This window comes from Flavobacterium microcysteis, from assembly GCF_006385255.1.
Lineage (GTDB): Bacteria > Bacteroidota > Bacteroidia > Flavobacteriales > Flavobacteriaceae > Flavobacterium > Flavobacterium microcysteis.
This window is the reverse complement of sequence record NZ_VFJE01000051.1, coordinates 230,686-288,356: the sequence shown is the minus strand read 5'-3', so window position 1 is coordinate 288,356 and position 57,671 is coordinate 230,686. Positions and strand designations below refer to the sequence as shown.

General features: G+C 37.0%; 51 protein-coding genes (2 of these 51 only partly in view). 35 read left to right on the top strand and 16 right to left on the bottom strand.

The window, feature by feature from the left end:
* Positions 1-30, bottom strand: the 5' portion of a protein-coding gene (locus FJA49_RS05405; protein ID WP_139999641.1) for an endo alpha-1,4 polygalactosaminidase. Its footprint begins 945 nt before the window's first position; the window shows 30 of its 975 coding nt (coding positions 1-30); its start codon is at positions 28-30; its stop codon lies beyond the left edge, outside the window.
* Positions 31-70: 40 nt separating this feature from the next.
* Positions 71-2,569: a M14 family zinc carboxypeptidase gene (locus FJA49_RS05400; protein WP_139999639.1), complete on the bottom strand. Its 2,499-nt coding sequence runs from the start codon at positions 2,567-2,569 to the stop codon at positions 71-73.
* 238 nt (positions 2,570-2,807) lie between these two features.
* Here FJA49_RS05400 and FJA49_RS05395 point away from each other — a divergent pair, with 238 nt between their 5' ends.
* Positions 2,808-4,232 carry an L-serine ammonia-lyase gene (locus FJA49_RS05395; RefSeq protein ID WP_139999637.1) on the top strand — a complete coding sequence of 475 codons (1,425 nt, stop codon included), beginning with the start codon at positions 2,808-2,810 and terminating at the stop codon, positions 4,230-4,232.
* Positions 4,233-4,353: 121 nt separating this feature from the next.
* Entirely contained in the window at positions 4,354-5,706 is a 1,353-nt protein-coding gene (locus tag FJA49_RS05390; RefSeq protein WP_139999635.1) for a sigma-54-dependent transcriptional regulator, read from the top strand.
* Positions 5,707-5,761: 55 nt separating this feature from the next.
* Here the strand turns inward: FJA49_RS05390 and FJA49_RS05385 are convergent, their stop codons facing one another.
* Positions 5,762-6,304: a hypothetical protein gene (locus FJA49_RS05385; RefSeq protein ID WP_139999633.1), complete on the bottom strand. Its 543-nt coding sequence runs from the start codon at positions 6,302-6,304 to the stop codon at positions 5,762-5,764.
* A 170-nt stretch (positions 6,305-6,474) separates the two neighbouring features.
* Here FJA49_RS05385 and FJA49_RS05380 point away from each other — a divergent pair, with 170 nt between their 5' ends.
* The 10 genes from FJA49_RS05380 to FJA49_RS05335 all read left to right on the top strand — a co-directional run bounded on the left by FJA49_RS05380 (position 6,475) and on the right by FJA49_RS05335 (position 16,863).
* The gene (locus FJA49_RS05380) at positions 6,475-7,371 is read left to right on the top strand and encodes a winged helix-turn-helix domain-containing protein (protein WP_139999631.1); all 897 of its coding nucleotides are present in this window, start codon (positions 6,475-6,477) and stop codon (positions 7,369-7,371) included.
* A 172-nt stretch (positions 7,372-7,543) separates the two neighbouring features.
* Complete coding sequence (locus FJA49_RS05375; protein WP_139999629.1) at positions 7,544-7,825, top strand: DUF7674 family protein; 282 nt, start codon at positions 7,544-7,546, stop codon at positions 7,823-7,825.
* 48 nt (positions 7,826-7,873) lie between these two features.
* A complete protein-coding gene (locus tag FJA49_RS05370) occupies positions 7,874-7,987 on the top strand; it encodes a potassium-transporting ATPase subunit F (RefSeq protein ID WP_317131698.1) in 114 nt (37 codons plus the stop codon).
* A 3-nt stretch (positions 7,988-7,990) separates the two neighbouring features.
* Positions 7,991-9,679 carry a potassium-transporting ATPase subunit KdpA gene (kdpA, locus tag FJA49_RS05365; protein WP_139999627.1) on the top strand — a complete coding sequence of 563 codons (1,689 nt, stop codon included), beginning with the start codon at positions 7,991-7,993 and terminating at the stop codon, positions 9,677-9,679.
* A gap of 17 nt (positions 9,680-9,696) precedes the next feature.
* A complete protein-coding gene (gene kdpB / locus FJA49_RS05360) occupies positions 9,697-11,742 on the top strand; it encodes a potassium-transporting ATPase subunit KdpB (protein ID WP_139999625.1) in 2,046 nt (681 codons plus the stop codon).
* A 12-nt stretch (positions 11,743-11,754) separates the two neighbouring features.
* The gene (locus FJA49_RS05355) at positions 11,755-12,315 is read left to right on the top strand and encodes a K(+)-transporting ATPase subunit C (protein WP_139999623.1); all 561 of its coding nucleotides are present in this window, start codon (positions 11,755-11,757) and stop codon (positions 12,313-12,315) included.
* A 2-nt stretch (positions 12,316-12,317) separates the two neighbouring features.
* Positions 12,318-13,403: a porin gene (locus FJA49_RS05350; protein ID WP_139999621.1), complete on the top strand. Its 1,086-nt coding sequence runs from the start codon at positions 12,318-12,320 to the stop codon at positions 13,401-13,403.
* 19 nt (positions 13,404-13,422) lie between these two features.
* On the top strand, positions 13,423-14,553 hold the full coding sequence (locus FJA49_RS05345) for a sensor protein KdpD (RefSeq protein ID WP_139999619.1): 1,131 nt from the start codon (positions 13,423-13,425) through the stop codon (positions 14,551-14,553).
* Positions 14,554-14,612: 59 nt separating this feature from the next.
* Positions 14,613-14,969: a four helix bundle protein gene (locus FJA49_RS05340; protein ID WP_139999617.1), complete on the top strand. Its 357-nt coding sequence runs from the start codon at positions 14,613-14,615 to the stop codon at positions 14,967-14,969.
* A 163-nt stretch (positions 14,970-15,132) separates the two neighbouring features.
* Positions 15,133-16,863: a sensor histidine kinase gene (locus tag FJA49_RS05335; RefSeq protein ID WP_139999615.1), complete on the top strand. Its 1,731-nt coding sequence runs from the start codon at positions 15,133-15,135 to the stop codon at positions 16,861-16,863.
* A 1-nt stretch (position 16,864) separates the two neighbouring features.
* On the opposite strand, the gene FJA49_RS05330 is transcribed toward FJA49_RS05335, so the two are convergent.
* The gene (locus tag FJA49_RS05330) at positions 16,865-17,332 is read right to left on the bottom strand and encodes a nuclear transport factor 2 family protein (RefSeq protein ID WP_139999613.1); all 468 of its coding nucleotides are present in this window, start codon (positions 17,330-17,332) and stop codon (positions 16,865-16,867) included.
* Between the two features lie 108 nt (positions 17,333-17,440).
* On the opposite strand from FJA49_RS05330, the gene panB reads away from it, so the two are divergent.
* The 5 genes from panB (at position 17,441) to FJA49_RS05305 (ending at position 22,623) form a co-directional block, all read left to right on the top strand.
* Positions 17,441-18,259, top strand: coding sequence for a 3-methyl-2-oxobutanoate hydroxymethyltransferase (gene panB, locus FJA49_RS05325; RefSeq protein ID WP_139999611.1), 819 nt, complete (start codon positions 17,441-17,443; stop codon positions 18,257-18,259).
* Positions 18,260-18,315: 56 nt separating this feature from the next.
* Positions 18,316-19,005: an RluA family pseudouridine synthase gene (locus FJA49_RS05320; protein WP_139999609.1), complete on the top strand. Its 690-nt coding sequence runs from the start codon at positions 18,316-18,318 to the stop codon at positions 19,003-19,005.
* Between the two features lie 87 nt (positions 19,006-19,092).
* Complete coding sequence (locus FJA49_RS05315) at positions 19,093-20,430, top strand: hypothetical protein (protein ID WP_139999607.1); 1,338 nt, start codon at positions 19,093-19,095, stop codon at positions 20,428-20,430.
* Positions 20,431-20,442: 12 nt separating this feature from the next.
* Entirely contained in the window at positions 20,443-21,768 is a 1,326-nt protein-coding gene (locus FJA49_RS05310; protein WP_139999605.1) for an aldehyde dehydrogenase, read from the top strand.
* A gap of 57 nt (positions 21,769-21,825) precedes the next feature.
* A complete protein-coding gene (locus FJA49_RS05305; RefSeq protein ID WP_139999603.1) occupies positions 21,826-22,623 on the top strand; it encodes a hypothetical protein in 798 nt (265 codons plus the stop codon).
* A 56-nt stretch (positions 22,624-22,679) separates the two neighbouring features.
* Here FJA49_RS05305 and FJA49_RS05300 read toward each other — a convergent pair whose 3' ends face one another.
* From FJA49_RS05300 to FJA49_RS05285, 4 genes are read right to left on the bottom strand one after another with little or no spacing between them, the layout of a single operon-like run.
* Positions 22,680-23,336, bottom strand: a complete 657-nt coding sequence (locus FJA49_RS05300; protein ID WP_139999601.1) for a response regulator transcription factor — start codon at positions 23,334-23,336, stop codon at positions 22,680-22,682.
* Positions 23,323-24,114, bottom strand: a complete 792-nt coding sequence (locus tag FJA49_RS05295; protein WP_139999599.1) for a sensor histidine kinase — start codon at positions 24,112-24,114, stop codon at positions 23,323-23,325. The genes FJA49_RS05300 and FJA49_RS05295 overlap by 14 nt, the downstream gene beginning before the upstream one ends.
* A complete protein-coding gene (locus FJA49_RS05290) occupies positions 24,087-24,701 on the bottom strand; it encodes a hypothetical protein (RefSeq protein WP_233590072.1) in 615 nt (204 codons plus the stop codon). Before FJA49_RS05290 ends, FJA49_RS05295 begins: the two co-directional genes overlap by 28 nt.
* A gap of 32 nt (positions 24,702-24,733) precedes the next feature.
* Positions 24,734-25,123, bottom strand: a complete 390-nt coding sequence (locus FJA49_RS05285; RefSeq protein ID WP_139999696.1) for a hypothetical protein — start codon at positions 25,121-25,123, stop codon at positions 24,734-24,736.
* Between the two features lie 430 nt (positions 25,124-25,553).
* On the opposite strand from FJA49_RS05285, the gene FJA49_RS05280 reads away from it, so the two are divergent.
* The 8 genes from FJA49_RS05280 (at position 25,554) to FJA49_RS05245 (ending at position 35,352) form a co-directional block, all read left to right on the top strand.
* Complete coding sequence (locus FJA49_RS05280; protein ID WP_139999594.1) at positions 25,554-27,563, top strand: hypothetical protein; 2,010 nt, start codon at positions 25,554-25,556, stop codon at positions 27,561-27,563.
* Between the two features lie 83 nt (positions 27,564-27,646).
* Positions 27,647-29,794 carry a hypothetical protein gene (locus FJA49_RS05275; RefSeq protein WP_139999592.1) on the top strand — a complete coding sequence of 716 codons (2,148 nt, stop codon included), beginning with the start codon at positions 27,647-27,649 and terminating at the stop codon, positions 29,792-29,794.
* The gene (locus FJA49_RS05270; RefSeq protein ID WP_139999590.1) at positions 29,791-30,615 is read left to right on the top strand and encodes an N-acetylmuramidase domain-containing protein; all 825 of its coding nucleotides are present in this window, start codon (positions 29,791-29,793) and stop codon (positions 30,613-30,615) included. Before FJA49_RS05275 ends, FJA49_RS05270 begins: the two co-directional genes overlap by 4 nt.
* A gap of 25 nt (positions 30,616-30,640) precedes the next feature.
* Positions 30,641-31,015 (top strand): hypothetical protein, encoded by a 375-nt coding sequence (locus FJA49_RS05265; protein ID WP_139999589.1) that lies wholly within the window; start codon positions 30,641-30,643, stop codon positions 31,013-31,015.
* 94 nt (positions 31,016-31,109) lie between these two features.
* A complete protein-coding gene (gene ypfJ / locus FJA49_RS05260; protein ID WP_139999587.1) occupies positions 31,110-31,970 on the top strand; it encodes a KPN_02809 family neutral zinc metallopeptidase in 861 nt (286 codons plus the stop codon).
* A 63-nt stretch (positions 31,971-32,033) separates the two neighbouring features.
* Positions 32,034-34,454 carry a glycosyl hydrolase family 28 protein gene (locus FJA49_RS05255; RefSeq protein ID WP_139999585.1) on the top strand — a complete coding sequence of 807 codons (2,421 nt, stop codon included), beginning with the start codon at positions 32,034-32,036 and terminating at the stop codon, positions 34,452-34,454.
* Between the two features lie 98 nt (positions 34,455-34,552).
* Entirely contained in the window at positions 34,553-34,753 is a 201-nt protein-coding gene (locus FJA49_RS05250) for a hypothetical protein (protein WP_139999583.1), read from the top strand.
* A gap of 59 nt (positions 34,754-34,812) precedes the next feature.
* Entirely contained in the window at positions 34,813-35,352 is a 540-nt protein-coding gene (locus FJA49_RS05245) for a GNAT family N-acetyltransferase (RefSeq protein ID WP_199758354.1), read from the top strand.
* Positions 35,353-35,359: 7 nt separating this feature from the next.
* On the opposite strand, the gene FJA49_RS05240 is transcribed toward FJA49_RS05245, so the two are convergent.
* The gene (locus tag FJA49_RS05240) at positions 35,360-36,895 is read right to left on the bottom strand and encodes a YifB family Mg chelatase-like AAA ATPase (RefSeq protein WP_139999581.1); all 1,536 of its coding nucleotides are present in this window, start codon (positions 36,893-36,895) and stop codon (positions 35,360-35,362) included.
* A gap of 198 nt (positions 36,896-37,093) precedes the next feature.
* On the opposite strand from FJA49_RS05240, the gene FJA49_RS05235 reads away from it, so the two are divergent.
* From FJA49_RS05235 to FJA49_RS05225, 3 genes are all read left to right on the top strand, one after another.
* Positions 37,094-38,296 carry a GAF domain-containing sensor histidine kinase gene (locus FJA49_RS05235; RefSeq protein ID WP_139999579.1) on the top strand — a complete coding sequence of 401 codons (1,203 nt, stop codon included), beginning with the start codon at positions 37,094-37,096 and terminating at the stop codon, positions 38,294-38,296.
* A 67-nt stretch (positions 38,297-38,363) separates the two neighbouring features.
* Entirely contained in the window at positions 38,364-39,719 is a 1,356-nt protein-coding gene (locus FJA49_RS05230; RefSeq protein ID WP_139999577.1) for a CoA-disulfide reductase, read from the top strand.
* A 76-nt stretch (positions 39,720-39,795) separates the two neighbouring features.
* The gene (locus FJA49_RS05225) at positions 39,796-40,017 is read left to right on the top strand and encodes a hypothetical protein (protein ID WP_139999575.1); all 222 of its coding nucleotides are present in this window, start codon (positions 39,796-39,798) and stop codon (positions 40,015-40,017) included.
* 20 nt (positions 40,018-40,037) lie between these two features.
* Here the strand turns inward: FJA49_RS05225 and FJA49_RS05220 are convergent, their stop codons facing one another.
* From FJA49_RS05220 to FJA49_RS05190, 6 genes are all read right to left on the bottom strand, one after another.
* Positions 40,038-42,011 (bottom strand): protein-disulfide reductase DsbD family protein, encoded by a 1,974-nt coding sequence (locus tag FJA49_RS05220; RefSeq protein WP_139999573.1) that lies wholly within the window; start codon positions 42,009-42,011, stop codon positions 40,038-40,040.
* Positions 42,008-43,312 (bottom strand): tRNA lysidine(34) synthetase TilS, encoded by a 1,305-nt coding sequence (gene tilS / locus FJA49_RS05215; RefSeq protein ID WP_139999571.1) that lies wholly within the window; start codon positions 43,310-43,312, stop codon positions 42,008-42,010. The genes FJA49_RS05220 and tilS overlap by 4 nt, the downstream gene beginning before the upstream one ends.
* Positions 43,313-43,351: 39 nt before the next feature.
* Complete coding sequence (locus FJA49_RS05210; protein WP_139999569.1) at positions 43,352-44,653, bottom strand: anthranilate synthase component I family protein; 1,302 nt, start codon at positions 44,651-44,653, stop codon at positions 43,352-43,354.
* Between the two features lie 125 nt (positions 44,654-44,778).
* On the bottom strand, positions 44,779-46,185 hold the full coding sequence (gene lpdA, locus FJA49_RS05205) for a dihydrolipoyl dehydrogenase (RefSeq protein ID WP_139999567.1): 1,407 nt from the start codon (positions 46,183-46,185) through the stop codon (positions 44,779-44,781).
* Between the two features lie 546 nt (positions 46,186-46,731).
* Positions 46,732-48,084 carry a Na+/H+ antiporter NhaA gene (gene nhaA / locus FJA49_RS05195; RefSeq protein ID WP_139999563.1) on the bottom strand — a complete coding sequence of 451 codons (1,353 nt, stop codon included), beginning with the start codon at positions 48,082-48,084 and terminating at the stop codon, positions 46,732-46,734.
* Positions 48,085-48,177: 93 nt separating this feature from the next.
* Entirely contained in the window at positions 48,178-48,636 is a 459-nt protein-coding gene (locus FJA49_RS05190; protein ID WP_139999561.1) for an Lrp/AsnC family transcriptional regulator, read from the bottom strand.
* Between the two features lie 169 nt (positions 48,637-48,805).
* Here FJA49_RS05190 and FJA49_RS05185 point away from each other — a divergent pair, with 169 nt between their 5' ends.
* Both FJA49_RS05185 and FJA49_RS05180 read left to right on the top strand, forming a co-directional pair.
* Positions 48,806-50,032, top strand: coding sequence for an aminotransferase class V-fold PLP-dependent enzyme (locus FJA49_RS05185; RefSeq protein ID WP_139999559.1), 1,227 nt, complete (start codon positions 48,806-48,808; stop codon positions 50,030-50,032).
* A 421-nt stretch (positions 50,033-50,453) separates the two neighbouring features.
* Positions 50,454-52,637, top strand: a complete 2,184-nt coding sequence (locus FJA49_RS05180) for a S9 family peptidase (RefSeq protein ID WP_139999557.1) — start codon at positions 50,454-50,456, stop codon at positions 52,635-52,637.
* A 50-nt stretch (positions 52,638-52,687) separates the two neighbouring features.
* On the opposite strand, the gene FJA49_RS05175 is transcribed toward FJA49_RS05180, so the two are convergent.
* Entirely contained in the window at positions 52,688-54,622 is a 1,935-nt protein-coding gene (locus FJA49_RS05175; protein WP_139999555.1) for an amino acid permease, read from the bottom strand.
* Between the two features lie 293 nt (positions 54,623-54,915).
* Between FJA49_RS05175 and FJA49_RS05170 the strand changes: the two genes are divergently transcribed.
* The 5 genes from FJA49_RS05170 to FJA49_RS05150 form a co-directional block, all read left to right on the top strand.
* A complete protein-coding gene (locus tag FJA49_RS05170) occupies positions 54,916-55,551 on the top strand; it encodes a peroxiredoxin (protein WP_139999553.1) in 636 nt (211 codons plus the stop codon).
* 68 nt (positions 55,552-55,619) lie between these two features.
* Complete coding sequence (locus tag FJA49_RS05165) at positions 55,620-55,928, top strand: thioredoxin family protein (protein WP_139999551.1); 309 nt, start codon at positions 55,620-55,622, stop codon at positions 55,926-55,928.
* A gap of 31 nt (positions 55,929-55,959) precedes the next feature.
* Complete coding sequence (locus tag FJA49_RS05160) at positions 55,960-56,217, top strand: DUF6952 family protein (protein ID WP_056066510.1); 258 nt, start codon at positions 55,960-55,962, stop codon at positions 56,215-56,217.
* An 801-nt stretch (positions 56,218-57,018) separates the two neighbouring features.
* Positions 57,019-57,516, top strand: a complete 498-nt coding sequence (tpx, locus tag FJA49_RS05155; protein ID WP_139999549.1) for a thiol peroxidase — start codon at positions 57,019-57,021, stop codon at positions 57,514-57,516.
* A gap of 13 nt (positions 57,517-57,529) precedes the next feature.
* Positions 57,530-57,671, top strand: partial view of a diacylglycerol kinase family protein gene (locus FJA49_RS05150; protein WP_139999547.1) — the 5' end (the start) only. The gene runs 233 nt beyond the window's last position; only the first 142 of its 375 coding nucleotides appear in the window; its start codon is at positions 57,530-57,532; its stop codon lies off the right edge, out of view.

Below are 57,671 nucleotides of genomic sequence, written 5' to 3'. Positions count from 1 at the left end.
TACTACTGCTAGCAGGACTATCTTTTTCATATCTTTTTATTGTGATAACGGCAGGATACACTTTTTAGTCTCAATCAACTAAAAACAATGCATTACTAAATAGTAAATTTCCGTTTTCCCAGAAACCTCTAAAGAGTGGATTGTCTATCATGTAAATCACTTTTCCCCTACCAAACGGCTCAACTGCAAACGAAACCGTATTTTCCAATTTCTTTTTCAGGTTTGTTCCAATAAAGCCATAACTCTTATATTTTTCCGGAACATAAGCCACATTCCATACATTTTTAAGAACTTTAAAATACCTGTCGGATGTCTTTAGGCTATAATACGTATCTCCTAATCCGTAAGAAAGCGGATGGGTTTTGTCTAATACATTTTCTATGATAGCACCCTGAATGCTATTTGAAATAAAACGCCTTTCGGAGTTCTGATATTTTTGAAAACGCATTGCCAGTGCATCATCGTCACTTTGTTTTTTTGCCGCATCTTTTTCTTCATTGGTAGCAAACTGTGTCAGATTGTAGCCTTCTCTATTTTCAAACAAGCTTAAGGCATTTTGTATTGCGATTGTTTTACCTCCTTTTGAAATAAAATCATCAATGTTTTTCTTTTGCCCGTCCGATAACTCATACCATCCGTCTGCCAAAATCAAGGTGTTATAATCAGCCAGATTCACTATTCCTAAATTGTCCGCATCAACTATACTGACAGGATAATCTATAATCTGATCCATATAAAACCAAACCTGTCCAAAATCTGTCGGGCTAACATATTTCCCGCTTATGAGAAGTACTTTAGGCGTTTTCATCAATGGGAAATTCTCTCCACCCAAATCAGCACCGCCAATAGAAAAGCCACTTTTGATTACGCTATAATCATTTTTTTCAATCAAGAGAGGTCCTACTACTTTTTCAAATTCCTGAAGTTGGGAATTATCGGATTTTAAAACAATCATATCTCCCAGGTTTATCTTTGTATCTCCAAAAGCAGAAGTCTTTCTTGCAAAACGCACCTTGACATTCTTTTTTAATAAAGAGGCTGCAATTTTTGCAGAAGCTCTATTGTTCCATGGAATATGAAAGGCATAGGCACTTTCAGGAATCGTTTTAACAGCAGTTATTTTATCTTTGGTTTTTATTATCAAGGCATTTTTAAGCGCATAGCTTTCTATTCCAAAAGCATGAGGTAAAGCCCAGGCTGTAATATCATAAGTAAGACTATCAGACAGTCTTTGATAAGGTTCAAACAACACTTGTGTCAGCACTGACTTTGGCTGGCTTGCCTGTATAATCATATCTCCGGACTCAACAGAAAATGATTTCTCTTTGTCTGATTGATAATGATAACCTGATAGTTTTTTGGTTTCATCAGCATATGCGAACTGTATATTATTCTGCTTCAACATCAGAGCCAGCTGTTCTGCTTTTCCGTCATTTTTTACAACATAGGTTTTATATTTTCCTTTTGGATTTTGTCTGCTGTCTTTAAAATAGGCCTTAAAATCAGATACTAACTTTTCTTTCCTAGCTGATGCTGTTTCAACAGCTGTCAATACAGCAACCGAATGGTGGTTTATCCTATCCTGTAAAGTAAGGATATTACCATTCTGCATTACAATAGCTCTTCCGGCTCCAATTCCTCCTTGTTCATACGTCATTCCTATTGCGCCGTTAAAACTTGGATACGTATCTCCATAGCTCGGGTAGAACAAATCAAAACGCTCTCTGGTATAATAATTCCAACCTTCGGCATCAAACTTTTTAGAAGTGTTCTCTCCTATCGTATTATGAAAATCACGTTGCGGCTTGGTTATAAAATCATGGAACGGTTCTGCCGCCGGAGGGAAAAAATACGGTTCATTATAGCCCATTTCATGGACATCAACATGCACTTCAGGCATCCATTGATTGTATAAAACGATTCGCTGTTGGGTTTCAACCTGTGTCTGCCAGGCCCAATCCCTGTTTAAGTCATATGCATAATGATTTTGTCTTCCACCCGGCCATGGTTCCATATGCTCACGATCCGTTAGTCCCGGATGCAGGTTTTTCCCGGTAACATCACGAAGCCAGTTTCCATATCTTGAATAACCATCCGGATTTAAACATGGATCAAGTATAACGATCGTGTTTTCAAGCCATTGTTTTGTAGTCGTGTTTTTTGGATTCAAAAGTTCATAAGCCACTTTCATAGAGCTTTCCGCCGCACCTATCTCATTTCCATGTACATTAAAACTAAGCCATACAATTGCTTTTTCAATTGCTGTTGCGGGCTTTTTATCTGTCATACCAATGGAATACAAATGATTTTCACGGATAGCATCCAGATTTTTAAGATTTTCAGGCGTAGAAATATAATACACATTTAAACTTCGTCCCTGTGAAGTAAAACCATAAGGATCGTGTTTGATATAATCAGAATTTTCTTTTAGGTATTTAAAATAAGCCTCAAGTTCATGATAAAAGCTTACCTGTTTCCCATATTCTGGTAAAAATTCGGCAGGGCTTTTAAGTTGGGCATAACCTGAAAGGCTGAAAGCTAGCAAGAAAGCAAAAAGTAGCTTTTTCATAAGACTGTTTAAGTGTTTGTGCATCAAATGTAGGAAATTAACCTTTAGAACCTAAAAGCTACTAACAGGGATACTAAATTTTGTTAGAAAACGAAGAATTCGCAAAATCGACTTCTCTTATTTCACTATTTCTATTAGGTAAGCAATTATGCCTCACCGCTATTATACATTTAATAAATTTACAACGTTTTCGCAATCGTAAAAAATATATATTTGCATAAAATTGCCTCTCATAACTATGGAAGAATGTATCTCGGTATTTGATATGCTTAAAATTGGCGTTGGACCCTCAAGTTCCCATACTCTTGGACCTTGGCGTGGTGCAGAACGTTTTTTGAATGAACTTCGTGAAGAAAATATCTTAAGCAAAGTAATCCGAATTAAAGTGGATTTGTTTGGTTCTCTTTCCCTGACAGGAAAAGGCCATGCAACTGATTTGGCGGTTATGTTAGGACTTACCGGTGCTGATCCGGAATACATTCCTATTGACAGTATTGACAGGACCATATCTGAAATAAAGAAAAACAAGCAGCTTCATCTGGCAGGCGAAAGGATGATAGCATTTGATATGGAGACAGATATTGTATTTAATAAAAACTTCCTGCCTTTCCATTCTAACGGATTTACGTTTACAGCCTATACGCCGGATAGCGAATACGAATCGACATTCTATTCCATAGGTGGCGGTTTTGTCGTTAAGGAAGAAAGAGCAAACGCTATTAAAAAGGAAGCCATCAAATGCGCTTTTCCTTTCCCTATACAAAATGCGGTAGAATTACTTGACTATACAGTCAACGAAAATAAAAGTATTTCCGAAATCGTTTATGAAAACGAAAAGTCAATGCGTACTGAGGAAAACATCCACAGCGAACTGATGCGTATTTGGAATACGATGTTAGAGTGTATGTATATTGGCTGCCATTCCGAAGGTATACTTCCCGGAGGATTAAACGTTCGCAGAAGGGCTTTTGATATGCATCAGAACCTCATTGGACTGGCAAACTACAGCAATCCACAAGAATGGCTGGAAACCATTCGTAAAACAGAAGTAAAATTCCGCCAGATTCTGAAATGGGTTAGCTGTTTCGCTTTGGCTGTCAATGAAGTCAATGCTTCGCTAGGAAGAGTCGTAACCGCTCCTACTAACGGAAGTGCTGGAGTTATTCCTGCCGTATTGATGTATTATATGGTTATTGAAAACCACCAGGCTAGCGAAAAAGAAATCAAGCAATTCCTTATGGTTGCAGGAGAAATTGGCAGTATCTTCAAAAAAGGAGCTACCATTTCGGCCGCTATGGGAGGTTGCCAGGCAGAAATAGGCGTTTCTTCTGCTATGGCTGCAGGAGCTTTATGTGAATTGATGGGCGGTAGTCCGGCTCAGGTACTTATGGCAGCTGAAATCGCAATGGAGCACCATCTTGGAATGACTTGCGACCCTATAGGTGGATTGGTTCAGATTCCATGTATAGAAAGAAATACGATGGGTGCCATCAAAGCAATCAACGCAGCCGAGTTGGCTCTTGAAACCGACCCTAAAAATGCGAAAGTTCCTTTAGACAAGGTAATCAATACCATGTGGGAAACTGCTAAAGACATGAACACTAAATACAAAGAAACATCAGAAGGCGGACTGGCTATAAGCGTGAATATGGCCGACTGCTAAACGATAGCAATATAAAAAGTAACAGCAACCTGAAAATTTCAGGTTGTTTTTATTTATGCCCTAGTGCAAAACCAATACTGCAAAACACTAATTTTGCTTAAACTCTTATTCCCTTTTTCGCTTGAAAAAAATTCTCATCATTGACGACGAAGAAAAGCTAAGAAGCCTAATGGCCCGAATTATTGGCCTGGAAGGTTTTGAAGTCATTGAAGCAGGAGACTGCAAATCCGGACTAAAAAAGATCGAACAGCATACTTTTGATGTTGTGCTTTGCGATGTCAAACTTCCTGACGGGAATGGTGTTGACCTGACCATTGCAATAAAAGAAAAATCGCCACAAACTGAAGTTATATTGCTCACCGCTTACGGAAACATTCCGGATGGTGTGCAAGCCATAAAAAATGGCGCTTTCGATTATATAGTAAAAGGTGATGACAATAATAAAATCATCCCGCTACTTCATCGGGCTATCGAAAAAGGAAACCTAACAAAAAGAATTGCCCAGTTAGAAGCCAAACTTGAAGATAAGCTTTCGTTTGATGGTATTATAGGCGATTCCAAATCGCTGTTGCAATCTATCAATCTGGCCAAAAAAGTAGCTCCTACGGATACTACTGTCCTACTAACCGGAGAAACCGGTACGGGTAAAGAAGTATTTGCAGCGGCTATTCATCAATCAAGCCCGAGAAAACATCAGAATTTTGTTGCCATAAACTGTTCGGCTTTTAGTCATGATTTGCTCGAAAGCGAAATGTTTGGACATCTTGCAGGTTCATTTACCGGAGCCACAAAAGACAAAAAAGGACTGTTTGAGGAAGCCAATGGCGGAACAATATTTTTAGATGAAGTTGGTGAAATGGCACTAGACCTTCAGGCAAAACTGTTACGTGTTATTGAAAATGGTGAATTCCTAAAAGTTGGTGAAAACAAACCCACAAAAGTTGATGTACGCATTATAGCTGCTACCAATAGAGATTTACCTAAAGAAATAGAATCAGGACATTTTAGACAAGACTTGTTCTACCGTCTTTCCGTATTCCAAATCCAATTACCGGCCCTGCGAGAACGCGTTCCCGATATTGAGCCTCTTGCCAAACATTTTCTGAATTTCTTTGCCTTAAAAACCAATAAAAAAATCAAGACATTGTCTGATGAATTTGTGCAATTATTAAAATTGCATACCTGGCCGGGAAATATCCGTGAACTAAAAAACGTACTGGAACGCAGCGTTATCCTGGAAACAGAAACTATCCTGACAACGGATTGCCTTCCTATGGAGATACAACAGCTAAAAACATCGGATACATCTGGAGAATCTCCTGTATTGTCTGCTTTTTCTTTGGCTTCTGCTGAAAAAATCCATATCCAGAAAGTACTGAACTATACCAACCACAACAAAACCGAAACTGCAAAATTGTTGAATATTGCTTTGACAACTCTATACAGAAAGCTGGAAGAATACAAGATTAGCTAGATATATTGATACAAATATATTACCGGCAAGGTATGCGTATTTCAAATTTATTTATTTAGCAACCGTCTTTGCGAGAGGCACTTTTATAAATTACTTTACCATCTCGTTCTACATAGTCAACCGATACGATTGGATAGTCATACTTGGGTGCATACGACACAGAATTGCTTCTTATAATAATTTTGTCGTTAACTTTCAGGCTTCGTAATTCCTGAAATTCATTAGAATTTTCCACCCCAAAACTGAGAATATAATAGTCATCATTAATCCCAGCCATCATTCCAAAACCTAATCGTGAGCCTGGCGGAAGGGAAAGAGAGGTTATAACAGCCTCCATATTGGCAAAATAACTTACATGACTCCTTATTTTAGCAGCACTGGCAAGTACTTTTTTACCTTCGGGAGACATTTCCCATTCTTTGAGCTTTATTCCATCAGGGGTAGCTTCCCATTTTTCCCTTTCGGCTTTCATATCAGCAGCAGAGAGTAGCTTTGGGGCTGGCTCCATAGAAATTTCTTTTTTGGTTTCGCAATTAGTAAATACTAGTCCGCTTACCACAACCAGCGATAAGTTCAGCGCATAAATAATTTTTTTCATGTTTTTTGTAGTTTTAATTAACATTGATAAATCAGATTTTTTTTAAGGCATTTCTTTTATTTTTGATACCCCATCAAAATTGTTTCAGCGAATCTACTTTGTTATTTTTTGGCTTGAAGGATTCAGATTGTAAATTAAATTGTAACCTTTGTAAATAAATCGTAAATCGTATGTCCGATAGCCAAAATCTCTTTTCCGGAAAACGTAAGTATCTGTTTGGATTGGCTTTACTCTCGTTTATATCAGTAATCTTCGCATCTTTTAGTATGGCGGACAGTAACGATTTTGATATCTCCAAAAGGGAAATTTTGCTCCGCAGGATAGGGCATGAAATACTTTTACAATCAGGTGACAGTATATCGAGGGTTCTTCCTGTAAAAAAGATTGCCGAAAATGAGTACCAGATCAGGTTTGAAAAAGAATTTAGTTTTCAACCGGACTCTCTGGTTAATATAACCCAGCGTTTGTTGGCTAAAGACCCGTTGGCATCTGATCATGTTGTTACTATTCTGAACTGTGGCGACTCCAGTGTGGCTTATGGATATGCTATATCCAAAAATAAAAAAGAGGACAATGTACCCTGTATAGGGAGAATACAACCCAAAGCATGTTACGTAATCAATATTAAATTCAAACCGACAGGTATAAATACAGTAAAGAGTGGCTATCTTTTAGCCGGCCTACCGTTTTTAGCATTGGTTGGTTTTCTTTTTTTTAAATCTGTTACTCCTCGAAAGCAAAAAACTTTACCTGACAGTCAGGATACGAACCTATTCACTTTGGGTTCAGTTTTGTTTGATGCTAAGAATCGGAAACTGATAATCAATGAAAACACAATAGACTTAACGGCAACTGAAACCCGTGTATTGCTTATTTTCGCCTTGTCTCCCAACGAGACGATAGAGAGAAGCCGATTGCAAAAAGAGATATGGGAAGATGAAGGCGTTATTGTTGGGCGTAGTTTGGATATGTTTATTTCAAAACTTAGAAAAAAACTGGAACTTGATTCCAATATCAATATCGTTGTTATACGCGGCAAAGGATATAAACTTGAGATTAGCTCTTAAAAAAAATTAAATACCTATCGTTTTGAAAGTACCAACCCTATCGTTTTGATAGGGTTTTTCTTTTTGGTTTCAGTCCAAAAAAATATAATTCCTAGATACTAAAGGGTTTAGGCAATTCATCAAAAAAATGGTTCTGAATTTGGCATTAGGCATCAAAAATATCTTAATCATTATGAGAAATTTCAATGATAGCCTAATCAAAAAAATGGAGCGCCTAGCTGAGATAACCATCAGTAGCCTTCAGCTCGGTAAAATGGCACGCACTAAAAGATGCCTTGCACTTGCCGAAGAATTGCTCCTAAAGGGCAATAACGAAATGAAAAATGCAATCACAAATGTCTATCTGTTTTCCGTATCACATTATATGGAAATAAACAGGCTGGAAACATCAAGGCTGCTACCCATTACACTTCACAAAGAATATGTCAAACAAATTAATGCCTCCGGAGTATGATAATTACCATCCTCACCATCGTAGGGCTGCTCTGCTTCGCCCTTTTTTATGTTTCCATTTACTATTTCGATAAAATCTAAAATTATGATAGCCTTATTAATTATTGCTCTAGCTGTTTTTGCCTATATCGTTTATGTCTTACTTAAACCTGAAAAATTTTAAACCATGAATACCGAAATTATAGGAATTATAGCCATGTTTGTCCTGACGCTGATTCTAGCAATACCGTTAGGAAAGTATATTTCAAAAGTATATTCAGGGCAAAAAACTTTTTTGGATCCTGTTTTTCTCCCAATCGAAAAACTATTTTATAAAATAAGCGGTATCGATTCCAAAAAGGAAATGAACTGGAAACAGCATATGGTTGCTTTGGTTGCCATTAATGTTGTATGGTTTGTCTTAGGAATGATAATCCTACTCTGCCAGGGTTCACTACCATTAAATCCGGATAATAATCCTAGCATGACGCCGGATCTGGCTTTCAACACCATCATTTCCTTTTTAGTAAACTGCAACTTACAGCACTATTCCGGAGAAACCGGAGTCAGCTACTTAAGCCAGTTATTCTTGATGTTCCTTCAATTCGTTTCTGCGGGAATCGGATTGGCGGCAGCTGCTGTCCTTTTCAATGCATTAAAGGAAAGAACAACCGAAACACTAGGTAATTTTTACAATTACTTTATTAAGTCTTGTACTCGTATCCTTTTGCCAATTTCCGTAATCGTAGCAACTATTTTGCTTTTCAACGGAACTCCAATGACATTTGAAGGAAAACAGGCAATGACAACGCTTCAAGGCGATTCTGTTGAAGTATCAACCGGACCAGCAGCAGCATTCACGGCCATAAAACACGTAGGTACAAATGGCGGCGGATTTTTCGGTACCAATTCAGCCCATCCTCTTGAAAACCCTAATTACCTGACCAACATTGTAGAAATGATTGCCCAGATGATTATTCCTTTTGCCATGGTGTTTGCTTTGGGGTTTTACTTAAACAGACGAAAACTGTCCTGGATGATTTTTGGTGTAATGACTGTCGGGTTTCTTGCGCTGACTATTCCAACCGTTGTTACAGAAATGAATGGAAACCCTGCCCTGACACAAATGGGAATCGATACAACATCTGGTGCTACCGAAGGTAAAGAAGTACGGTTTGGAGCTGCTGCTTCAGGCTATTGGAGCATCGCTACAACCGTTATCTCGACAGGTTCTGTCAATTCAATGCACGACAGTGCTATGCCTCTATCTGGAATGAATCAGCTGCTTGCCATGATGATCAATTGCTTTTATGGCGGATGTGGCGTAGGGATATTAAACTTTTACATTTTTATCATCCTTGCTGTTTTTATCAGCGGATTGATGGTGGGAAGAACACCTGAATTTTTGGGTAAAAAAATCGAAGCCCGCGAAATGAAAATCGCCATGATTATTGCCTTATTGCATCCTTTCCTGATTTTAGTAGGAGTTGCGCTTTCAACAGCATTTCCCGAACAAGGTGCCAGCACATTGAACAATCCGGGATTCCATGGATTCAGTGAAATCTTATACGAATTCACATCATCTGCAGCCAATAACGGAAGTGGCTTTGAAGGTCTTGGCGACAATAATCCATGGTGGAATATTACAACAGGAATTGTGTTACTACTTTCCAGATTCCTTCCAATTATAGGTCCTGTGGCTATTGCCGGAATCCTTGCTTCTAAAAAACACATTCCAGAAAGTGCCGGAACCTTAAAAACCGATACTTCGACTTTTGGATTGATGGTATTTGCTGTTATTTTCATTATTGCAGCACTTTCCTTCTTCCCTTCTCTGACTTTAGGACCTATAGCAGAATATTTCACGCTTTACTAATCAAATGATTTTCAAAAATGAAAACTCAAAATAAATCACTGTTTCAGAAAGAATTGCTCAAAGAAGCATTCCTACAGTCTTTCCTGAAGCTCAATCCTGCAACCCTGTTCCGTAATCCGATTATGTTTACAGTTGAAATTGGAACAGTTGTCATGCTCTGCGTTTGTTTGTGGATATTGACAGGTGAACAATCACAAGGCAGTTTTGTATACAACTTTACCGTCTTTATCATCTTATTGTTCACGCTATTGTTTGCCAATTTTGCCGAAGCCATTGCCGAAGCAAGAGGAAAAGCTCAAGCCGATAGCCTTAGAAAAACAAGAGAAGAAACACCTGCAAAAAAAATCTTCCCTGTTGGAGAAATGTATATCGATGAACTTCAGATTGTTCCTTCTTCTAGCCTCGCTAAAGGAGATATATTTATCTGTGAAGCCGGCGATACTATTCCAACCGACGGAGAAATCATTGAAGGTCTGGCAACAATTGACGAAAGCGCCATAACCGGTGAAAGTGCTCCTGTAATCCGTGAAGCCGGCGGTGATAAAAGTTCCGTAACAGGTGGTACAAAGGTTTTGTCTGACAAGATTAAAGTACAGGTTACGACTGAACCTGGCGAAAGCTTCCTTGACAAAATGATTGCATTGGTTGAAGGTGCATCAAGACAAAAAACACCTAACGAAATTGCATTGACTATTTTATTAGCAGGTTTTACATTGGTGTTTATCATTGTCTGCACGACTTTAAAACCATTTGCTGATTATGCCAATATCACAATAACCATTGCTTCTTTTATTTCTTTATTTGTCTGTCTTATTCCAACAACCATCGGTGGATTGCTGTCTGCCATAGGTATTGCCGGAATGGACCGCGCCTTACGTGCCAACGTCATTACAAAATCAGGTAAAGCAGTAGAAACTGCCGGAGATATTGACGTATTACTGTTAGACAAAACAGGAACCATTACAATTGGAAACCGAAAAGCAACAAACTTTTACCCTACAACGGGTGTATCAGAACAAGATTTCGTAAAAGCAAGTATCCTTTCTTCCCTGGCTGATGAAACACCAGAAGGCAAGTCAATTATCGAATTGGCTGGAAAAGATGCTACAAAAAATCTTTCTGTAGAAGATTCAATACTGATAAAATTTACAGCCGAAACCCGAAGTAGCGGTGTCAATCTTCCTGACGGTACCAAAATCCGAAAAGGCGCTTACGATTCCATCCGAAAACTAAGCGAGCAAGCAGGAAATTCTTTTCCAAATGACACATCCGATAGAGTCACTGAGATTTCCAGCAATGGAGGTACGCCATTAGTCGTTTCCCAAAACGATAAAGTCTTAGGAGTAATTGAATTGCAGGATATTATCAAACCTGGAATACAGGAACGTTTTGAAAGACTGCGTAGAATGGGTGTCAAAACGGTAATGGTTACAGGTGATAATCCGCTGACAGCCAAATTTATTGCCGAAAAAGCAGGTGTGGATGACTTCATTGCAGAAGCCAAGCCCGAAGACAAGATGAATTACATCAAGAACGAGCAGATTAAAGGTAAGCTGGTTGCCATGATGGGTGACGGTACAAATGATGCTCCCGCTCTTGCGCAAGCTGATGTGGGTGTAGCAATGAACAGCGGAACACAAGCTGCCAAAGAAGCCGGAAACATGGTGGATTTAGATAACGACCCTACAAAACTGATAGAGATTGTAGAAATCGGAAAACAATTATTAATGACACGAGGAACACTGACCACTTTTAGTATTGCGAATGACGTTGCCAAATATTTTGCCATCATTCCTGCTTTGTTCATCACGGCAATTCCTGCCTTGCAAGGCTTAAATATCATGCACTTGCATAGTCCGGAAAGCGCCATCCTATCGGCAGTTATCTTTAATGCAATTGTTATCCCGTTTTTGATTCCGCTGGCTTTAAAAGGAGTCACGTATAAACCCATTGGTGCCTCTGCCCTATTAAGACGAAACCTATTGTTTTATGGACTAGGCGGTATCATCGTTCCGTTTATCGGAATAAAAATCATCGACATGATTGTCACAATATTCATCTAAACTGATATCAAAATGAAAAATTATTTATGGATTGGAGTAAAGTTAACGCTGATTACTCTCGTCTTTTTCGCCGGAATCTATACGCTGTTTATACTTGGAATAGCCCAAATGGCTCCCAACCAAGGAAAAGGAATCATGACAGAAAGCAATGGAAAAAAATTCTATAGCAACATAGGCCAGTCCTTTACTGATGCCAAATATTTTAACTCAAGACCTTCTGCCGTAAACTATAATGCGGCGGGTTCCGGAGGAAGCAACAAAGGACCAAGCAACCCTGAATACCTGGCTGAAGTTCAAAAAAGAATTGACACTTTCTTAATCCAAAATCCGGAAATCAAAGCTGATGAAATTCCTGCTGATATGGTGACAGCCAGTGGTAGCGGATTGGATCCGAATATTTCCGTAAAAAGTGCAAAAGTACAGGTCAAACGTATTGCAAAAGTGAGAAATATAGAAGAAAAGAAACTCCAAGACCTTATTGCTCAAAACACTGAAAAGCCGCTTTTAGGGCTATTCGGACCAGAAAAAATAAACGTATTACAACTCAACATCGCTCTCGATAAACTCAAATAACAATGAAAAAAATAGCTACTGCAGCTTTTATTGCAATGGTCTCGCTTGCACAAGCACAGACAGACACTGCAACAACTTCTGAATCTCCATTAAAAATAACAGGCTATGCCGAAATCTATTATCTCTATGATTTTGGCGCCCCTGAAAACAATATCAGACCCGGTTTTGTATATTCACATAACAGGCACAATGAAGTTTCCTTAAATCTTGGATTTGTCAAAGCCAATTATGAAAAAGGAAACGTTAGGGCTAATCTGGCAATCATGGCCGGAACCTATGGCAACGCCAATCTTGCTACAGAAGAAGGCATCATGAAAAACATTTATGAAGCCAATGCCGGTGTAAAACTTTCAAAAACAAAAAACCTTTGGATTGATGCCGGGATTTTTGCATCGCATATTGGTTTTGAAAGTGCTATCAGTAAGGATTGTTGGGCATTGACACGCAGTATTCAGGCAGACAACTCCCCTTATTATGAAAGCGGTGCTAAATTGTCGTATACTACAGACAACGGAAAATGGTTTGTGAGCGGACTCGTTTTAAACGGCTGGCAAAGAATCAAACGAGTTGACGGCAATAAGACCTTGGCTTTTGGACATCAAGTAACCTATAAACCAAACGCCTCTATCCTATTGAACAGCAGTTCTTTCATTGGGAACGACAAACCCGATATTGACAAAAGAATGCGTTATTTCCACAATTTATATGGCGTTTTTCAGTTGAATGAAAAATGGGGACTTACAGCTGGTTTTGACATTGGAGCCGAACAAAAAGAGAAAGGAAGCGACAGTTATAATTCATGGTATTCTCCTGTTCTAATTGCCAGATATAAAGTTTCAGATAAAATCCATATCGCAGCACGAGGAGAATATTATGCAGATAAAAACGGTGTAATAATTGCAACAGATACACCAAACGGATTTAAAACTTTTGGTTATTCTGTCAACTTCGATTACAATATCTATGACAATGTTGTATGGAGAGTCGAAGCTAGAAATTTGAGCAGCAAGGATGAAATTTTCACTGAAAATGGAAATCCTACCAAACAGAACTTTGCAGCGGCAACTTCGCTTGCCATATCTTTTTAAAATCAAAGCCTAATTTATTTTGGAAAGTAAAAGAGAAGATAGCGTACAGCATTTTTTAAACCTGATCCAAAAATCAAGGAGAGGAAAGTTTAAGATCTACATCGGCATGAGTGCCGGTGTAGGTAAAACTTTTCGTATGCTTCAGGAAGCCCATTCCCTGCTAAAAAATGGTATTGATGTCAAAATAGGTTTTATAGAAACTCACAACCGCAAGGAAACTCACGAGCTGTTGACGGGTCTTCCTGTAATTCCAAGACGCCATTTGTTCTACAAAGGAAAAGAACTTGAAGAAATGGATGTTCAGGCCATTATCAGCCTTCGTCCCGAAGTTGTAATTGTAGACGAGCTCGCCCATACCAACATTGAAGGAAGCAAAAACGAAAAACGTTGGCAGGATGTTTTTGAAATCCTGGAAGCCGGAATCAATGTAATCAGTGCTGTAAACATCCAGCATATCGAAAGCCTGAATGAAGAAATAAAGCACATTACAGGAATCGAAGTCAAAGAACGTATTCCCGACAGCGTTTTAGCACAGGCTGACGAAGTAGTAAACATTGACCTCACCGCAGATGAATTGATCTCAAGGCTAAAAGAAGGAAAAATTTATAAGGCCGAAAAGATAGAAATGGCTCTCAAGAATTTCTTCAAGAACGAGCACATTCTACAGTTAAGAGAATTGGCATTAAAAGAAGTTGCCAGCCAGGTCGAAAGAAAAGTTGAAATTGAAGTTCCAAGAAACAAAAATACCCGTCATGAAAAATTCATGGCCTGTATTAGCAGTAATGAAGCTACCGCCAAAAAGGTAATTCGCAAAACAGCACGCTTGGCCAATTATTACAATAGTAGCAAATGGTATGTCCTATACGTACAACTGCCGCATGAAAGTGCAGACCGCATTGCTTTAGACAAACAAAGACATCTTATCAATAATTTCAAGTTGGCTACAGAATTAGGAGCCGAAGTTATCAAAATTGAACACACAAGAATTGCGAAAGCCATTATTGAACAAGCCGATAGCAAAGGCATCACAACTCTTTGTATTGGAAAACCAAGAATGAACCTGATGAAAATTATTCTTTCTACCAGCGCTTTCAAAGAATTATTAAATAAGCTATCTTCGAGTGAAATTGACCTCATTATTTTGAGTTGATAGTTTTTAGTGGATAGTGGATAGTTTAGAGTTAGTTTAAGCCATATAAAAAAGAGAGTATGAAAAATAGTATTGTTAAGGACAAATCATTTGCATTTGCCGTTAGGATTGTGAAGCTATATCAGCACATTTCAGAAAATAAAAAAGAATTTATCCTATTGAAGCAATTGGTCAGAAGTAGTACCTCAATAGGTGCAAATATATGTGAGGCTTTACAGGCTTCATCAAAAAAAGACTTTAGTAATAAGATGAACATCTCATTAAAAGAAGCCCAGGAAACCGAATATTGGCTGCGTTTGCTTTTTGAAACAAACTATCTATCAGAAAAAGAATATCAATCCGTTTACACAGACAGTATCGAGCTCATCAAAATACTAACCTCAATCGTAAAAACATCCCGAGCAAACCCAGATTAAAGACGAAAGATCAAAGACGAAAGACGAAAGATGAAAGATGAAAGACTTAAAGACTATCCTCTAAAAACTATAAACTACCAATTGTCAACTATCAACTAAAAAATTACACACCAGTAACTCCCAACTATAAACTAAAAATTATCCACTATAAACTATTTAAGTTGTGCGTATAAAAACAAAATTAAGACTCGGACTCGGGCTTTTATTCCTTCTTATCATATTGCTTGTAGCTCTGGCAGTACGACAAGTGCATGTCATTGCTGGCGATACGGAAAACATCCTTGTTGCCAATTACAATTCCTTGGACTATTCCCGAAACATGATGAAAGAACTCGATAAGATTGAAGGTGAAAAACAATCTTTCGAAAATTTCAACCGCTTTTTGCAATTGCAGGGTAAGAACATCACGGAAATAGGCGAAAAAGAACTTACCCAGAATTTAATAGAAGATGTAAAAGCATTACAGTTAAAGCCTGAAGACGGCTCCATCCTACTCCAGATTAGGAAAGACCTTAACGATATCATGAAAATCAACATGGATGCTATCCAAAGGAAAAGCATCGTGGCACAAAACACAACAGAAAGTGCCATACTCTGGATTTCAATTACTGGCCTTACCTGTTTTTTGATCGCATTAATTCTTCTAATTAACCTGCCAAGCGATATTGCAAACCCGATAAAAGATCTTACCGAAAGCATCCGCCAGATTGCGGCAAAAAATTATTCACAGCGTGTCAATTTTGAAACACATGACGAATTTGGAAACCTGGCTCGGTCTTTCAATACCATGGCAGAAAAACTACAGGAATATAGCGACAGTAACCTCGCCCGATTGATGATGGAGAAAAAACGGGTCGAAACGCTTATCAACAATATGCAGGACCCGGTTATAGGACTTGATGATAAAAACTTAATCTTATTTGCCAATGAAGAAGCCTTAAAGATTTCTGGTTTAAAAGCAGAAAACATCATCGGAAAATCGGCCAGTGAAGTTGCCATTTCAAATGATCTGGTTCGTTCACTATTACAGCATCTTATTGACGGAAACATCGAAAAACCTCTGGAAACGATGAAAATCTATGCCGACAATAAAGAAAGTTATTTCGAAGAGCAAGTAGTGCCTATACATATCCTTCCTACGGGAGAAGAAGAAAAAAAACATATTGGCTCGTTTATAATTCTTCGCAACGTAACCGCTTATAAGGAGTTGGATTTTGCCAAAACCAATTTTATAGCCATGGTTTCTCACGAATTCAAGACACCAATCGCTTCGATGAAAATGAGCCTACAATTACTGGAAAACAGCAGTATTGGAAATTTAAACGAAGAACAAAAACAGTTGGTTTCGAGCATCAAAGACGACGCTAAAAGATTGCTCCGTACAACAGGAGAATTATTAAACATCACGCAGGTAGAAACCGGAAAAACACAGCTAAAAATAGATAATTGCAATCCCGCTGAAATAATTTCAGATGCAGTAGAAGCCACAAAAATATTGGCAGAGCAAAAAAAGATCAACCTTAGCCTGAATATTCCTGAATTACTGCCTGAAATAAAAGCCGATCAGGAAAAAACAACCTGGGTAGTTACTAACCTTATTTCGAATGCTATCCGTTATTCTTATGAAAACTCCAGCATATTCATAGGTGCAGAGGCAAAAGAAAATGACCTTCTGATAACTGTAAAAGACAGCGGAATAGGTATTTCTCCTCAGTACAAAAACAAAATCTTTGACAAATATTTCCGTATTCCAGGATCAGAAAAAGAAGGAACCGGCCTCGGACTTGCCATCAGCAAAGAATTTATCGAAGCCCAAGGAGGCACAATTTCGGTTGAAAGCAATTTCGGATTTGGAAGCGAGTTTGTCATTACGCTTAAAATCAGCAACAGCTAACTTACAACTTGATTTTGCTATCGCCACAATAAATGATTTTCCATATGCCTTTCTCCTTATCCTTAAACAATTGAATGGAGTTTACACCTTTATGGGTTAATTCTCCATTAATATAAAATTCAAAAGGTATCCAAGCGTGAGCTATTTCTTCATCAACTTTAATAGTAAAAGAAAGCAGTTTTTCTTCAAATTTGGTTTCCTTAGGAATAGTCGCAACATATCTTTTAAAATCAGCTCCCTTTGTAACTACAAGTTTATTTCTTCTTGGACTTAGCACTACAGTATGTAATATCAGGTTTTCATCACTGACAGAATTAATTTTCAAGCTGTCTCTGGCATGAATGCCTTCAAAAAAAGTTTGTATCGATTCGCGGATTTCAGCTTCCTGTCCCATTAATGGCTTAAAGGAAACAAAAGAAACAAAAGAAACAAAGGAAATAAAGAAAACGAATAGTACTAATTTTCGCATTATGGTCATGTTAGATTATAGGATATAAAATTAGCATAAAAAATTATAGGTTGTGTGGCAATGATAAATAAAGCAATTTGTACATTTACATCTTCTAATTCCCACATTATGTCTGTTGCAAAAAAAGATTATAAGAGAATCACGACCAAATCGCTGATTGAAATGAAGGCTAACGGCGAAAAAATTTCAATGTTAACATCCTATGATTTCACTATGGCAAAGATTGTCGACTCTGCCGGAATTGATGTAATTCTGGTTGGCGATTCTGCCTCAAATGTAATGGCCGGTCATGAAACTACCTTGCCTATTACCCTTGACCAGATGATTTATCATGCTTCCAGTGTTGTCAGAGCCGCATCACGTGCCTTGATTGTCATTGATTTGCCATTCGGTAGCTATCAGTCTGATCCAAAAGAAGCCTTGCGTTCTTCCATCAGAATCATGAAAGAAAGCGGTGCCCATGCTGTCAAATTAGAAGGTGGAAGCGAAATCAAAGATTCCATCAAAAAAATCCTCAATGCAGGAATTCCTGTAATGGGACATTTAGGACTAACGCCACAATCTATATATAAATTCGGAACCTACACGGTTCGTGCAAAAGAAGATGCTGAAGCCGAAAAACTACTGGAAGATGCAAAATTGCTTGAAAAATTAGGCTGTTTTGCCCTTGTATTGGAAAAGATTCCTGCAAAATTAGCCGAAAAAGTAGCGCAAAGCATTTCCATTCCTGTAATAGGAATTGGTGCCGGAGGTGGCGTTGACGGTCAGGTTTTGGTCATTCATGACATGCTTGGAATGAACAATGAATTCAGCCCAAGATTTTTGAGAAGATATATGAACTTATATGATGACATGACTCGTGCCATCGGGCAGTATGTTACAGATGTGAAGTCGCATGATTTCCCTAGCGAAAAAGAACAATACTAATCGTTTTTTGATTATTTGAACTATCGAGCCGCCGAAAATCTAATTTTCAAAAAACAATGAAAATCATATCTACAAAGAATAATCTTCAGGTCCTTCACGAAGACAACCACATTATTGTCATCAACAAGCGTGTAGGCGATATTGTTCAGGGAGACAAGACCGGCGATAAACCTTTGAGTGAGGTAGTAAAAGAATATATCAAGGAAAAATATAATAAACCGGGCGAAGTTTTTCTGGGTGTTGTCCATCGACTGGACAGACCCACTACAGGAATCGTAGTATTCGCCCGCACTTCCAAAGCGCTTTCCAGACTTAATGAATTGTTTAAGAATAGAGAAACGCAAAAAACATATTGGGCTGTTGTCAAAAACAAACCCGCAGAAGCTTCTGCCAAACTAGTTCATTATCTGAAAAGAAATGAAAAGAATAACACTTCAAAAGCACACATCAAAGAAGTTCCTGATAGTAAAATAGCGAGTCTGGATTACCAAATAATCCGCGAGCTCAATAACTATTATGCTTTAGAGATTAATTTGCATACCGGAAGGCATCATCAAATCCGGGCACAATTAGCTGCGATTGGAAGTCCTATCAAAGGCGACCTTAAATATGGAGCCGACAGAAGCAATCTTGATGGCGGTATCCATCTGCATGCACGTAAACTTATCCTCATCCATCCGGTAACCAAAGAATCATTAGAAATAATCGCTCCGGTTCCTGATGACCCGATTTGGAGAGCAATCTAATCTTTTTAAGAATAAAGATTCGTTTTTTACGTTAATTTAGTATCCCCAATACAAAAAATCTATACATTTAACTAAAAAACTTACCCTATGAAATTACCAATCGTATTATGCCTCTTAATTGGCACCAGTGCTTTTGCACAAGACCATTTTTCGGGAATTACCACTTCCAGAAGAGGCGGATTATTAAATGCAAGCACCAACCCCGCTGAGCTTGCCAACTTAAAAACAAAGTATGAAGTCGGGGTCTTTTCGTTAAGCTTCAATCTTTCTAATAACAGATTGGGTTTTAATGATCTGGTAAGCGGTGACGATTTAGAAAAAAAACTTTTTGAAGGAAACAAAGACGTTGATCTCCGTTTTGACGGCGAAGTCTACGGCCCTGCATTTGCAATGAAAATAGACAAATGGGCTTTTTCATTCAATACAAAAGCCTATGGAAAAGTAAATTTTACAGATGTTGACCCTACTATTGGGGATGCCGTCACAAATGGCGCCTTAAGCAGTATTTTTGGTGCTTCCACAATCCAGAGCGATAAGAACCAGCGTGCCAACGGAACTACCTGGGGCGAAGTTGCCTTTGGAGTTGCCAGGAATGTATATGAAACTGACGAACACAAATTTAGCGTGGGCGTAACCTTAAAACTTCTCTTCCCTGGCTCTTATGCCAACTTAGGACTTGACAGATTTTCCGGAACTATTACAAATAATCTTGGAAATGTTAATATGACAGATGCTTCGGCACGAATGAATATTTCATATTCCGGTGATTTGGCAGACGATTTTACAGATTTTGGCAATTACACCAGCTCTCTTTTTGGGAAATTAAATGGCTTTGCTACTGATTTAGGGATCAACTACCAATGGAAAGACGAAAACGATGGCTATAAAATCAATGCTGGTGCTGCCGTTCGTAATATTGGAAGTATGACTTTTAAATCTGACAACAACAGTAATAGCAATTACGAATTGAACATTCCTGCCGGACAGCAGCTCAATCTGAACCAATTTGAAAGCGTAAGCAGCTTTAAGGAAATAGAGGAAATACTCCTTACGAGCGGTTACCTGACAGCAACATCAAACAGCAGTGATTTTAAAGTAAAACTTCCAACTGTTTTTTCTGCTTATGCCGATGTTAAGATAATCCCGGATTTCTATGTTACGGTATTTGGCCAGCAAAAATTAAACAAGGACGATAAAGACGACCAGGTTACCGCCCAAAACGTACTTTCAGTAACGCCACGCTATTCTACCCAAAGCTTTGAAGTATTTGCCCCGTTGGCATCAAATGAAATTTCAGGATTTACATCGGGATTAGGAGTTAGAGTCGGAGGTTTCTTTATCGGGTCAAGCTCAGTAGTTACTGCTTTGATTAATGACGGAGAACAGGCCGATTTTTATCTAGGCTTCCGTTTCGGACTACAATAATTTATTGAATTTATGAACCATAAGGAAATTAATCGCAGAAAAGAGAAACTCAAGAAATTTTCACATGTCATTTCGCTTCATGAAAATGATATTATAGAGGCACTTTACAAAGACTTTGGGAAACCCGCTTTTGAAGCGTATCTGACTGAAATAAATGTAGTGCAATCTGATTTGAAAGATGCTATAAAAAATATTAATGCCTGGGCTAAACCTAAAAAAGTCCGGGCTTCTATTCTTAATTTTCCTTCTTCTGATTATATATACACAGAACCTTATGGAAAAACGCTAATCATTTCTCCATGGAATTATCCGTTTCAATTGGCGATTTGCCCGTTGATTGCAGCCTTTGCAGCGGGCAATTCCATCGTACTGAAGCCTTCTGAATTAACACCCCATACTTCAAGCCTGATATCAAAAATAATACGGGAAACCTTTGATGTCAAGGAAGCTGTTGCTGTTTTAGGAGATGCAGAAATTGCCAAAAGTCAGCTAGCCAAAAAATGGGATTATATCTTCTTTACCGGAAGTCCGGCTGTTGGCAAAGAAGTAGCAAAAGCTGCTGCTGAAAATCTTACGCCCGTTACTTTGGAATTAGGAGGAAAAAATCCATGTATAATAGATAAAAGCGCCAATCTTCAAATTGCCGCAAAGCGCATTGTCTGGGGAAAATTTATCAATGCCGGACAAACCTGTATTGCTCCTGATTATCTTCTTATTCATAAAGGCATCAAGGCAAAATTCATTCGTTTGTTGCAACAGGAAATTGTAAATGCCTATGGTGAAGACCCTAAGCTTTCACCCGATTTTACACGAATTATAAACAAAAAACACTTCCTCCGACTGGTTGGAATGATTGAAGAAGGCAAGACAATCGCAGGAGGAATTTATGATGACGAAAACCTATATATAGCTCCAACACTCATCGATGAACCTTCTCTAGATAGCTCAGTCATGAAAGATGAAATTTTTGGTCCCCTGCTCCCACTCCTATCTTATGAAAGTGAAAGCGACTTGGAAAAAATAATTTCAAAATATGAAAAACCACTGTCGCTATATGTTTTTACAGAAGACAAAACTTTTGCAGAACGTATTATCCAGAAATTTTCATTTGGAGGAGGCTGTATTAATGATACTGTTGTACATTTTTCAAATAAAAGATTGCCTTTTGGAGGTGTTGGCAACAGTGGCATGGGCGCTTATCATGGTAAAAAAAGCTATGATACTTTCTCTCATCAGAAGTCAATTGTAAAAAAAGCGACATGGCTTGACATACCACTTCGGTACGCGCCTTACGGAAATAAACTAAAAATAATCAGAAAATTATTGAAATGGTTCTGATTCCATTTAAATTACAAAATATTGACTATTTTCGCACTTTAAATTGACATACTTACTATGCAGAAAAATACTACAACCAAAGAAAGAATTGAAGAAATCAAGAACCACGGTTATGCGTTGGAATTTGGAGATCTACTTTCTCAAGCATTTAATAATTATCAAAAAATCGTCTGGATTGCTGGGGCAGGAATATTGCTTCTTTCAATCGTATTTGTTGGAATTATAATTGGACTTGCCGGGGTATTCATCGGGTTAGATGCATTTGGCCGAGATATTGCAGACTTTCAAATCCAGAATTTTTCTACTGCTGGAATAATTGTTACTATTGTTGGAGGCGTAATAGCTGTAGCAGTTGTAAAACCTTTTTATGCGGGTATCCTCAGAGTTGCCCATCTTGCAGACAGAAAAGAAGATTTTGATTTTTCTACGCTTTTTTATTATTACAAAAGCGAATATCTTAAAGAGATCATCATTGTCGGCGTATTAATCGGGCTTTGTGGCAATGCCATCAGTACAGCACTAGAAATGGCAGGATACTCACTGATAGGATCGCTTATCAGCTATTTAATTCTGTTATTGACTTTGTTCACTACTCCATTGATTATTTTTGGTAACTTAAAAGCTGCCGAAGCCATACAGGGAAGCCTGTTGTTGGTTTCAAAAAACTTCTTTATGCTTTTGGCACTTATGCTTGTTGCCGTAATTTTGGCCTTCCTGGGAATTATTGCTTTCTGTATTGGTATTCTCTTCTCCGTTCCGTTGATTTATTCTGTTCAATACATTATTTATGCGAATGTCGTAGGAATTGAAGAGAAAAATGAATTGGAAGAAATAGGTAACTCTTCAGAGTATTAATCTATATCGATATAAAAACAAAAAAGCTCCATCAGTTGATGGAGCTTTTTTGTTTTTTATACACAAACGATTTTGTTCTTAATAGCATACAAAACCAGTCCTATCCTGGTTTTAATTTCCAGCTTGGCAAATATGCTTTCCCTGTAACCGTCAATCGTTTTGGGACTCAGGCACATTTCATCAGCTATTTCTTTATATGTTTTTTCACTGCAGGCTCTTTTGATAAAATCCAGCTCTTTTTCCTTAAACTCCAGCTTTTTGTCTTCATTATCGATTCGGTTGACCAAAATACCGGAAACCATTTCAGTAAAAAAATATCCTTTTTCTATTACGGTTTTCAAAGCATCATAAAAAATCTGCGGAGTTGTGTCTTTTAGCAGATAGCCCTTAGCCCCGTTCTTAATCATCTGAATGATGATATCTTCTTCGTTGTTTACAGAAAGTGCTATTACTTTATAATCCGGCCTGTTTTCTTTCAGCCAGACCATCGTTGACAGTCCGTCCAAAATAGGCATATTAACATCTAAAAGTATCAGATCTACCTCTATGTCAAGATTTTCTTCTTCCTGAAGAAACTGTATGAATTCCTTGCCGTTTCCAAAATTATGCGTGACTTCAAAATCGCTGAAACTATTGATCAGAAATTTCAAAGATTGTGAAAACAGCAAATGGTCATCTACGATGATAACCTTATTCTTTCTATTCGTTTTCATGATTAATTCTTTTAGGATAGGTAAATACTACCACAGTTCCTGAACTATCAGATGTTATAGAAACAGTAGCCCCTATAAGCTTTGCCCTGACATGTATATTATTCAATCCTGAACCGCTGTTTTTCTTCTTTGAATTAAAGCCGATACCGTGGTCAATCAGCTTGATTTTAATGTTGTCATGGTCCAGGCAGTCAATCTGAAAATCAATAATCTCGCTATGGGAATGCTTTAAGATATTGAGAATCGCTTCCTGAAAAATTCGATATATAATGAGCTCGTGCTCGACATTTATTTCAGGAAAATCACCGTTTATGCTAAAGTAGCAATCTATTCTTTTTAGTTTTTGAATACGTTCGAGATCCAATTGTATGGCTTCTAAAAAACTAGATTCCAACAAATTGTCCCTGTTTATAATTCTTGACAAGGTTCTGATTTCATCTAATGATTTGCCCAATATGTCTTTTAGATCATTAAGTTCATCTTTAGTCATGGCTTTCTGATTCTGTATGTACATATTGACCTGCATTATTGCTACAGACAAAATCTGGCCTATATTATCATGAAGTTCCCTACTGATTTCTGTCAGTGTCTGGTCCTTCATCTCTATTCTTGATTTTACCAATTCCGACTGGAAATGAAGGTCAGCCTCCATTTTTTCTATCAAAAAATTGGTTTTCTTTTTGTGGAAATAGAAAAATAGCACCAAGATTAACACCAATAAGGTAAAGAAGACAATACTTAAGGAAATAACTAGTAATTGTATTTCTTTTCGCTCCATATAAATCCAATTATAAAACAACCATACATCAAGACATTGAGAATGAACAGCACAAGGCTGTAAACACTTTCATTACTTTCTATCAGGAACCATTTGATTGCCAGCATAAAAGGCAAATAAGGCACGTGAAGAAGCAATACGCCTAAGATAAACCAAAAAAAAACCGATTTGCCGAAATTCAATATTTTTTTTGAATTAAATATTTCCACAAGATATAGGCAGGACATTATCAGGACAAACAGCACGCCCAACGAAAAGCTATAAGTAAATGTCTCGGAAATATTTTTTTGGATGAAAATAAAATTAGCGAAGTAAAAAAGTATAAAGGCAGTTAGGAAAATATCAGCTAATCTTCTATGGTTGCGATCAACTAACAGGTATTTTAAAAGAATCAAATAATAAGAAAGGCTAACAAGCATATAAAAATTATATACGCCATAATTAATCCATCCGGTCCATTTGGTAAGATTGCTGCCAACAAACTCCGTCAAGACAGAAAAAAAGATCATACCTAACAAAGACTTAGCCTTATTACCGGGAAGCTTGTTGTAAAAAAACAATCCTACGATTCCCGCTAATAAAGCCAAGTAAATGCAATAAAATCTTAAGTCCTCTAACATTATTTTTTGAAAGGATATGTCATTTTAGGAGGATTACCCATTGATCCGTAATTCATAACAGAAAGATCGGTTATATCATAATGAGGCTCTTCCTGTAAATTAGTCGAAACATTCAGCATTCCTGATTTCTGCATATCGGTTTTAGTTCCTGTTGGTGATAAAAATATTGTTGTCATCCCTGCTTTTTCAGCATATTTCGGATCATCAGGATATCTACCCAAATACAACCTGATTCCATCCACCGCATATCCTTTATTAATTCCTTCTGTCTTGATATAATTGATATATCTTTCTAATTCTTCAACGGAATACCATACAGCATTCGCATCTTCTTTTATACTATCCTCAGCTTTTGAACGTAATGCTTTTGAATTGTAGATCTTATGCATCTCTGACGCCGTCTCATTAGAAATCAATTGTGTTGGCTTCTCATAAATTCGATCTTCGCTACACGATTGAAAGAAAAAAGTTAAACAAAATAATCCAGCTAAAAAAATAGTTTTTGAGCTTTTCATGTTTTTCAAGTTTAAGTTGTTAATAATCGCCAAAACTATCTCAATTAGGATAATATAGCAAGGGGAATTTTCCCCTTTTTCATTAAGTCTATCTTCCCTCTTCCATTAAGCCTATCTTCCTCTTCTTGCCGGGAAAATGGTCACACTAAAACTACAGGAAATAATCTAAAAAAATTCAGGCAATATGCTCTTTTACAACGAATTGCTAAACAAGAATTTTACATCGTCGATTTTTAGCTAAAAAGACGAGGTGTAATCTGAAAAACCTTTAAAGAGTAAGAACCTAATAATTAAATTAAAAAAAATGTCACAAGTAACCCCTCTTGGCTACCCACATGCTGGAGCCGGAACCGTAGAAATCCTTTTAGAGAAAGAAGATGGAGCAGATTTCGCAGTCCTTTTTTCTCCAGATCCAAACAACATGCTTTTAAGAGATAACGGATTGCCAATGCAGTTCTATTATTATCCTAAGTATCCAAGACTATCCAAACATCCTGACGGACGATTCAAATTTTCTATGCAGGTATTCAAATCGGAAGCTGATGGTACCACTGTAATTGGTGCCGAAGGACTTGAAGAAGAAGCCGGAGCCTATACAACGCTTACCAGTACAATCGACCTACCGGAAGCACTGCTTAAAAAAGCAATCGACAAATTAAAAATTAAACTGGATGCTGAATACAAAAGTCAGAGAACTTCAAAACTATTCGGTTTATTCTCTTTCCTTAGAGGTGTCGATAAAGACTTTAATGCTACGAATGTAAGACCTATTCAGCTGACAGAAAACACTATTGCTATGCACGTGGTTGGCGAAAAGTCTCAAAACAACCCTTTTGGAGGCTCAAATCCGTGGTCTTTTAATATTCAAGGAGAAGGAAACGGAACTACTTTTGGATTAGGCGATAATGCTCTTTCTATCTTAATGGGGAGAAATAGTGCCTCATTAGTTAGAAGTGCCTTAGAAAACGGCACAAACAACCTGGTTGTTGAAAACAATATAAAGTACAAAGCTTATATGCCAACAACAGAAATTAAAGTTACTGTAAATGCTAAAAAGGTACACACCTATTTCTCTTCAAAATTCAGTGCCGGAATTAGCTGGTTCCGTGTAAACTGGGAAAATGAATATGAAAAAATTGTAACCGAAGGCGGTATCACAACCGAAATCATTACAGACAATCAGTTCTCTGATGCCGAAAGAAAAAAGGTTGAAGAACAGTTGATGACTAAAGCCAGAGACTTTGCATTTGAATTATTGAGAAAGCAAATTTTGGATCCAACCGACAAAAACTTTGGTACGGAAACTTCAGAATCAGAAAAGCTTCTTAACATCTGGAATCAAGGTGCCAGCATGGGATTCAGCCTAAAATCAGGACAACAGATAAGAGAAGTGAATTTCACAGACAGTATCCGATTCTCGTCTATTGAAGTGTTAAGCTCCAAAATCAGCGGTAACCTTACGCCTCTAACCCTAAAATCAGGTACAGAAGCCAAGAACGAATTAAAGAATTACATTTCAGAAATCCAGTTGGATGAAGATTTCTCAAAAGTTCAGGTAATCGCTTCTTTAAACGGAGGATTAATCAAATTAGACAAAGACAGCGATATTGTCAATGACAGCCCTGTAAGCCAGGTTTCTATCGAAATTGGCTATCCGGATTCTAAAGGAAAAATCATCTGGAAAAGCTCAGGAAGAATGATTGCTCCTGAAGGTACTCCATATGTAAGAACCACTAGCAGAGCGGGTAAAGAAATCGATGCCATCTTCCCTGCCACATGGAACGACAAATCCAAAGAAAAAAATGCTTTCGTTTTTGACTTCGTAAAGAATAACGGAGCAAGCAAAGTTAAGGTTAGACAGAATATCATGTATGAAAAGGACAAACGTGTCAAGCTGAAAGATACTGTCAACGAATATGAATTTGAAGGTACTAAAATCTTCATTCCACTATTGGTTCAGAACATGATCAATTATAACCTGTCTACCGAAGAATTGTTTGAGTCTGACACTATGGAAGTAACATTCAAGGCAGACAAAATGGCGACTAAAAAGTTCAAATTCACGGCAGACAATTATGAGGAAATGCTTCCATATAAGGCCTGGTATGAATTAGATTATAACATCAAGCCTACAGAATACAAGGTGAAATATACCTGTAAGGGCAAAATTGGTAAAAAATCTAAAAAAGTCAGCATTTCGACAGATTACCAAAAAATAGATTACCTGGAAGGCGATATCTTATTTGAAATTCCATCTGGAACAGATGTGCAAAATGCAGACATCGAAAAAATAAGAGCTCCATTCATGGAATAATCTTCTTTTAGACAGATACAAAAGGGACGAATGTCCCTTTTGTCTACTAAAGACACGAAACAAGATCCTCAAAATTAGAAATCATGCCCGATTTAAATACATTTAAACTCGAAGGAACAAAACTGGTTCCTACTAACCGATTCAATCTGGAACCTGCAAAGCCAAGTAACTCGTTTGCTACTGTTGTCAAACCCAAGGAAACTTTTACTGTGATTGAACATCCAATCATCCATTCCATTGCTATCGACAGACCTTTCCTTGATATTTTTCAACTCAACAAATATTTTCCGTTAATTGATGGAGATACCGCAATTGACGAAAATGCTTCCTTTAAAGCCTATAGTGATAATACTATCACTCTGTTCTTTCCAGAAATCGAAATAGCGCCCAACAACGATACGCTCTTTTACTATGAAAATGTATTGGATAAATCCGGGAAAAACAGCGGACTCCTGGGAAGAGTAACGCTAAAATATACCATCAAAAACAAGCAGTTAAAAGCCGATGAAAAGAACATTGTTTTAAGCTTAAAAGAGGCTATTTTAAACCTAAAGGTAAAGGATGATAGCGTTAAGATTAACGGTATCGTAATGCCTGAAAAAAATGAAATCCAGTTTGATCTAAAAGATGAAGCGGTCAAAATTGCATTCCTAAACCTGATAACCAAAATTGAAAATCTAAAAAGCAATATAGACTTGTTTTTTGAATTCAAGGGCTATTCAAAGTTCAGGAAGAATTTTTTAGTAGCCCGAAATATCGGTTCATTAAAAAACCTGAAATTCTTCGGAAACGAAACAAGAACAGAAAGTATCAGGCCCACAAAAGCTTCTATCTTAAGTAATCCGCTCATTATCAAGTCGGATTCACCAAAAAGTATGGTTTCAAGACGGTCTATATTGGAAATTCAAAAAGAAAACCATCTCGATACTAATGTGCAGACAGAACTGGTAAAAAGCACTTTTCTTTTACGTGTCAATAAATCCCTAAACTATCCCTTATCTTCTGATCCTGCTACCAGCCTTTATAAAACCATTGGTGGCGGTTTTATCAACAATCCATTCAATCTTAACGAAGATTTTTCCCAATTCAAGCAGATTTTTATTCCGGGCATCCATTTCAGCAAACTTTCCGTTTATAAATCAACATTACAACCCAATACTTTCTTGCTTATTTCAAAAACATACGGGCTTTCAAGAGATTTGGATACGATGAAACCTTGCATTTCAACCATTTTTCATGCTTATGAAGATGGAACAAGTACTCAGGAAGAGATTTCCAAAATCAGCTTTCAGTTTGCTTTAGGGCCTAACCTATCTGAATTTGATTTGGCCAAACTGAAAATTGAGTTGCTCCAAAACAATTATATCGACGGCGATAAAACCGATTATTTTGAAAAAGTCCAATTTCTTTTCCCAAATGACATTGGGTCCGATTATGAAATCAGCGGTAATTACTTCCTGCAAGAGTCTGATATTTCTACAGATGGCAAGCATTTCCTGTTCAACCTGTCTACAGAAAATCTGTCGGAAGCCAGCATACTAATTAATGCACTCAACAACACTATTTCCCAATTTGCCAACATCAATTTCAGGCATAAAGAAATTAAAGACACGAGCATTATTGAGTTGAATCTCGAAAAAACGATTGGAGAAATGATTGAATCGGTAATTGACAATACCTCCAAAACAATCAAAATCAGCAATAAATCGATTTCCAAATGCAGGCTCAATTCCATATTATTCGTCAATAATGAGAATGCTTCTTATTTCAACAGTACCTATTTCAACAAATTTCCCGACTTAATTAGCAGTGAGAGTAAAGTTTTAGATAGTGTCGCTTTAAATCCTAATAACAAGTCATCTGTAGTTAAAAATATATTCTTTGATTTTGAAAGTATAGAAGATATCAGTTCCGAGTTTAGCCAGATTGTTTCCCAGTCCACTAGCTATAGCCGTTATATTCAGATTGAAATCAAAAAGCAAAAACAAACAACCGCTAAAATTACTCTTGAGTTGGTTGTGGAAGAAACCGGAAACCGATTTACGATTGAAAAACTAAAAGCGGAATTTTCTACTCCCATATTATTCAATTTCATTGTAAAGAACAGCATTACAAGCAATACGCTTTTATCGTATAAAGTGAACTACTTTGACAAGAACGACAATCTTGTCAAGACGCAAAACCATGTCTTTGATTACTCCACCTCATCTAAAATAACCATCAACCAATGAAAACAATACGATTAGGAACAAAATCTGCGGAAGTTAATTACCTGAACGAGCTACTGCAAAAATTAGGTTACCCAGTTCTGGTTTCCAATTATTTTAGTCCCGAGACAGATACCGCCGTGAGGGATTTCCAATCCAACCATTCCTTGGTTGTCGATGGAGTCGTTGGAATAAAAACCTGGTCCAAACTCTTAGAAATTGCTGATGTTGGATATGCTTCAAATTACAAGCTGCTTTCGGAACAAGATCTTATTGATTTTGCCAACTTCCACAATTTGGAACTTGCCATTGTCAAAGCAGTCAATGAAGTAGAAAGCGGCGGAAAAGGCTTTCTTGTTGATGGGCGTCCGAAGATTTTATTTGAAGGCCATGTCTTTTGGAGAGAACTGGAAAAGAGAAGTGTTAATTGTAGTAATTATATAAGTAATGACACTCAAAATATATTATATCAAAACTATACAAAAAAATATTATGTAGGTGGAAAAGGCGAATACAACCGTTTGGAAAAAGCCGCTGATATAAATCCGGATGCTCTTTTTAGAGAAGCTGCCTATTCATCCGCTTCCTGGGGATTGTATCAAATCATGGGATTCAACGCTCCATCATTAGGATACGCAAGCATCGATGAATTTGTAGAAAAAATGTATCGAAACGAAGGCGAACACTTAAAAGCTTTTGGACTGTTTCTGGAACAGAACAATCTTATCCGGATCTTAAAGAACAAAAATTGGGCAGAATTTGCCCTTCGATACAATGGCAAAGGCTATAAGGCCAACAGATATGATGAAAAGCTTATGAAGGCTTATGCTAAATATTCCGCTTAAAATTAAAACAACAAAACCGTATACTATGAACCCATCAGTAAACCAAATGAAAGCTGTTTTATCCAATAGGGTCTTACGTCTGGAAAAAGCAAACAGCGATAGAGATTATTCCGGCGGTGGCTGGTATGAAGAAACAAAATATGCTCTTTTTTTATATCCGGACTTTAGCGTACTCTACATTCTGGAATCCTTTAGCAGCGTATCCGGTGGAGGACTCTATCTTCCAAATAAGAATGTCCAAGAATATAAAGGCACGTGGAATGTCTGTGAAGAAAACCAAAAAATATGCCTTCACCTGACGTTTGAAGATAATTCCTCTCAAAAAATAGAGACTGAAAATTTAGGTTATGGCATTCAGAAATTAGGAGATCAAGTCTGGAATCGGTATCTGATTAGTTGAATTAGTAACAAATAAAAAAGATTTATTAGGTCATACTCATAAATATTTATTTTTTATGCAAAAAAGTATTTAATTTGTATAAAAACCGAAAATCATGAAATGGCAAGGCAGACGTCAAAGTGACAATATGGAAGACCGTAGAGGTCTGGGTTCAACAGGCAAAGTAGTTGCCGGAGGTGGATTGATTGGTATTATTATCTTATTAATAAATATGTTTGGTGGGGAAAGTGCTCAAAATCTTGCCCCAATTTTAGAACAAATGCAACAAGGACAATCTGCTCCTACTGAGTCCAGAGAACTCACTGCGAAAGAAAAACAAGAAGGAGAATTCGTAAATGCACTACTTGTAGATAATGAAGACGTCTGGACAGAAATATTTAAAGAAAATGGTATGACCTATAAGGCTCCAAAACTGGTTTTGTTTAGCGGACAGGTAAATACTGCCTGCGGTGGTGCCAGCTCCGCTTCAGGCCCTTTCTATTGTCCGGGTGACCAGAAAGTGTATATGGACATGAGCTTCTTTGATGAATTAAAATCAAAATTTGGAGCCAAAGGTGGCGATTTTGCAGTGGCCTATGTAGTAGCTCATGAAATTGGCCATCACGTACAGACATTGTTAGGAACTTCAGCCAAAATGAGACAGATGCAGCAAGGACTGAGTGAAGCCGAAGCCAATAAGCTTTCCGTAGCCTTAGAACTGCAGGCTGATTTTTATGCCGGTGTTTGGACACATTATAACGAACAAATGAAACAGATCCTGGAACCTGGTGATATCGAAGAAGCCTTAAGCGCTGCAAATGCCGTTGGTGACGATGCTATTCAAAAGAAAATGCAAGGACAGGTGGTTCCCGATTCATTTACGCATGGAACATCAGAACAGCGAATGTATTGGTTTAATAAAGGATTTAAAACCGGAGATATAAAGCAAGGCGATACTTTTGCTGAGATACGATAAAAAGGAAAGGATTCAGTTGAATCCTTTTTTAATAACTATAAACACCAAAATCTATTAACAAACATGAAAAAAACTATCTATTTAGCATTGCTAATGTGCTTTATGACACTAAATGTGTTTTCACAATTAATTACTTATGCGGATCCTCCAAGTACGTTAATACAAGACGACCCTCCAAGAAACGCTCCCTTAACGGGTTTAACTGGAATAACACCTGCAAATTATAACGTAGGTAGAAATACCCAGTATTCTGTCAGAGTAAAAGAAGCTAATTCATCTACCTGGAAAGATTTATTTGTATACACTACTTTTGTTAATTATGGCACTGCAGCTTTGAGTAAATACAGAGAGTCTTCATTTGTTAATTTTGATTTTAATGGCTCTGTAACAGTTGAAATTACTTATAATTATGCAAGTGCCATAAACAGTTCTTCTTTATTAATAAGACCTTTATCTAAAAATATCACCCCAATCGTTAATGCCAATAAAATTACTTTCACCCTAAATGAACCAGGGAAATTTTCGATTGAACCATTTAATAGATATGATAACTTACATCTTTTTGCTAATAAAATTTCAAATTATGTTGCTCCCACCGGACCTAACGTGTATACCTATGGACCGGGAGTACATCAATATCCGTTAAGCTTGAATAGTCAACCTAAAAAAATCCACATAATGTCCGGCGCAGTTTTAATTGTTAGTCCAGCTTCCGAAGATTATTCAAATTATAAATCCAGAATAAAACTACTGACCAATGACGAAGTATATATTGAAGGTGGTGGTATCTTAAAAGGTGGACTGATAGGTGAAGATGTAAGCAATGTTAAAATATATGGCAGAGGCATCATCGATTTGACCAATCACAGAAAACAATACGATCAAGTTTTCAGCAATTATGATTATATCAGGCCTATAACCTTTTTCAGATCTAATACTATAAAGATTGACGGTGTCACACTCAATGATTCACAAGATGTAAATATGTTTTTAGGAGACAACACCAATGTGGAAATAAATAACGTAAAGGCATTTACAAGAGCAAGATGGGGTGACGGTATTCATATGAAAGGATGTATCGATGTCAAAATTGATGATTGCTTTCTAAGAACATCTGACGATTGTATTTCCATATACGCTTCTCGATATACTCCGCCAAGTTGGGGAGAAACTTATCTAAACAGACCTGCATTAGATATAAGTGTAAAAAATACCATTTTATACGCTGATAATGCACATCCAATAGAAATAGGCTGGCATGGCAATGAAGAAAGAAATGGTATTGAAGGCCTCGACATTTACAATCTATTTTTTAATAATATTGATATTTTAGAACATGACGAACTTTGGGTTGATCCGGATGGAACTGTTCGTGAAGATGCCGGAGATTTCCTAGGAGCGATTTCGATTAACTGCTCTGATGGAAATAAGTGTAATAATTTTCTATTTAAAGACATTCGGGTTGAAGATTTTTCTAATGGCCGATTATTATCCGTAAATGTTGAAAGCGGAGGTGTTGGTGCAGCAATGACTGATGGTAAAACAGTTGAGAATATCCGTTTTGAAAATTTAAGTTATAACGGAAGTGGCGAAAAACATTCATCAATAAAAGGAATTAGCTGCGAACGATTTGTTAATGGTGTGCATTTTGAAAATTTTAAAGTTAACGGTGTATTGATAGAGAAACTATCCGATTATAATGTGAATGGAGTCAATATGATTGATACCAATAATTATGCTTATAACATCACTTTTCAAGAAGCCAATAACTATTCCATGAATTTAGCTTCTGGCCTATACACCATCAGCAATTTGGATAATAACCAATACCTTCAAAAGAATTCAAGTCTTCCTTATGTCAACTCAACAACTGTTGTAGGTAGTTCTTATTCAAACAATCAAGTTTGGAAAGTAACCAACTTAGGAACAGGTCATTACAAAATACAAAATTACGACACCAATAAATACCTTCACAATTCACTTGACCTACAAGCAGTCAATTGCCAGGGAAGATATATACTAGCATCGGATTCACTTAATATGACTGCCCAGGAATGGAAAATAGTTGGAAACAATACAACAGGTTACAAAATAAACAATGTCTATACAAGGGGTTATTTGCATCGTTCCGACGAAACCAATAGCTATTTAGTAGCATTGCCTAAAATTGATAATGAACCACGTCAAAAATGGAAATTTTCTCCATATACTCCATTTATTCCTTTTGGTAGCAAGCTTAAAGCTACGAATCCTAAAAACATTAATGTCTATCCAAACCCTTTGGTTGATTATATAAACATTAATAATCTTACAGTTAAGAATGCTACATTTAAACTTATAGACATTCAAGGAAGAACAATTAGCACTAAGCAAATAGACAGCGAAAGTTCTCAAATCTATGTTGGTGATTTAGCAAATGGCCTCTATTTAGTAACGATTGAAGATAACGGTCAAATCATATATTCAAATAAATTTATAAAATAAAGCATAAAACTTAGGCAGGGTTTATATCTTGCCTAAGTTTACTAATAAAGTCTTATATTTGAAAAACAAGCCCTATAACACAATTAAAAATAAAAGCCATGAAAACAATTTTAATTTGGAGCATCATTCAATTCATATTTCTGACGGGCACAACGATGCTTTTCATAAATGGACATCAGGATTTAGCCGGTAATTTTTACGATATTTTTACAGCACAGTTCATAATTTTTGCTGGACATGTTTTACACTTCCTATTAAAAAAAGAAAAAACACGTCTGACAGATACAGATAAGAAATAGAAAGAAAAAGATCCATTTTGGGTCTTTTTTTATAGTTCTACATATCTTACATTTGAAAAATGGGCATGGAACTTACCTATAGAGAATTAAAACAAGCTGAATTGATCTTGATCAAAAAAATTGATCGTTCAGAAATAATCCATGAAATCTACGAATACACAAACGGCGAGCTTGTTCTTAAGCCTGAACATTGTGTAGTGACTGCTTTTGAACCGAAAGAACTGGAATATATCATCAAATCGCAAAATCGTATCCTTGCAGAAGGTGGAAAAGTCATTGGAGCTTTTGATGGCGACACTATTACAGGCGTAGCTTCTGTTGAGAACAAAATAAGGGGAATCCATTCAGAATATTGCAAAATGGATATATTGTATGTCAGCGCTAATTACAGAGGAAAAAGAATTGGCCATAAACTACTAGAAGAATGTAAAAAAATTGCGTTGGGTTTTGGAGCAAAAAAACTCTACATTTCTGCCACACCTACCAAAGCAACCGTTGACTTTTACAGGAATGAAGGTGCTGTTATTGCCAAAGAAATTGATTCAGATTTGTTTAAGCTTGAACCTCTTGATATTCATCTGGAATTAGATTTGACTTAATTTGGCATTATCCCAACCAGCCTTCCCTATCCAAACTCCTATATTGAATGGCTTCTGCTATATGATGTGAGCCTATCTCTGTAGCATTTTCCAAATCGGCTATTGTACGAGCTACTTTTAATATCCGATCATAAGCTCTAGCCGAAAGATTCAGTCTTTCCATAGCGGATTTTAATAATTGCTTTGAATTTTCATCTAAGGTGCAAAACTCACGTATCAGGCGTGTAGACATTTGTGCGTTATAATTTACCTTTTCGTAGTCTGTAAACCGAAGTACCTGGATTTCCCTTGCCTTAATGACACGTTCCCGGATACTGGCACTGCTTTCTGCTTTTCTTTCTTCTGACAGCTTATCAAAAGGAACTGGTGTTACTTCAATATGAATATCAATCCTGTCCAGCAACGGACCTGAAATTTTGTTCAGATAACGACTCGTCTCATGAGGTGATGATGAAATGGAAGATTCAGAATTATTAAAAAACCCACTCGGACTTGGATTCATACTGGCTACCAGCATAAATGATGATGGATAAGTCACTGTAAATTTAGCTCTCGAAATAGTAACTTCTCTATCTTCCAAAGGCTGACGCATTACTTCCAATACCTCTCGCTTAAATTCAGGCAGTTCATCCAAAAACAAGACGCCATTATGAGCCATTGAAATTTCTCCAGGCTGTGGATAACTACCGCCACCAACCAAGGCCACGTTAGATATGGTGTGGTGTGGACTCCGAAACGGCCTCTGGTTCATCAGTCCTGCTTCTTTTACTTTTCCGGCAACACTGTGGATTTTTGTAGTTTCGAGCGCTTCACGCAACGTCATAGGTGGTAATATACTAGGCAAACGTTTCGCCAACATTGTCTTTCCGGCACCAGGTGGCCCTATCAATATAATATTATGTCCTCCGGCTGCAGCAATTTCCATACAGCGTTTGATGGACTCCTGCCCTTTTACATCACTAAAATCAGATTCGGGAAAGTCTAACGTTTTATAAAACTCTTCTCTGGTATCAAAAACAGCGGGCTGAATAGTTCCTTTGCCTTCAAAAAAGTCAATGACTTCCTGTACATTATCTACTCCATACACTTCCAAATCCGAAACAATTGCAGCTTCCTTTAGGTTTTGTTTAGGAAGAAAAAAGCCTTTAAAACCTTCTTCTTTTGCCTTGATTGCAATGGGTAAAGCACCACGTATGGGTTGCAGACTTCCATCCAAAGAAAGTTCTCCCATGATAATATAACGATCGACTTCATCAGACTGCAACTGACCGGAAGCGACAAGAATACCAATAGCCAAAGTAAGATCATAGGCAGAACCCTCTTTCCTGAGATCGGCCGGAGCCATGTTGATGGTGATTTTTTTTCCCGGCAGTTGGTAGCCGTTGTTTTTTAATGCCGCAGCAATACGATAGCTGCTTTCTTTTATGGCATTATCCGGCAGTCCTACCAAGTGGTAGCCTATGCCTTTATCTATATTGACTTCAATGGTGATTGTTGTGGCTTCAACACCAAAAACGGCGCTTCCATAAACTTTTACTAACATGGCGTATATAAATTGATTACGCTAAAATACTAAATTTCTTATTCAGAAATCGGAAAAAGTTTGAGTATAAATCTGTTAAACTCAATAATAAATGTCGAACCAAATTAGAAATAGAATATTTTTATGTTTTTTATTAAAAACTAAAACCATTAACCCATTTTTTTCGTATAAGTAAAACAAACCTATTATTCGCTTCCAATGATTTCTCCTCAAATACCACACAATGAAAAGGAGCGTCTTGATGCCTTGTTGGCCTATAAAATATTAGACAGCGCTCCCGAAAAAGATTTCGACGACATCGTTAAGCTTGCTTCAGAAATCTGCCATACTCCTATTTCAACAATTACGCTAGTTGATAAAGACCGTCAATGGTTCAAATCGAAAATCGGCCTTGAATTTTCTGAAGGAGCCCGAGATACTTCTTTTTGTGCCCATACGCTCAATAAGCCACGTGAAATGATGATTGTTTCTGATTCGCTGGAAGATGACCGTTTTTATGATAATCCGAATGTTATTGGTTATCCAAATGTTCGTTGCTATGTAGGCGTTCCTTTGGTAGATCCTAACGGTTATGCACTAGGTTCGTTATGCGTTATTGATAACCAACCCAGAAATTTGGATAATTTCCAACTGTTGGCCCTTGAAAAATTAGCCAATCAGGTTATCAATCTGCTGGAATTAAGAAAGAAGAATTTCCAATTGATGGAAAATCATAACGTGCTGCTTTCCAAATACAAAGATTTAGAACAGTTCGCTTCCATCGTTTCACATGATATTAAGTCTCCTTTGAATAATATCATGATGCTGACCAGACTGCTTCAGGAAAGCAACCATGACCAGCTTGACAGCGACGGAATGCAAATGCTAAGCTATATTTACAAATCCTCTGAAGAACTAAAAAAACTGGTTGATGCTATTCTGGAATATTATAAATATGATAATGAACAGGTTATTGCCAACGAAAGCATACGTTTAAATGACTTCATGCAATATCTTATTGACATATTAGATACTAAAAATGAATTCCAGTTTGTCCTTCCGGAAAAGAATCATAAGATTCGCTCCAACAAAATGGCGCTGGGGCAAATTTTTTACAATCTGATCAGCAACAGTATAAAATACAACGATAAGCCGAAAGGCATCATCTGTATTGATTTTTCCGAAACCGAAGACTACAATATCATTTCTATCAAAGACAATGGCTGCGGAATCGATAAGACGAACCATCATAAAATCTTCAATATTTTTGAGACTTTAGGAAAAATAGACCGATTTGAAACAAAAGGAACCGGAATCGGGCTCTCAACCGTGCAAAAGATGGTACAAAAATTAAACGGAAAAATAGAAATCGAATCTGAATTGAGCATAGGAACTCAATTCAAAGTATTCCTCAAAAAGTAAATCTCTTCCTATCTTTTCTATATCAGCCAAAATGTTTATATTTAAACATCTTGGCTGATTTTATTTTATGAAAAAACAGAAACTTATAATAATTGGTGGCGATGCTGCCGGAATGAGCGCTGCTTCCAAAGTGCGGCGGGAAGACACAGAAATTGAAATTATCGTATTTGAAAAATCAGAATATACTTCCTATTCTGCTTGCGGTATTCCGTATTTTATTTCGGGAAAAGTAAGTACCTCCGAAGAACTGATTATTCGGACTCCAGAACAATTTAAAAAAAAGTATAACATCGATGCCCGCATCCTGCATGAAGTAGTTGAAGTAGATACGGACCAAAATAGAGTTTTGGTAAAAAACAGTCTTGAAAAAACGCAATTCTGGGAAAGCTACGACAAACTGCTGATTGCTACCGGAGGAAAAGCTTACTGCCCTGATGTAGAAAATAGAGCGGCCGACGGCATTTTTGGAGTTTCCACATTAAGAAGCGGAATAAAAATCAATGAGTTTATAGAAAACTCCAAGCCAAAAAACGCAGTGATTGTAGGTGGTGGCTATATCGGATTGGAAATGGCGGAAGCCCTTCTTATTAAAGGATTGAAAGTTTCTTTAATCAATCGTTCTGAAGAAATCATGAATACCCTTGATTCGGATATGGGAAAAACCATTCGTGAAGCTATGGAAAAACTTGGCGTAACGATGTATCTCAAAGAAGAACTCAAACATTTTGAAGTAAAAAACAATACGGTTTCTGCTGTTGTGACCGATAAGCAGAAAATAAAAGCCGATATCGTCATTTTAGGAATGGGAACGAGTCCAAATACCGCTTTTCTTAAAAATTCAAAAATTGCACTGTCTGAAAAAGGTGCCGTTAAAGTTTCCAGGACACAAAGAACCAATATCCGGAACGTATGGTCTGCCGGCGATTGTGCCGAAACATTCCATCTGGTGAGTAAAAAGTCGTTTTATGTATCCTTAGGGACCGTTGCAAACAAAACCGGAGTAGTTGCCGGAAAAAACATTCTGGGCCAAAAAACTACCTTTCCCGGAGTTGTAGGCACTGGCGTCTGTAAAATCTGTTCTTATGAAGTGGCCCGAACCGGATTGCTGGAAAAAGAAGCAAAATCATTAGGGATAGACTATATTACAGCAACCATAGAATCTAAAACAAGGGCACATTATTATCCGGATGCCAAAGATATTTGTGTAAAGCTCATAGCAGAAAGAAAAACAGGAAAACTACTTGGTGGACAGATTATCGGCGAAGAAGGCGCAGCAAAGAGAATTGATGTGTTGGCTGTAGCTTTAACCAACAAACTCACGTTACAGAATATTATTGATTTGGACTTATCGTATGCCCCACCGTTCTCACCAGTTTGGGACCCGGTACAGATTGCCGCCAGGAAACTAATTGGAAATCAGTAATAAAAATATTTTTTTGTAGGTTTTTATTTAATAAAAAATTATATTTGAGAATGTATAACTCTTAAATGTAATTTTTATGTTAGAAAAAGTTTTAAATTTAAATGGTGTTACTGAGTTAAAAAAATCAGAACAAAAAACTATCAGCGGTGGTACTGATAAAGTATGGACTGTTACCTGCAAAAATGGTAACCAATACTGTCCAAACCCAACTATTCCATGGACACAGCAAGCTATTGTTGATATCTGCAAAAATGATGGCGGTTTCAAAAGACAAACGCGAGAACTATCTGCATCTTAAAAGAAAGGGTGATCTAACGATCACCCTTTTTTATGCTTTGAAATTCCTGATTTCAACCACGCTTCATATTCTTCTTTATCAGGTGTATATCCGACACCTTCATTTAAATCATTTCCTTCAGAATCAAGAATAATATAATACGGTTGCGCATTTGCCTTATATCTTGTGATTTGGAAATCACTCCATTTATTTCCTTTGGTTTTGATTTTTCTACCTGTTTCTTTAGAAACATATTTTTCAGCTTCTTTTAGCTCTTGCTTTTCATCAACATATAAAGAAATCAATACAACATCATTTTTGAGAATAGATTGTATTTTATTGTCAGACCATACAAAATCTTCCATCTTACGACAGTTCTCACAGCCAAATCCTGTAAAATCAAGCAAGATTGGCTTATTTACTTTTTTAGCATAAGCAACACCCTGTTCATAATCTGTAAAGGCTACAATATCATGAACCGCTAATTTTGCTCCTTCCGGGAGTTCTTCACCCGAAGCAGTTCCTCCTCCTTTGGAGTTTCCAACCCCATACGGAGATTCACTATACGTTATAGATGGCGGAAAACCGCTGATGATTTTTAATGGTGCACCCCAAAGTCCCGGGATAAGGTAAATTGTAAACGTTAGTGCAAAAAGACCTAACAAAAATCTTCCAACAGAAATATGAGTCAGCGGACTGTCATGCGGCAGTGTAATCTTTCCAAATAAATAAAATGCCCAGGCACCGAATACGGCAATCCATATAGCCAAGAAAACTTCTCTCTCCAGTAAATGAGTTTGCATAACCAAATCTGCTTTTGAAAGAAATTTAAAAGCAAATGCCAATTCTAAAAATCCTAAGGAAACTTTAACCGTATTAAGCCATCCTCCAGATTTAGGAAGTGAATTCATCCAACCTGGGAATAAGGCAAAAAGCATAAACGGAAGTGCCAAAGCTAAAGAGAAACCTACCATACCTACAATTGGCGCAATTCCGCCTTTAGAAGCAGCTTCTACTAAAAGTGACCCTACAATAGGTCCGGTACATGAAAATGAAACAATAGCCAAAGCTAATGCCATAAAAAAGATTCCTATAAAACCTCCCCTGTCTGCTTGTCTGTCTACTTTATTAGCCCATGAATTAGGCAAAACAATTTCGAAAGCACCCAAAAAGGAACATGCGAAAAACACTAACAGAACGAAGAAGATGATATTAAACCATACGTTAGTAGAAAGTGCATTCAGAGCATCAGCTCCAAAAATAGCCGTAACCAATGAACCCAATATTACATAAATCAAAATAATAGAAACACCATATAAGATCGCATTTCTGATTCCTTGTGATTTTGTCTTACTTTGTTTTGTAAAGAAACTTACCGTCATCGGAATCATCGGGAACACGCAAGGCGTTAGCAAGGCAGCAAAACCAGAGAAAAAAGCAATTAGAAAAATAGACAGAAGTCCTTTTTCAGTCTCTTTTGCCGGCTTTTGTGTTGTTACGGTCTCTTCTTTTTTTTTCACGTCATTAACGACTGGTTCAGAAAAGGTTTTGACTTCTTGAGCACTTAGGCTTTTCAAGTCAAACTCAAAGTATTTATTTTGCTGAATACAGACTTTTTTACATACCTGATATGATAGTTCAATCTGGACAAGGTTGTTGTCTTTATTAGTAATCTTAATCTTCTGCTTTAGTTGTACGGTATTTTCGAAAAATATTTCGTCTATTTTAAAAATATCATTGAATTCAGTACGTGTCTTGCTTTCTTCGGCTTTACCTACTGCTTCAAAATTGCCCTCAGCATTGTTCATCAGCACCTCCAGCGGGTTAACACCACCTTCTGGCGTAAATTGAGAATACATGTGCCACTCCGGTTCAATGACACCGTCAAAAGTCATTAGGTATTCTGTATCGGATAGTTTTTCAATTTTGGAGGTCCATTTTACAGGATCTAAAATCTGCGCATGAGAAGAAACAAAGGCGAAGAAAAAGAACAACAGAAGGCTTATTTTTTTCATTTTAGGGTCTCTATTTTTAATATTTGTTGAGTTGTATTTGTTGCATAAAATCTTTGGTCTGAACGTTTTCCGATAATCCAGACAATCTTATGGTCAGATATCAGTAGCCATGTATTTTCTTTTTCAGGTAAAGACATTTTTTCGTCTTTAAAATACTTGCTTACTTTCTTCTTCCCATCAATCCCAGCAGGGCAAAAATAATCACCTTCCTGCCATTTTCTGATATGCAATGGAAACTTTAACGTTTCTTTATCTACATAAATTGAATTGGAATCTAAAGGCTTTATTATTTGGTCTGCAGTCGAAATTTTCAGGTGTATTGGCGACTTAATTTCATCACCAATTATTTCATAAACGGCAGTATCTTTTTCTAGAATCGGTTCCAGGATAAGATGTTCTCTATCTTTCAACAATCTATAATTTTCAGATAAGATTATTTTGCCCGATTGGGCTTCTATCAATTCATAAATATCATTCCATGCTTTGAATCCGAAAGGCTTGAGCCATTCATACAAATACGCCTGATAATTAGGCAGTCTTTTCAATTCTGAAATAGCAAAATGCTTTTGCTTGTCTTTTTCGGAAACGACTTGCTTATACACCAAAACCGAAGCATCATCGGCTAATGATTTTGACTGCTGTAAACTATTTAGTGTATCTTGAAAGGAATCTAAAAAAGAAGGATTTAGGTTTTTCAGGATCGGGACAATATCATGTCGCAATTTATTCCTAAGATATTTGTCGGACGAATTGCTACTGTCTTCCCTCCATTCGATTTTATTTTCGGAAGCGAAATTTTTGATTTCTTCCCGGCTAAAATTCAAAAGCGGACGCACAATTTTATCATTCTGAACAGGAATACCCGTTAAGCCATCAAGACCCGTACCTCGTGTCAGATTAATCAAAAATGTCTCCAGATTGTCATCCAGATGGTGTGCCGTGAGTATATAATCGAGCTTGTTTTCTTCAAGCAATTGATAAAACCAAATGTATCGGAGTTGTCGTGCCGCTACTTGAATTGAAAGTTTATTATCAGAAGCAAAACTTTCTGTATTAAAACGAGTTACAAATAATTGAAACTTGTTTTCTAAAGCAAAATCTCTGATGAATTTTTCATCTCCATCGCTTTCATTTCCACGGAGCTGAAAATTGCAATGTGCTAGTGCAACAGTACAACCCGATTCTTTTAGTAAATGTGCCAGAACCATACTATCAAGACCGCCACTAAGTGCAAGCAGCAGTTTTTTTTCTTTTAAGAAAGGAAGGTTTTCAGCTAAATGTTTTTGAAATTCTAAAAGCATCCCCAAAGATATAAAAAGGAAAAATGAATACCTAGCGCATCAGGATTCCAATACTTCACGCATGGCTTTAGCCTTTAACAGACATTCTTCATATTCTTTTTCAGGAACGGACAGTGAAGTTATGGCACTGCCTACAGAAAAAGAAACATATCCATTTTGCTGGTTGTATAGTATGCTTCGGATGACTACATTAAAATCGAAATCATTTTCCGGCGTAAAATAGCCCACAGCACCACTATAAAGACCGCGTTTGGTTTCTTCCAGGTCTTCAATAATTTTCATTGCAGATATTTTGGGAGCTCCTGTCATGCTTCCCATAGGGAATGTGGTCTTGATAATTTCTACTGCAGATTTTTCTTTTTCTACTGTTGAAACAACCGTTGAAATCAGATGATGTACTTGTTTAAACGTATAAGCTCCGCACAATTCCTCAACAATAACAGAAGCTTTTGCAGCGGTTCGTGATAAATCGTTTCGCACCAGATCAACAATCATTATGTTTTCCGAACGTTCTTTTTCATTGGACAACAATTCCTGCTTTATTTCTTCATCTATTTGAGAATCAGCATGTCTTTTTGCCGTTCCTTTAATTGGCTGCGAAATAATCTTATCATTTTCTTTTCGCAGGTATCTTTCTGGTGAAGCCGATAAAAGATACTGCTTGTTATTTTTAAAAAATACAGCAAATGGCGGTTCCGAAATATCATTTAAGCTTTTATAGGTCGCAATAGGGTCGATTATTGCGTTTTCAGCAAAAAATTCCATGCAAAAATTGGCCTCATAAATATCGCCTCTATGAATATGAGACAGCATATCTGAAACCTTCTCTATATATCTTCCCTCAGAAATGCGCTGCTGGATTTTTAATTTCTCTCCTGTCTTATCTGGATTATGGTTTTCAGAAACCACCTGTTTTCTGATGTCTTCCAAATCTTCCTCTATTTCATCATCACACATATTGAGATAACAAATTTCAAGCTGATTGCCTTTCAAAAGAAAAAGCTTTTTGGGCTGGAAGAAAAAGAGATCCGGAAAATGCAATCCGTCAAAATTGGCAGACTCCAAAACTTCCGTGTCATTTTTCAAATCATAGGACAAATAGCCAAAAAGCCAGTCTTTTGTCGTTTGCTGGTATTGTTTTAGGTCTTCAAAAGCATTGTGCTCGTCCGTTTGTATTGATGTAAAAGCATCGACAGCAAGTACTGCATCAAAAGAAGTGTAACTTTGACTATAATCATTACTGTCTAAAAACAGTGCTTCACGGAATTGTCCGGACCAGCCTAAAAGCTGTTGTTTGAATTCTTTTGGGTTTTGGACCTCTACTATGACGGATGTTCTCAAGTATGCTTATGTTTAGGGCAAAATTACAATTTAGTTGGGAAAAATAATTGCTATTTAAAAGCATTATCAAACATAAAAAAGCCCGTCTCTTTATGAAACGGGCTTTTTTTATAGTATTCAAGCTATTACATGTGGATAGACCTGTTGTCAGTCGCTGCAAGAGCTGCTTCTTTTACAGCTTCTGCATAGGTTGGGTGAGCATGGCTCATTCTTGAAATATCTTCGGCAGAAGCTTTAAACTCCATTGCTGTAACTGCTTCCGCAATCAAATCAGCTGTTCTGGCTCCAATCATGTGGATTCCTAAAACCTCATCTGTCTTAGCATCAGCAAGGATTTTTACAAAACCATCTGTATCACCACTTGCACGAGAACGTCCTAATGCTTTGAATGGGAAACTACCTGCTTTGTACTCTACTCCTGCTTCTTTCAATTGCTCTTCTGTTTTTCCAACAGCAGCAACTTCTGGCCATGTATATACAACTCCAGGAATCAGGTTGTAATCGATATGTGGTTTTTGTCCCGCAAGAGTCTCAGCAACAAATACGCCTTCTTCTTCAGCTTTATGAGCTAACATAGCTCCTTTGATTACATCTCCAATTGCATAAATATTTGAAACGGAAGTCTGTAAATGGTCATTTACTTCAATCTGTCCTCTTTCTGTAATTTTCACGCCTGCTTTTTCAGCATTTAATCCGTCAGTATACGGACGACGACCTACAGATACTAAAGAGTAATCACCATCAAGTGTAATCGTTTCTCCTTTTGCATTTTCTGCCTGTACCTGAACACCTTCTCCATTTCTTTCAACTGATTTTACTTTGTGCGAAGTATAGAATTTCATTCCCTGCTTTTTCAAGACTTTTGTCAATTCTTTTGACAAACCTGCATCCATACCAGGAATGATTCGGTCTAAATATTCAACTACAGAAACCTGAGCTCCTAAACGTAGGTATACCTGACCTAATTCCAAACCAATAACTCCACCACCAATAACAATCAGGTGCTTTGGAACTTCTTTCAAGTTTAAAGCTTCTGTTGATGTGATGATTTTTTCTTTGTCAATTTTGATGAATGGCAAACTAGATGGCTTTGATCCGGTTGCAATAATCGTATATTTTGCTTCAAGAGTTTCAGATGAACCGTCAGCTTTGGCTACATTGATATGTGTCGCATCTTCAAAAGAACCAACTCCCTGGAAAACAGTAATTTTGTTTTTATCCATCAGATATTTGATTCCTGAAACGTTCTGGTCTACTACATTGCCTTTACGGGCAACCATCTGCTCGATACTGAATTTTACTTCTCCAGTAATTTCGATTCCGTGTTCTTTAAAATGAGAAACGGCATCATAATAATGGTGCGAAGAATCAAGCAATGCTTTTGACGGAATACATCCAACGTTCAAGCAAGTACCTCCCAAAGTGCTGTATTTTTCAATGATTGCGGTGTTAAAACCTAATTGTGCAGCACGGATTGCAGCAACATATCCACCAGGCCCTGAACCTATAACGACTACGTCAAATGAACTCATGATATATATTTTTTTGTGTTTTTAAAAATTTGTGACACAAAATTAAGGAAGTTTTTTTGTTCTAGGAAGCGCTTCGCCGTTTAAAAGTTTCCTTGTTGTTTTTGCAGGTCTTTAAATACCTTACAGCTTGTCTCACTAAACTTATCGGGCAATAAAAAAACTGCCCGAGATTTCTCCCGAGCAGCTCTTTTAATTTTTTCAGCTATTATATTGCCGATTGTCCACAGGTATATACTTGCGGGCATCCAATATAATAAACGCAATATTTAGGACCTGTCACAGCACCACTACACGAGCAGCCGCATAAAGACAAATCTATAGACATATCTACCGACTCTTGCCCTCTAATTGCTTTTAAGTTTTCTTTTGAGAGTACTTGTACTCCAGCGATGTTTAAAATGTTTGTTTTCATAACAATAATGTGGTTAAGTTAATAATCTCAAATATAAGCATTTACGATTTTTTATTTTTACGATTTTCCACATATTTTAAAACTTTAACAAAATAAATACATAATAATCAGACTGATACTCATTAAACTACACATTAAACATTAATCCTAGCTGTTTCCTTTTTAGGTTTTCGATTAAGCAAAACATATCCTGAAATCCCGGCAATTATAGAAGCGGCAAATATAGCTATCTTGGCCTGTGTAACATGTTGTGGGCTATCATAAGCAAGTGTCGTTATAAAAAGACACATTGTAAAACCAATTCCTGACAAAATACTTATCCCCAAAAGATGATTGACTGTCATTTTCTTTGGGAGTTTCACCAGTTTTAGTTTAAGTAACAAAAACGTGATTCCGAAAATACCAAGAAACTTTCCTAGTACCAGTCCGGTCACTATACCAAAAAAGATATTATTTGAAAACAAATCTGCAAAGTCAATATCAAACACGACTCCAGCATTTGCCAAAGCAAAAATGGGCATAACGATAAAAGAGACAACGGGATGTAGACTATGTTCAAGACGCTGTAAAGGCGGCGTAGCGTGTTTTGTCATCGATTTCATTTTTTTGATAATGGATAACTGTTTTTTAGTTAGTGTAACACCAGAGAATGATTCCGCATCATTTAGCTCACCAGAATAGGACTTTATTTTGGATAGAAAACCCGTTTCACTTATTTTAGTAGTAGCAGGAATGGTAAAAGCCACTAACACAGCAGCTATTGTAGCATGTACACCCGAAAGTAAAAAGGGAATCCATACGCCAATAATACCTACAATACCATAAAAGAGTGTGCTCCTGACTCCTACCTTATTGGCTAGAATCAACAAAACAAAAAAGAGCAGTCCTAATCCCAAACTCCACAACGAAATTTCATTGGTATAGACCAGGGCAATTACTAAGACAGCTCCAATATCATCCACTATCCCAAAAGCGGTGAAAAATATCTTTACAGACACCGGAACCTTATCTCCTAATAAATATAAAATCCCCAACACAAAAGCAATATCACACGCCATAGGAATTCCCCAGCCATTGATTGCTTCGGTATCAGAACCATTAAAAAGAAAAAAGATAAGTGCGGGAAAAATCATTCCAGAAATCCCTACAACAATGGGAAGGATTGCATTTCTGAAACCTGACAATTGACCGTCTACCATTTCTCGTTTCAACTCCAATCCCAAAACAAAAAAGAATATAGAGATCAGACCATCATTAATCCAATGATGCAAATCATAATCTAAAAAAACAGTATCATTAAACCCAATTGAGATTCTGTTTTTCCAAAAACCTAAAAAAGATTCTGACCAGGGCGAATTTGCCAAAATAATGGCGATAATGGCAGCGCCCAAAAGGACTATGCCTCCCATAACAGAATTGCTTATAAATGATTTTAACGGATTGATTACATATTTGTCAACTGTGGCTTGTTGTAATTGATGTTGCATATAAAACTTTTTGTGATTCTCTCAAAAATAGCTTTTTAACATTTAAAAACCAATGATTGTGAATACATTAGCGTTTATTTAGCTTTTTAAAAATCAAAAAACAAAAGCGGTAGTATTCTTAACTTCCCCAATCATAAACATACTATGGGTACTGCCAATATGCTGTAAGCTTGTGAGTTTTGTAACCATAAATTCTCTATATTCTTCCATGTTTTCAACACAAATCTTCAAGATATAGTCATAATCTCCACTGACGTGAAAACACTCAAGGACTTCATTGAGTTGCACAACCTCTTTCTCAAACTGAGAAATAAACTCTTTGGTGTGCTGCATCAATTTCAAGTGACAGAAAACAACAAACCCTTTTTGAACGGAATTCTTATCTAAAAGAGCAACATATTTTTTTACAATTCCTTCCCTCTCAAGTTTTTTAATACGCTCATAGACTGCTGTGACAGAAAGATCTAGTTTCAGAGAAAGTTCTTTGGTGGTTCGTTTAGAATCTTCTTGTAGAAGTTTCAAAAGTTTCTTGTCTATAGTATCTAAAATCATTGTTGATGGATTTTCGGTTGATAAAAGAATTTACAATATCATTTGGTCAAAAAAACTATCAAAACTACTATTTATAGTTTAATTATCTAAATTTTAAACCTATTATTGATTTATTATTTATTTGATTGTTTTTTTGGTATCTATTTTATTCTTAACTATTACCATTCTTATGAAAGATTTCAATCCAGCAGACAATATTCAAGACTTACAATATTTTGGAGAATTTGGAGGTGTCAATCCTTCTATTTCGGATTCTTCTACCTATACGTTTTTGTCAGCAAAAACCATGTTTGACACTTTTGAAGGCAATGCCGAAGGCTGTTATCTATATTCCCGTCATTCTTCTCCAAGTAATTTATATCTTGACAAAGCTTTAGCTGCTATGGAAGGTACAGAATCTGCAAATGTGGCTGCTTCCGGTATGGGTGCGATTACACCAACATTATTACAGTTGTGTGGAACTGGCGACCATATTGTTTCCAGCAGAACAATCTACGGTGGTACTTATGCTTTCTTAAAGAATTTTACACCTAAATTCGGCATCAAGACGACATTTGTAGACATTACAAAGTTAGATGTAGTTGAAGCTTCTATTACGCCTGACACTAAAGTTCTTTATTGTGAAACTGTCAGCAACCCGCTTCTTGAAGTAGCTGATATTGCCGGTTTGGCTAAGATTGCTAAAAAACACAATATCAAATTGGTAGTCGATAATACTTTTTCTCCGTTGTCTGTTGCTCCGGCAAAACTGGGTGCGGATATCGTAATTCATAGTTTGACAAAATACATCAACGGAAGTAGCGATACCGTAGGTGGTGTTGTTTGTGCGTCGCAGGAATTTGTGAATAGCCTGAAAAATGTGAACAATGGTGCAAGTATGCTTTTGGGACCTACAATGGACAGTCTTCGTTCAGCAAGCGTTATGAAAAACCTAAGAACGTTACATATCCGTATCAAACAGCATAGCCACAACGCTCTTTATCTTGCTGAAAAGTTTGAAAAAGACGGATTAAAAACGGTTTATCCGGGATTAAAAAGCCATCCGAGCCATGAATTATACAAAAGCATGATTAACCCAGAATATGGTTTTGGAGGAATGATGACAATTGATGTAGGTACTCTGGACAAAGCAAACGAACTGATGGAATTGATGCAACAGCGAAATCTGGGCTATCTGGCAGTAAGTTTAGGATTTTATAAAACTCTATTCAGCGCACCTGGAACTTCTACATCAAGCGAAATTCCTTTAGAAGAACAAGCTGCAATGGGACTGACAGATGGATTAATCCGTTTTTCTATCGGATTAGACAATGATATCGAAAGAACCTATTCAATGATGAGAAGCTGTATGGAAGAATTAGGCGTATTGGATAAGTCTATCGCTTTAGCAAACTAATCAACCTAAATATAAACCGCAATGCCTTTTTAGTTCCAAACAGAACTATAAAGGCATTTTTTTATGGTATAAACATTTAAAAAACGCTGATCCCACTTAATCTCAGGATTTTCAGCCACCTCTTAAAAATCTGCCTTAATCTGTGAAATCAGCGGCATCCGTGTCCAAATTACAAGAACGCTGATTTTATCGATTTCGCTGATTTCACGGATTTCTTAGCTATTCCTAAAAATCTGCACTGGACTGCGAAATTAGTTGCATCCGTGTTCAAGAAAGACAAAACTTATAGAAGCCCTAATTCTATATGCTTTATCTCCTGAAAGAAGCAGCCAGACACTACATTTTTTATAAAATATTTGTAACAATCTTTTATTCTCACGACTACTATTTTAAGTAAATTAGCGACTTTAATTTTAACAACATGAAAAAAATATCTTTTTTATCAGCTTTCCTTCTGGCTGGGATTGTGGCTTATGCCCAAAAGAACCTGACTATTGAAGAGGCTACTTTTGGTCAGTATCGAAATTTTGCCGTTGAAAATCTGGTAGCTCCGAAATGGAGAAAAGACACGAAAGCGATAACTTATCTGGATAATTCGTATTCAAAACTAATTTCAAAAAGCGAAGAAGGCAATTGGGCTGAAACAATTGTTTTGACTAAAGCAGATCTTCAGGCAGCTTTGAAAAACAAATTTTCTACTGATGAATTCCAATTAAGAATGTTCCCGTATTCTTATACCTGGATTGACAAAAACACATTGGAATTTGAAGTCGATGGAAAAAACTCCAAATACCTTATCCAATTTGATGTTGATAAAAAAGAAGTCAAAAATGGTGTTGCTTTTTCTTCTGAAGGCAGAAATCAAATTATTTCGTCTGATGGAAAATATGCAGCCTGGCTTGATAATAACAATATCAAAATCACTACCAATTCAGGACAAACTACCAGCATAACTTCTGATGAGAATGCCGGAATCGTGAACGGAAGTGATTATACACACAGACAAGAATTTGGAATCAACCGCGGTATGTGGTGGAGTCCAAAAAACGACAAGTTGGCTTATTACAGAAAAGACGAGACAATGGTTGCCGATTACCCGCTTACTGACTTTAGTGCACGAATTGCAGCCAACAAAAACATCAAGTATCCGATGGCGGGTATGAAAAGTGAAGAAGTAACTCTTGTTGTTTATGATGTAAATTCTAAAAAATCAGTGACCCTACAAACTGGAGAGCCTAAAGAGCAGTTCTTAACTTGTATTACTTGGGATCTTAGCGGAAAATTCGTTTACATTGGAGTATTAAACAGAGAACAGAATCATTTGAAATTAAACAAATATGATGCTTCAACCGGAACTTTGGTAAAAACATTATTCGAAGAAAAAGCTTCAACTTATGTTGAGCCGCTACATGACCTGACTTTCCTTCCAAATTCTACTACTGAATTTTTATACAGAAGCGAAAAAGACGGTTTTGAACAATTGTATATTTATAATACAGATGGCAAACAAGTTCGAAAATTGGGTTATAACAATGTTGTAGTCACTACCCTATTGGATTTTGACAAAGAAGGAAAGAATGTGTTTTACATCGGAACATCAAATAACGGCTTGGACAGGCAATTCTTTAAAGTTGATTTGAAATCGGGCAAAACAACACAACTGACTACAGCTTCTGGAATGCACGGCGGTAGTATCAGCAGCGATGGAACATTATTGCTAGACCAATTTACCAACGTGACTACTCCAAACGAAGTGGCTATTGTAAATTTAAAAACAAATAAATCTACCAATCTGATCAAATCTGTGAATCCTTATTTAGGAAAAACAAATCTGCCAAAGATGGAATTGGTAACGATAACATCTGCGGATGGCAAAACACCTTTGAACGGACGTTTGATCTATCCGGCTAATTTTGACGCTACTAAAAAATATCCGGTAATGGTATATGTGTACGGTGGACCACACGCACAATTAGTACAAAATGAGTGGCTTGGTGGAGCTACCCTGTTTGATTTCTTTATGGCTCAGAATGAGTTTGTAGTATTCACAGTAGACAACAGAGGAAGTGATGCCAGAGGAAGAGATTTTGAACATGTAATCCACAGAAACCTTGGACAAAATGAAATGGCTGACCAGATGAAAGGAATTGAATTCCTAAAGTCAAAAAACTTTGTAGACCAAGACAGAATTGGAGTTTATGGATGGAGCTTTGGTGGTTTTATGACTACTTCATTGCTTTTGAACCACAGCGATGTTTTCAAAGTAGGTGTTGCAGGAGGTCCGGTTTGTGACTGGAAATACTATGAAGTAATGTATGGTGAAAGATATATGGACATGCCACAAGAAAACCCAGAAGGTTATGAAAAAGCGAGCGTTATCAACAAAGCCAAGCAATTGAAAGGACATCTTTTGATGATTCACGGAGCACAAGATCCGGTTGTTGTACAGCAAAACAGTATGGAATTTATCCAGGCCTGTATCAAAGAAGGAAAACAGGTTGATTATTTCTTATATCCTACTCACGAACATAACGTAAGCGGTAGAGACAGAATCCACTTAAATCAAAAGATTGCAGATTACTTCTTCTTGTATTTGAAGAAATAGTTTCTACTAATAAAAAAGCCGGCTTAATTAGCCGGCTTTTTTATTTCTATTTAATTTTCCTTTATAAAATTCAGCTTACTGTGTTTTCGGCTATAACCAAAATAAATTGCAAGTCCAATTAACAGCCAGACAAAGAAATAAATCCAGTTCCAGACGCTTAATTCTGCCATCATATACAAACAGCAGATTAATCCTAATAATGGAATCAGAGATAAATTTTGACGGAAAGCCCATATAGCCAAACCTACCAAAACAGTCAGGAAAATCCACATAGGAATTTTGTGCTTGAATAAGGCAAAACCGGTTTCATACTTCAATGATTTATCTATTGGAAGCGATTCAACAACAGAGACATATTCTGCCTCATTTTCCTGAAAATCGCTTAATATCTGTTCTAAATCTGTAGTCTTATTAAATACTCTTTCTTTGTGGTTTTCAACCAGAAATTTATACACCTCTTCTGTCTCAGTTTTACTCAAAGAAGTAACGATGGAAGCCGGACTATTGATCTGCGGCACATTCGTTATAAAATCCATCGTATTCTTTTTATTGTAGGTAAACGAATAAGCGATTCCAGCAAGCAATAAAACCGGAATGATGTATTTAGAATTAATATAGGGTGTTTTAAACTTCCCACGCGGAATATTCGGCTTATTTTGTAATACTAAAACTCCTGCACAAACCAGTACAAAAGCAAATAATGTTCCTATACTGCACAAATCGGTAACCATGGTCAGGTTTAGGAAAAGTGCCGGAATAGCAACTACAAAGCCGGTTACGATGGTCGCAAATGAAGGCGTTTTAAATCTAGGGTGTACTCTTGAAAATTTCTGCGGCAGCAAACCATCACGGCTCATGCTCATCCAGATTCTAGGCTGTCCCATCTGGAATACCAACAATACGCTGGCCATAGCAACAACAGCACTTACGGCAATAATTCCTGACATCCATTTCAAATCCAGCTTGTCGAATACAAAAGCTAATGGATCACCTACATTCAAAGAATTGTATTTTACCATTCCAGTCAATACCAGCGCTATAGCAATATATAATATCGTACATATAATAATCGCCCACATCATACCTCTTGGGAGATCACGTTGCGGATTCTTGCATTCTTCAGCTGTTGTAGAAATAGCATCAAAACCTATATACGCAAAAAACACAGCCGAAACTCCTTTTAATACGCCATTCACGCCATTAGGAGCAAATGGGTCCCAATTCGCTGTATCGACATAGAAAACACCTACTGCAATTACCAAAAGTATAACGCAAAGCTTAACGACAACCATCAGGTTGCTGGCGTTTCTGGATTCTTTCATTCCTCTGTATACCAAAGCAGTAATTAAAACAATGATAAACAAAGCAGGAATGTCAGTTACAAGATGAAATGAGCCAATTACAGGTGAAGTTGTCCAAGCTGTATAGGCGTCCTGTAATCCCGCATCAAGATTGGCAAATGTTTTTCCGCCTTGCATTAAGGCAGTTGCCTCAGTATAGCCATTAGAAGCCGTAAGATAATCCATCTGTATCCATTGGGGCAAATGGAGTCCTCCACTCTCGAGCAATCCTGTAAAATAATCACTCCACGATATGGCTACAGTAATATTCCCGATAGCATATTCCATAATCAGGGCCCAGCCAATAACCCAGGCAATCAATTCTCCAAAAGCAACATACGAATAGGTATAGGCACTACCGGAAACAGGCACCATGGAAGCAAATTCAGCATAAGCAAAAGCGGCAAAACTACAGGCCAAGGCTGTAAACAGAAACAAAAAGATAACGGCCGGTCCTCCGTCAGCACTGGCTTTTCCAATTGTACTGAAAATCCCGGCACCAACTATGGCTGCTATTCCAAAAGCAGTCAAATCTCTCGCTGTCAGGTGTTTTCCTAATGAACTGTGTCCGTCTATTTCGTTTTTTTCAACCTGCTTTAAAATATCCTGTACTGTCTTTTTTCTAAATAAACTGGAAAAACTCATATATGGAAGTGCGTATTTAATTGATTTTGTGAAGAATCTGTTTCTATGGTTTAAATTTTAACCAAAAACAAATATATAAAACCAAACTTAATAATGGGATTTATGAAAAAGAAAAATGCCAAAACTGCGAATTCAATAAAATTAGAAAACAAAAATTAGAAAATTCTCAGTAGACCCAAAACAATAGCCTTAAACTATCGATAAATAAATATATATAATAATTTTCTATGTGTAAAAGCAAATCATAAGTGTAGTTTTGCATCAGAAAAAAATAACTTTTAAACCAAATAATTATGTCATTAGTAGGAAAAAAATTCCCAAGCATTGCAGTAGATGCTATTTCAGAAATGGGTGATAATCTAAAAATCAACATTTTTGAAGAAGCAGTAAACAACAACAAAAAAGTATTATTGTTCTGGTACCCAAAAGATTTCACTTTTGTTTGCCCAACAGAATTACACGCCTTCCAAGCTGCATTGCCAGAGTTTGAAAAAAGAAACACTATCGTAATTGGAGCTTCTTGCGACACTAACGAAGTGCACTTTGCATGGTTGAACACTCCAAAAAACAACGGAGGAATCGAAGGTGTTACTTATCCAATCTTAGCGGATACTAACCGTAACCTTGCTAACATTCTTGGAATTTTAGACATCGAATCTACAAGCTACAGCGAAGAAACTGATTCAGTAATCATCGAAGGTTCAAACGTAACGTACAGAGCTACTTATTTGATTGATGAGACAGGAAAAATCTTCCACGAAAGCGTAAACGACATGCCATTAGGAAGAAACGTTGCTGAATACTTAAGACTAGTTGATGCTTACACTCACGTACAAACTAAAGGTGAAGTATGTCCTGCTAACTGGGAAGAAGGAAAAGAAGCTATGTTCGCTACAAGAGAAGGTGTTGCTTCTTACTTGAATAACTAATAACAATTCCGATTGCCGTCTTCATGACATCATAAAGACGGCAATTTATAAACACAAAAAAGATTGCTATGTTAATTGATTTAAACGAAGACACACTACAGGATTTAGTAAACTCTAATGAAAAAGTTGTCGTGCAATATTCTGCTTCCTGGTGTGGAAACTGCCGTATCATGAAGCCGAAATTTAAAAAACTGGCTACAGAAAACGAAAGCATGACTTTTGTTTTGGTAGATGCTGAAAATTCACCAGAATCCAGAAAATTGGCTAATGTGTCCAACCTGCCTACATTCGCAACTTTCGTAAACGGGCAGCTTGTAAACCAGACACAGACAAATAAAGCAGAAGTTTTATCAGAATTGGTAAATGAAATAGCTTAATTGAACCATTAAAAAACTTAAGAAATCAAATATGAAATTACCCGTTATCAAACATTTAACTCAATTTATTGAAGAAAACGATCAGGATTATATTATCGAAACAATCGAGGTACTTGAGGCTTTGACCGAAGTTCCGTCACTCAAAGATGAAGAACTGGATGTTATCGGGGAATTGATTTCTAATATGTATGGCGCTCTTGAAGTCAATAAAATGATAAAAGACGGTACAGATAAAAAGGAAGCGCTGAATAAATTTATGCAGCGGGTTCTTGGCTCCATTGACAAATAAATCCTTTTTGCCTTATAAAAATTCGCTCTCTTTTCGGGAGCGTTTTTTTTTATTTTCTCCAGATTTTCAAATAACAGCTTTTGCAGCCTTAAAAATTTGGAATATCTTTAAAAATCAATATGTTTGTAGTGTAACCAATTTAGAAATCTTCTTTTTGTTATGACAGACAAATTGTTCCATATAAAAAGTCTTTCTATTCTACAGACACCAGTTCTTGTAGGGTTGGCTCATTTGATGGCTAACCGACCTCTGTTTCAAATTCGCAAATCTAAAATCATCTTCCCGAATTTTTAAGCACTCGCGAGTGTGCTTAAAAAAACCTGAATCTATACCGCTACATTTCTAGCAGGCATTGTCATGTCCGCCCCTAACTCGCAGGTATATCTTTCTATAGGTTTTATTATTCCATTGATATATAATTTTATTTCATAACCCTTTAAAAGTTACAATCATGGCTAAAGGAAAAAATTTAAAAGCCCCTACAGTTGATTTAAAAGAAAAGAAACAAGAAAAAATAAAACAAAAATTAGAGGCTAAGCAAACCCGTAAGCGCAAATAAGCCAGACTTATAAAGTCATAAACCAGAAAGTCCCTTGCAAAAAACGACAAGGGACTTTTTTATTGCCTTTCCTAGACAAATCTAAATTTGTTTTTAGCTTCACTCCTTTCTACAATACTTTTCATATACAATAAGCCCTGATACAAATTCACTACCGTTCTATGCAATGGGAGAGTTTTTTGTTTTCAGTCCTTTTAACAAATATATTTTTCATACTTTTGAACCTTATAAAATTTAAAAAAATGGCTACAGTAACATTAGGAGGAAATCCAGTAAAGACAAGCGGTGAATTACCAAAAGTAGGTTCAAAAGCACCTGATTTCAAATTAGTGAATAAAGATTTAGGCGTTGTGTCGCTTTCTGATTTCGCAGGAAAAAAATTAATACTGAACGTTTTCCCTAGCATTGATACTGCAACTTGTGCTACTTCTGTCAGAAATTTTAATGCTAAAGCAAGCGGTTTGGAGAATACTACTGTACTTTGTATCTCTAGAGACCTTCCTTTTGCACAAAAACGTTTCTGTGGTGCGGAAGGATTAGATAATGTAGTCAACCTTTCTGATTTCAGAGATGGAAGTTTTGGAAAAAACTACGGACTGGAAATTGCAGATAGCGCTTTGGCAGGACTACATTCTCGTGCGGTTATTGTTCTTGACGAAAACGGTACTGTAATCCATACAGAACAGGTTTCTGAAATTGCCAACGAGCCTAACTACGAAAGTGCTTTGGCCGTACTATAAATTATAACACGATATGAAGACAGACCATTCTTTTGTAACCGGCCGGCTAAAAAGTTTTAAGTATGCCATTCGTGGCGCTTACAAGCTAGTTTCGACCGAACATAGCATTATGGTTCAGTTTTTTCTAGGAATTGCAATAACTGTTGCAGGATTCT

What these genes read in the sequence shown, in the direction of transcription:
- tilS (WP_139999571.1), bottom strand. Translation starts at nt 43,312, where the DNA reads ATGCTTTTAGAATTTCAAAAACATTTAGCTGAAAACCTTCCTTTCTTA.
- FJA49_RS05340 (WP_139999617.1), top strand. Translation starts at nt 14,613, where the DNA reads ATGAAAAATAGTATTGTTAAGGACAAATCATTTGCATTTGCCGTTAGG.
- FJA49_RS05265 (WP_139999589.1), top strand. Translation starts at nt 30,641, where the DNA reads ATGAACCCATCAGTAAACCAAATGAAAGCTGTTTTATCCAATAGGGTC.
- FJA49_RS05185 (WP_139999559.1), top strand. Translation starts at nt 48,806, where the DNA reads ATGAAAGATTTCAATCCAGCAGACAATATTCAAGACTTACAATATTTT.
- FJA49_RS05400 (WP_139999639.1), bottom strand. Translation starts at nt 2,569, where the DNA reads ATGAAAAAGCTACTTTTTGCTTTCTTGCTAGCTTTCAGCCTTTCAGGT.
- FJA49_RS05170 (WP_139999553.1), top strand. Translation starts at nt 54,916, where the DNA reads ATGTCATTAGTAGGAAAAAAATTCCCAAGCATTGCAGTAGATGCTATT.
- FJA49_RS05380 (WP_139999631.1), top strand. Translation starts at nt 6,475, where the DNA reads ATGTCCGATAGCCAAAATCTCTTTTCCGGAAAACGTAAGTATCTGTTT.
- FJA49_RS05385 (WP_139999633.1), bottom strand. Translation starts at nt 6,304, where the DNA reads ATGAAAAAAATTATTTATGCGCTGAACTTATCGCTGGTTGTGGTAAGC.
- FJA49_RS05320 (WP_139999609.1), top strand. Translation starts at nt 18,316, where the DNA reads ATGAAAATCATATCTACAAAGAATAATCTTCAGGTCCTTCACGAAGAC.
- panB (WP_139999611.1), top strand. Translation starts at nt 17,441, where the DNA reads ATGTCTGTTGCAAAAAAAGATTATAAGAGAATCACGACCAAATCGCTG.
- FJA49_RS05225 (WP_139999575.1), top strand. Translation starts at nt 39,796, where the DNA reads ATGTTAGAAAAAGTTTTAAATTTAAATGGTGTTACTGAGTTAAAAAAA.
- FJA49_RS05315 (WP_139999607.1), top strand. Translation starts at nt 19,093, where the DNA reads ATGAAATTACCAATCGTATTATGCCTCTTAATTGGCACCAGTGCTTTT.
- kdpA (WP_139999627.1), top strand. Translation starts at nt 7,991, where the DNA reads ATGAATACCGAAATTATAGGAATTATAGCCATGTTTGTCCTGACGCTG.
- FJA49_RS05350 (WP_139999621.1), top strand. Translation starts at nt 12,318, where the DNA reads ATGAAAAAAATAGCTACTGCAGCTTTTATTGCAATGGTCTCGCTTGCA.
- FJA49_RS05305 (WP_139999603.1), top strand. Translation starts at nt 21,826, where the DNA reads ATGCAGAAAAATACTACAACCAAAGAAAGAATTGAAGAAATCAAGAAC.
- FJA49_RS05180 (WP_139999557.1), top strand. Translation starts at nt 50,454, where the DNA reads ATGAAAAAAATATCTTTTTTATCAGCTTTCCTTCTGGCTGGGATTGTG.
- FJA49_RS05165 (WP_139999551.1), top strand. Translation starts at nt 55,620, where the DNA reads ATGTTAATTGATTTAAACGAAGACACACTACAGGATTTAGTAAACTCT.
- FJA49_RS05175 (WP_139999555.1), bottom strand. Translation starts at nt 54,622, where the DNA reads ATGAGTTTTTCCAGTTTATTTAGAAAAAAGACAGTACAGGATATTTTA.
- FJA49_RS05160 (WP_056066510.1), top strand. Translation starts at nt 55,960, where the DNA reads ATGAAATTACCCGTTATCAAACATTTAACTCAATTTATTGAAGAAAAC.
- FJA49_RS05230 (WP_139999577.1), top strand. Translation starts at nt 38,364, where the DNA reads ATGAAAAAACAGAAACTTATAATAATTGGTGGCGATGCTGCCGGAATG.
- FJA49_RS05300 (WP_139999601.1), bottom strand. Translation starts at nt 23,336, where the DNA reads ATGAAAACGAATAGAAAGAATAAGGTTATCATCGTAGATGACCATTTG.
- FJA49_RS05310 (WP_139999605.1), top strand. Translation starts at nt 20,443, where the DNA reads ATGAACCATAAGGAAATTAATCGCAGAAAAGAGAAACTCAAGAAATTT.
- nhaA (WP_139999563.1), bottom strand. Translation starts at nt 48,084, where the DNA reads ATGCAACATCAATTACAACAAGCCACAGTTGACAAATATGTAATCAAT.
- FJA49_RS05280 (WP_139999594.1), top strand. Translation starts at nt 25,554, where the DNA reads ATGTCACAAGTAACCCCTCTTGGCTACCCACATGCTGGAGCCGGAACC.
- FJA49_RS05295 (WP_139999599.1), bottom strand. Translation starts at nt 24,114, where the DNA reads ATGGAGCGAAAAGAAATACAATTACTAGTTATTTCCTTAAGTATTGTC.
- FJA49_RS05240 (WP_139999581.1), bottom strand. Translation starts at nt 36,895, where the DNA reads ATGTTAGTAAAAGTTTATGGAAGCGCCGTTTTTGGTGTTGAAGCCACA.
- FJA49_RS05270 (WP_139999590.1), top strand. Translation starts at nt 29,791, where the DNA reads ATGAAAACAATACGATTAGGAACAAAATCTGCGGAAGTTAATTACCTG.
- tpx (WP_139999549.1), top strand. Translation starts at nt 57,019, where the DNA reads ATGGCTACAGTAACATTAGGAGGAAATCCAGTAAAGACAAGCGGTGAA.
- FJA49_RS05220 (WP_139999573.1), bottom strand. Translation starts at nt 42,011, where the DNA reads ATGAAAAAAATAAGCCTTCTGTTGTTCTTTTTCTTCGCCTTTGTTTCT.
- lpdA (WP_139999567.1), bottom strand. Translation starts at nt 46,185, where the DNA reads ATGAGTTCATTTGACGTAGTCGTTATAGGTTCAGGGCCTGGTGGATAT.
- kdpB (WP_139999625.1), top strand. Translation starts at nt 9,697, where the DNA reads ATGAAAACTCAAAATAAATCACTGTTTCAGAAAGAATTGCTCAAAGAA.
- FJA49_RS05190 (WP_139999561.1), bottom strand. Translation starts at nt 48,636, where the DNA reads ATGATTTTAGATACTATAGACAAGAAACTTTTGAAACTTCTACAAGAA.
- FJA49_RS05245 (WP_199758354.1), top strand. Translation starts at nt 34,813, where the DNA reads ATGGGCATGGAACTTACCTATAGAGAATTAAAACAAGCTGAATTGATC.
- FJA49_RS05285 (WP_139999696.1), bottom strand. Translation starts at nt 25,123, where the DNA reads ATGCATAAGATCTACAATTCAAAAGCATTACGTTCAAAAGCTGAGGAT.
- FJA49_RS05250 (WP_139999583.1), top strand. Translation starts at nt 34,553, where the DNA reads ATGAAAACAATTTTAATTTGGAGCATCATTCAATTCATATTTCTGACG.
- FJA49_RS05375 (WP_139999629.1), top strand. Translation starts at nt 7,544, where the DNA reads ATGAGAAATTTCAATGATAGCCTAATCAAAAAAATGGAGCGCCTAGCT.
- FJA49_RS05235 (WP_139999579.1), top strand. Translation starts at nt 37,094, where the DNA reads ATGATTTCTCCTCAAATACCACACAATGAAAAGGAGCGTCTTGATGCC.
- FJA49_RS05255 (WP_139999585.1), top strand. Translation starts at nt 32,034, where the DNA reads ATGAAAAAAACTATCTATTTAGCATTGCTAATGTGCTTTATGACACTA.
- FJA49_RS05275 (WP_139999592.1), top strand. Translation starts at nt 27,647, where the DNA reads ATGCCCGATTTAAATACATTTAAACTCGAAGGAACAAAACTGGTTCCT.
- FJA49_RS05370 (WP_317131698.1), top strand. Translation starts at nt 7,874, where the DNA reads ATGTTTCCATTTACTATTTCGATAAAATCTAAAATTATGATAGCCTTA.
- FJA49_RS05330 (WP_139999613.1), bottom strand. Translation starts at nt 17,332, where the DNA reads ATGCGAAAATTAGTACTATTCGTTTTCTTTATTTCCTTTGTTTCTTTT.
- FJA49_RS05395 (WP_139999637.1), top strand. Translation starts at nt 2,808, where the DNA reads ATGGAAGAATGTATCTCGGTATTTGATATGCTTAAAATTGGCGTTGGA.
- ypfJ (WP_139999587.1), top strand. Translation starts at nt 31,110, where the DNA reads ATGAAATGGCAAGGCAGACGTCAAAGTGACAATATGGAAGACCGTAGA.
- FJA49_RS05355 (WP_139999623.1), top strand. Translation starts at nt 11,755, where the DNA reads ATGAAAAATTATTTATGGATTGGAGTAAAGTTAACGCTGATTACTCTC.